The following is a 56181-nucleotide window of genomic DNA, read 5'->3' as shown; positions in this document are numbered from 1 at the left end:
CACATAAACTATGGCAATACGCTGGAAACGGAAATTGATAGAATGCATAAGGAATTGAAAATCTACGGGAACGTAGCCGAGCGTTTTTCCAAACGTTTCCTTGCCATCAAACTATTGGAAAAGGATGTGGAGATAGAAAGAATGGTCAAGAGATGGGGGAATTATTCCCGGCTGATGGCAGTGAGGGAAAAGGCTATAAACACCATTCAAGATTTGTTGCAGACTGATTCGGAAACCGCTTTCACAGATGTCCGTTATGGCTTTATATCAGGAGCACTCCGGGAGACTTATCATGAAAATCCCATGCATAAAAAAGACAAAACAAAGTTGATTGACCATATTGCCACCAGCAAGTTGCTTGGTTTTTCTCTGTTCATTTTCTTCCTATGGCTCATGTTCGAAGCCACTTTTGTCATCGGAGAATATCCTAAAGGATGGATCGACTCCTGGATGAGCTGGATGGAACAACTGGTACAGGAGAATTTTGCTCCCGGTCCGTTGGCGGATTTGCTGACTAACGGAATTATAAACAGTGTGGGCGGTATCATTGTGTTCCTGCCGCAAATTCTGATTCTGTACTTTTTCATATTACTGATGGAGGATTTCGGATATATGGTACGGACAGCATTTATTATGGACAAATTGATGCACAAAATGGGCTTGCATGGCAAGTCGTTCATTCTGCTGATTATGGGATTCGGATGCAACGTATTGGCTGTAATGGCTACCCGTACCATAGAAAGCCGGAGTAGCCGCATGATAACCATGCTGGCTGTCCCTCTGATGAGTTGCAGTGCCCGTCTGCCTCTCTATGTATTAATATGCGGAACTTTTTTTGCGGAATATGCGGGAACCATGCTTTTAGTCTTATGCCTTACAGGTATTACAGCTGCGGTATGCATGGCCAGATTGTTCAGAAAGTTTTTATTCAAGAACGAGGATGTTCCTTTTGTAATGAAACTGCCTCCTTACCGGATGCCTACTACACGCGCCATCTGTATACATATGTGGGAAAAAGCCAAACAGTATCTGCATAAAAGGGGAAGTGTCATTCTTGTAGCTTCTGTCATCGTATGGTTTCTTGGATATTATCCCCATCATTCTGAAAAGCTTGATGCCCTCGACAAAGAAATCAGCCGGATAGAACAGACAGAAAAAGACTTTTCAACAAAAGAACAGAAGATAAAGGAATTGACTGCCTTCCGAAACTTGAAACAACAGGAAAATTCCTATATCGGCAGAATAGGTCATTTTATAAGTCCGGTGATGAAACTGTTAGGATTTTAAAAAAAAACACCTTATTTTATTCCGTTTTATAATGTGAATATTTGTTCTTATTTCCTTTTAGATACACTATATACAAATTATATGTTCTATTTCTCTTCTTAATATTGTTAAAATTGAAAAGTTCGTGTAATTATAAAAACAAAAAGAGCTTTAATGTATAGTAAAATTTGATTGTCAATCAGCTAAAAGCACTACATTATCAGTGCAATTTATCAATACAAGATGATTTAGTATTAGTGTCACTATATACTAATAAGTTTTTTATTTTGCCTTTTCAGATATTGCACTTATTGATGTGAACATTATATAAATTTACAGTCGGTATCATTATGTGGTTAAAGTTAAAAATATGCTTCGGTTATGCTATTTTAGTTTTACTGTTAGCTTTCATTGTCTATCAGTTCCGCAAGGAACAGGTACTAAGACACATGCTGCGCAAAGAAGAGAAGGAGTTGGCAGCGATACATAGTCTAGCAGAAAAAAGTTACATAGGCCTATTGGATCTTTCTACTCATGCGGAAATTGCCATAACATGGGATGACAACGATTTGAAGAACTACAGTTATAAACGATATGGGGTTTGTGACAGTCTGCAACTCCTAAAGGAGTATGTCCATACTCCCTTACAAAAAAACCGTATTGACTCATTGTGTCTTCTTCTTTGGAATAAAGAAATTCTTCTTTCCAAGACAATGCATACTTTCAATGAATTGCAGAGTATTGGCGATATTGTACAGGAAAGTATCCCTTCCATTATTTTGACTGCTGGGAGACAAGCTGTGCAGCAAAAGAGGAATATGGTCTTGTTTAAATCCGGTACGAGAGATAGTTCTAAGAAGGGAATTTGGGATATTTTTCCATTAAAAGAGAATAAATTTGCCTGTCAGCGACAGAAGGAAGATGGCGAATGTAGGCATTGCTCTTTGTTCATTGTCCCTTCAATCGGAATGGCAACATGTATGCTCCACTCTCTGTCCTTGGAACAGGCTGAAAGATTAGTGCAAATACAGGCACAGATGGACAGCTTATACGTTGGCGGCATGGAACTGAACGAAAGGATGAACAGCATAGTCTCTGAATTTGAACGGGAGAATAACGAACGTTTTGCTGCACGCTACAGAACCTTTGTCCTTGAACGGAATAATTCCTACTATGTGGTAGCCGGCTTGGCTTTGTCTATCTCTTTACTGGCAATTGTATTGTATATCCTCATTCACCGGGATTTGAACCGTCGTCTTCGGTATGAGAGGGAATTTGAACAGTCCGACAATCGGAATAGAGAATTGCTCCGTTCACGTAAGGAGCTGATGGCCTCAGTGGCCCATGACCTGCGTGCTCCGCTGGCAGCTATCAGAGGCTGTGCGGAACAGTTGTCTTCGGAAAGCGATGGTAGTTGCAGGGTCGGTTATCTGGACAATATCCTGCATTCGTCCGATTATATGCTCGCTCTGGTAGACACGCTGATGGAATATCACCGGATGGATGAAGGTGGGACGCACTCCAAAAACACACTCTTCAGCTTGAAAACTCTGTTTGAAGAAATAGCGGACAGCCACCGTCTTGCCGCCCGGCAGAAAAAACTTGCGTTCACTGCATCTTTCTCCGGTCTGGATGTTATGGTCAACTGTGACAGCTCGCATATCCGGCAGATAGTCGGCAACCTGCTGTCCAATGCCTTGAAGTTCACATTTCACGGGAAGGTGTTTCTTGAGGTGGAATACCGGCCGGGAAATCTTCATATTTCTGTCCTGGATACGGGTATGGGAATAGGCCTTGAGGAGAAAAAACGGATATTCGGAGCTTTCGAAAGGCTCGACAATGCGCGTAATATCCCCGGCTTCGGGTTGGGGTTGGCAATCACGGCCCGACTCGTATCCTTGATGCAGGGGCATGTGGAAGTGGAGAGTGTACCCGGTGAGGGCAGCCGTTTTTCTGTTTTCCTGCCTATGCTACCGGCCGGACACCCCGTCTGTCCGGAAGAGAAGTTTTCTCCTGTTTGTGAATTGCCCGTTGATATCCGTGTGCTGGTCATTGATGACAACCGTATCCAGCTGGGAGTCATCAGTAAAATGCTTTCCCGTAATCAGATTCACTGTGACTGCTGCTCGGATGTCCGGGAGTTGATGGATTGTCTGAACAAACAGAAATACGACCTTCTGCTGACCGACATACAGATGCCCGGTACGAATGGCTTCTCGGTCCTTGAGCTGTTGAGGACCTCGAACATTCCCCGGGCATGGGAGATTCCCGTCATAGCCATCACGGCACGTTCCGATAAAAAGGGAGAGTATCTTACCGCAGGTTTTGCCGACTGTCTGTATAAGCCTTTCTCTGAGGAAGAGTTGCTGGCGGCAGTTTCACAGATGGATCGACCTGCTTTTGCTGCCATCATGGAAGGAGAGGAAAACGTGGAAGAGATGCTGGACCTGTTCATAAAGGATACCATGGGTGAACTTGCCGGAATAAGGGACGCTTTTTCCACGGGAGATTATAAGAAGTTGGGAAGTATCATACACAAAGCCGCGCCGCTTTGGGAAATGATCCGTATAAACATTCCCCAAAGTGAACTGAGGGAAATGGCTTCCATGCCTTCCGAAAAATGGGGTGGCTTATCGGACGAAAGAATAGAGGAACTGATTAAAGCTGTGGAACATGCTGTAGAGAAAGCAAAAAGAATAAAGAAAAGAGTATATGGAAACTGTATTGATAGTAGAGGATGACCGTGTGTATGCACGTGCTACCACAAACTGGCTGGTGAAAAATGGTATCAATGCTCGTTATGTATTATCCGTGGACAATGCAAAGGAGTTTTTGGACAACCATGATGTGGATCTGGTATTATCGGATTTTCGTCTCGACAACGGCAATGGCATGGAACTGCTGGAATGGATGAATACACATGGCTATCGTATTCCTTTCCTCATCATGACAGGCTACGGGGATATACCCGGTGCCGTGGAAGCGGTTAAAAAAGGTGCCGTGGACTATCTGCCCAAACCTGTGCAGACAGAAAAGGTACTCGGTATTATCCGGAAAGCATTGGAACGTAAGAGAAGGGACGGCAATACAAAACAAAGATTCTATACAAGCAAAAGCCCTTTGGCATTGAGATTGCAGGAGCATATCCGGCTGGTGGCTCCGGTGGATACGTTAGCCGTGCTGATACGTGGCGCATCAGGGACAGGCAAGGAGTATGTGGCCCGGCAGATACATGTGTTGAGCGGTCGGTCGGATGCTTCTTTCATCGCAGTGGATTGCGGGGTACTTCCGAAGGAACTGGCGGCATCGGAACTGTTCGGTCATGTGAAGGGTGCCTTTACCGGAGCGACGGAAAACAAGACGGGCATGTTTGCCGCCGCCAACCATGGGACACTGTTTCTGGACGAGGTGGGTAATCTGAATGCCGAAGTACAAAGGGCACTGTTGCGTGCCTTGCAGGAAAAACGCTACCGTCCCGTAGGCGGTAAAGAGGAGATTCAGACGGACATCCGTCTGGTAGCTGCTACCAATGAGGACCTGGAGAAGGCGATAGCCGAAGGACGTTTCCGGGAAGACCTGTTCCATCGTCTGAATGAATTTCCGTTGCATGTACCATTGCTGGCAGAGTGCATTGAGGATATTATCCCGTTGGCGGAATTCATGCTGGATGCCGCCAATCAAGAGTTCTCAAGGAAAGTGAAAGGCTTTGACCGCGAAGTACAGAAACGGTTGAAATCTTATTCGTGGCCGGGAAACATACGGGAACTGAGGATGGTTGTCAGACGGGCCACCTTATTGGCTAAAGATGACTGGATAACCACCGGGGAGATAGACATTCCCGATAAAGGCAGGCAACCGGGAGAGTATTCACTTAATGACGAGCGGATGGAACGGGCAACCATTCTGAAAGCATTGGAGGCAACGGGCAATGACAGGAAGGCTGCCGCACGGCTGCTGGGCATCAGCCGGAGCACGCTTTATCTGAAACTGAGGAAGTATCGTCTGGATTAGAATATGTCCGAAATTCGGACACATCATGTCCAATCCACAATGCTTTTATGTACACATCATTTTTACTGCTTTCTATATGGTTTATTTCCAATGTTTTATCTGTGTACTGTTTCAGGCATGGCACTTGTCTTTATTCCGGCAGGATGAGTGGAGAGTTGAATTGTGGAACCTAAAAACATGATACGATGAAGACATTGGTGGAAACCTCTCTTTTTAATCTGTTCGCCTCTTATACAAACGGTGCCGGACCTGCGCTAGGTGAGTTGCCGGCTGCCTATGACGATTTCGTGAACTGCCTTGCTACGCTTTCACCGGCAGGGGACCTGACGGGACAGCTACGTTGTCTGAACTACACAAAAATAGAGCTGGCCTTTATGCGGCAGGCCTGCAACGGAATGGCTGAAGATTGCCGCAATATCCTGTATGACGTGTTTATCGACAAGACGTTGGCGTTGCTGGATGCGGAAGCGGAAATACTGAAGGAGATGCTTCGTCATGGTACTGTGTCTGCCGGATTCCATGCGGAAGCAGTGCGGGGAAGCGGAAGCAAAAGTTCCGTCACACTGACATGGAACGGTACGGACAGCGACCTGATTGAACTGGTGGCCGCACTGATGGCAGCCGGTGCGATAGGTACGGCTGAAGGCCGGAATTTGAAAATTGTGGATGTTATCCGCGTTTTCGAGGAAGTGTTCCGTCTGAAAATCAATGCGCTGTACACCAAGCGTGGCAAGGTGTTCGACCGTTGTACGGACACCACTCCGTTCATCGACTCCCTGCGCAAAAGTTATAACCGGATGCTGGACGCACGGCTGGCGTAAAGGTTGTACGCCAACAGCCGCCAACGGATGACTCGTATGTATGAGGTATTGCAGATTGGCGGCTGAATGTTTTTCTTTGTCGCCGGTTATCATGTCTAAAAATACAAGCTATGTCAATCCTGAATGATATTTGGAACCGCATTGCCCGGAAACCGGACAGGCGGAAAGCGGCGGTAACGGAAACTTCCGGGACGAAAAACCGGGTATATGCGGTGGTTACGGAAGAGGGCGTGATACTGTTTTCCGACACCCCCAAGGGTATGAAGGCACGGAACAGCTATCTGCAACATCTGGCCGACGGCTTCTTCAACGTGACCAAAGTACCCGAAACTTTGCGGATATATGAGATTGACCTGCCTACCAAACGGGTGGCCGGGCTGGCGGACAACTGCATCGAAAAGCTGTCCAAAGCGGATTTGCGAAGCACAGACGCACAATTGCGCAGGTCGGTGGTGAACTTCACCTCCGACAAGTTTGCGGATAGAAGTGTGCTGGACGGTGGGGTGTGCAGGGCAAAGTTCGACCTGCGGCCCGATTTCCATAACTTCGACCGGCTGACAAAAGAATTCGGTTTGGGTATCTCGCCCCGGAACTATGATGTAGCGTCATTGCTGTATATTTCGGAAAACGGGTACGCCGGGATTGTTGCGGCAGACAAGGTGCATCCGTTCAGCTATGAGTATGAGTTCAGGGAACTGGCGGAGAAGCTGGGAGACAGCATGAGGGCACGGATGAACGCGCCTTTGTCGGCACACGACTTCGGCTATGCGGCCTTACAGAAAGAGGCAAAGGAGATGGCGGCGGATTTGTTACAATCGGAGTTCCATATTACGGATGGAGAGTTCAGGTTGGGCGCACGGATAAGCCGAATAGAAAGGATGGAAATGTCACATCCGGTGTCGTATCCGCATTCGGAAGAGGAACAGACCGGCGGGTTACCGGAAACACACTACAGGCAGGAAGCTCCTGAACAGCGGATGTCTGACAGCCAACGGCAGGTGAAGCATGCAGCTTCCATTACCCCACAGAAGAAGGAGAAGAAACAATTAATCCTATAGAATCTATGGAAGAAAAGAAAAAGCAAGCGGTGGAAAGCGGCAGTCTGTATATGACATTGGACGCCTTTTACAGACCCGTGTATCTGAGTATGCGCGGACAGGGGGAAGAGGGATTTTCCCGTTATATCAGTAACAACGTGCGGTCTCATACGACCGGTCGGGAATTTATTCCCGACCACTGAATGTTCCGTTTCGACTTTAAAGACAAAAGTCTGATTCCTCCCATATTCGGTACGGACAATGCGGATTATCTGGAACAGCTCTGTCCTGTACTGGAACGGGAGAATATATATCCGTTGGGGGTGGTGAGACTCCGGGATGCGGCATTCTGTGAGGAACGGGGGATTGTACATCTGTCATTATCAGCGGAACATACGGATTTGCTGGAAAATGAGGATTACAGGCGGCTGCGACATCGTTTCGGAATGAACGGGGATGTGATACGCAGCGGGCTGGCTGCTTTTCCCACCTACATGTCGGTGGAACACGGGCGGAAGGTATTGCTGTTTGACAAGACAGACGGTGGGGACAGGATGCTGGATGAGTTTCTGAGTGGGCTGGCCGAACGTTTTTTTGACGGCAAGCGGAAACCTGAGAGTTTGAGGTTTTATGAGGTGGCTCCGCTGAATGCCGCATGCCGGGCAAAAATAGGTGACGGGCAGACGGTTTCTTCGGATATGGTGAGATATGGGATTTGTGTGGCATGTTGCGACATGGCACCTACGCTGAGGAACTTTAACAGGCTGAGAAAATTGCAACGGCAGCCTATGCCGCTGACCGGAGAACAGGAACGGATAGTCTCGTCACTGGTGGCACGACCGGATAATGTACGGTTCCCGAACGTGGAAATGAGGGTGCGGATTCCGGCAAAGAGAAAAGGACAAGGAATGAACATTTAATTTTTTGATGAATGGAAAAAGAGAATACGAACAGTGGCAGTGTGTATGTCACAGTGGACGGACATCTCAACCCGGTGCATGTCAGTATGAAAGGTACGGGTGAGGAAGGTTTTCTGGAGTTTATGCTGGGAGATGTGGAGAAGGCGCTCAAGGAAACGGAAATGCCTACCATGGGCATGATGTACTATAATGTGCCTGATATGAGGATTATTCCGCGTTTGCGGGAAGGGAATAATGATGATTATCTGCGAAGACTGGAAAAGGCGATGGACGGACATGGGATTAAGCCGCATAGATACCTGGCTCTGTCGGAAGTGGTGTATTGCCTGTGAAAGTACATGGACCCGCTTTCAAGGGACGAGAACTATCCCCGACAACTTACACCGGAGATGTGGCGGGAGATAAAGTCCGCACCACCCGAAGTGATAGCGGAGATGCAGGATGATTTGAAGCATGGGAACACGTATTATACAGGTGTTGAGACGGGTAAAGGGGTGCTGCTGTTCGGTAGGGATTACGTAGGAAACCGTCAATACGGGGATTTTATGGCAACGAATATAGAGAAGCGTTTCTTTGAACCGGACTTTGAGGAAAAGTATCTGAATGTGTATGAGTTACGGGGATGGCCTTCATTGATGGAAGGGAAAGTAAACCGCTGTTGCGATGATTACGGCTGTTTGTTGCCGTTGGAGAAGATTCCGGCAGATGCTTTTGTGGACAAATCGGCATTGAAAAGTATAACGGACAGTGAGCGTTATGATCTTGCTCCTACATGGGAGAACTATTATAGGCTGACTGATTCCGGAAAGGGGCTGGGCCTTACTCGGAGTCCGTATAATTATGACTGGATGACACTGCTGTATATCATGGATAAAGGCTATCCGAGAGACGGACTGATAGATGAATACCCGGACAACTTCAGTTTTTACGATAAATTCGAGAAGATAGAAAACAAACTGCTGGGCCGCAACAGATGGGATGTGTATGATGTGATGCAGGAGAAGGCGAAGAAACTGGCAGGGAAATTGTTGAAAGAGCACTTTTCGGAAATACGGCGGAAAACAGACGTAAAGGAAAAAGAGCATGTGAAAAAAAATAAGGGTATAAAGATATAGGGTGATAAAAAATGGCAGGGGAAACCCCGTTACTGTTTGGATGCAGATAACGGGGCTTTTCTTTTTATTTTGTGGTAGCAGTAACCTTAGTTTGAATTTTTTCAGTTTTGTAAATGACATTTTGGCGGAAATAAGCAGTCATAATAGGTATAATTATGGAATGAAAATATGGAAGGAGTAGAAACCGATGGCTGGGTTACGGAAATGGTTAGATATGTTATCTGTCCGGATGAGGATATTTGGTATATTTGGAGTGACAATGCACGCCAACGGATGACTTTAATTTTGAATGTTTTGTCAAGTGTGGAAATATGCTTTTATTTGCTTTGTAAATAGTGAAATTATAAATCAAATTGTTATGGAATTAGTTGTTATAGAGAAACATGCGTATTTACAGTTAAAACTGCAAATAGAGAGTTTATCCGCCCAGATTGAATCCGTTAAAAAGAAAATTGGTCCGGTTGAAATGGAAAAGTGACTGGATGCCCAGGAGGTCTGTCTGGCTTTGAATATCTCCAAACGAAGTTTGCAAGGCTATAGGGAGTACGGGATTATTCCATATTCTTGTATAGGCGGCAAATATATGTATAAAGAGAGTGATTTGGCCAAAATATTAATTCAAAAAGAAAGATAACATATGGACGGAGTAATCACAAGGCAGTCAGAAGAGTACATAATGATGATGAGGATGCTTAAGAAATGCTCAAAAGAGATACTTGAATTTCAGGATTTGCCTGTTCCTATAGCTGGTGAGGTCTATATGACCGGTGAACAGATATGTGGCATGTTGCATATCTCAAACAGAACTTTGCAAAAGTTACGTGATGAACGGGGGATAGCTTATACTGTCATAGGGGGTAAGTTCCTTTATCCTCTTTCTAAATTGCAGTTGTTATTGGAAGAAAATTATAGAAATTATATTCGTTAAATCAAGTGGATAATTTGTATTTATGCTATTTTTTTGCTACTTTTGTAAAAGTAAGTAAGAGTGTAACAGGAAGAAAGTTGCAGCATATACGCGGTGAATTATTCGGTGTCATAGGAGCAGAGGCTTTTGGTAAGATACTGATAATGAATAGGGAAATTAAAAGTTAATCGTTCCCTGTCTCTCCGCTGAACGTGCTGAACAGAAATGGTCAGCAAACGGACAAAAAGCTACAAATCAATGATTTGTGGCTTTTTTTATTGCCCGAAAGTCCTGCTTCCAAGACTTCAAAAGTACGGTAAAAGACAAAGTTTCGTTACTAAATCGTTACCTATTCCCCGCCGGACAAAAACGGTAACGATTTGTCCATAAATGACCTGATAATGACTTGATTAGTCCATAGTCTGCATAACTCGAAAACGAGAGGTAAAAATTAATTTTGCAACTAAAAAAAGTGAGTTATGAAATCGACATTCAAGGTTCTTTTTTATTTGAAGAAAGGTTCTGAAAAGAAAAACGGCGAGGTTATGATTATGGCACGCATCACCATAGACGGCAAACTTTGCCAGTTCAGTACGAAACAGAGCATCCAGCCCGACAACTGGAGCATTACTGCGGGCAAAGCCAAAGGCAGGGATGCCGGGAGGATAAACGCCCTTTTGGACGACATACGTTCTTCCCTGAATACCATTTACCACGAAATGCAGCGGCGTGACAATTACGTGACCGCCGAGAAAGTGAAAAACGAGTTCTTGGGACACAGCGAGAGCCACGAAACAATCCTTTCATTGTTCCAAAAGCACAATGACGATGTGAAGCAGCTTGTAGGCATATCCAAGACGATAGCGACCTACCGCAAGTATGAAGTGACCCGCCGCCACCTCGCTGAATTTATCCAAAGCAAGTACAACGTATCGGACATATCCATAAAGGAGATAAGCCCGATGTTCATTACCGATTTTGAGTTGTATTTGCGTACCGCCTGCAAGTGCGGCTACAACACCACCGCCAAGTTCATGCAGTTCTTCAAGCGTATCATCATCATCGCCCGTAACAACGGCATACTGGTGGGCGACCCTTTCGCCAGCTACAAAATCCGGCTGGAAAAAGTGGACAGGGGTTATCTGACAGAGGACGAGATTAAAATTATCCTTAAAAAGAAAATGGTTTCCGAACGGCTGGAACACGTCAGGGACTTGTTCGTCTTTTCCTGTTTCTGCGGTCTGGCATACAGCGATGTCGCCAATTTGCGGCAGGAGAATATCCAAAAGTCTTTTGACGGCAACCTTTGGATAATCACCAAGCGGGTAAAGACCAACACGGACGTGAATGTCCCCCTGCTGGATATTCCCAAGATGATTTTGAAGAAGTACAAGGGCAAGTTGCCGGACGGCAAGATACTTCCCGTAATCAGCAATCAGAAGCTAAACGCCTACTTGAAAGAGATTGCCGATATATGCGGTATTAAAAAGAACCTGACATTCCACCTTGCCCGGCACACGTTCGCCACGACCACCACGCTGTCAAAGGGCGTACCCATTGAAACGGTGTCCAAGATGCTGGGACACACAAACATAGAAACTACGCAAATCTACGCCCGCATCACCAACAGCAAGATAGGCAGCGATATGCAGGGGCTTGACAAGAAGTTTGTCGGCATTGAGAAGATTTACAAGGAAGTTGCCATGTAATCTTGATTATATGGAACTGGTCACAATTTGTGACCAGTCCTTACTATTATTCCAACATTGCTAAATCTCCTAAAATATACGATTATGGATTTGCAGATTATCCAAAACAAGATTTTTGAGGTCAGAAGTTGCCGGGTGATGCTCGATTATCATTTGGCAGAACTCTACCAAGTGGAAACACGAGCCTTGAAGCAGGCGGTCAAGCGCAATATCGAGCGTTTTCCGGGTGATTTTATGTTTGTACTCACCCAAGAGGAAGCTAACTTGCTGTTATCCATAGGGGTATCACAAAATGTGATACCCCCTGCTTACAACTTCGGCGTTGCTATGCCTATGGCTTTCACCGAGCAGGGCGTAGCCATGCTTTCTTCGGTTCTCCGCTCCAAAGTAGCCATAGAAGTAAACATTTCAATCATGCGGGCTTTTGTCCTCATGCGCCAAATGGCAATCGGTTACGAGGAACTGTCAAGGCGCATCGAGGAACTGGAGGTAAGCACCGATGCGCAGTTCAACGAACTGTACCAAGTCCTTACCCAGCTTTTGAGCCAGTCGAAACAACAGAAAGAACGCCGTCCGGTAGGTTTCGTTACCTATAACCGTGGCAAGAACGAATAGGTAACGATTTCGGTAACGAAATTCCACTTAATAACCTATATCCCAGCATTGTACATTCTTCCACCTTGCGGGCAGTCTACCGACTACCCGCATTTTTTATATCCTTTTCCAACTGGCACATTTCCCGAAACGCCAGCCGTGCGTGGCATGGCTGACTGTATTTCGTGAAAAGAGCCGTTGGAAACCCGCACAAGCGTATTGCAAGCAAGCTCACAACACCCTTGCCTTTCCCGCCCGCATGGAGTGTTCCCTAAAAGATGAAAGAGAACAGGCACTTTTCCCCAGTTTCCCTATTTGTAAATCTTCCTCTTACGCAGTCCCCCAGCCGGGACAGTCGTTTTAATCATTTCAATAGGCAAAGGTAGTTACGTGTTCTTCACGATTTTGCAAGGTCGAGCCGTTCCGGTTTGGCGAAAAAATCTTCCCTGCCTTGCGAGGTATTTTTTGCCCAAAACCTTGCAAACTCTAAACACTACCCTTTTACGCCTATGTGAAACGAAAACGACCGACCCGACCGGAAGACGCATAAAAAAAAAAGTCGGATTTACGGGAAACAGGAAAAAAATTCAGTGAAACTTCAACTCCCTCACCTCTCAAATCCGCATAAAATTAAAAACTTAAAAAATTACAGCAATATGGAAGCAAAGGTATTATCGGAAGCAAAAGTTTATGTAGGCACTTATGCCAAGTACAACAACGGTTCATTGTCCGGCGCATGGCTCGACCTTTCGGACTATTCGGACAAGGAAGAATTTTATGAAGCCTGCCGGGAACTTCACAAGGACGAGGAAGATGCGGAATACATGTTTCAGGACTGGGAGAACGTGCCGGAGGGCTTAATCGGCGAAAGCTGGATTTCTGAAAACTTCTTCGCCCTGCGTGATGCGGTGGAGGATTTGAGCGACACCGAGCAGGAAGCCTTTTTCGTGTGGTGCAACTATAAAAGCCATGATTTGGGCGAGGAAGATGCGGACGACCTTGTACGTGATTTCCGGGACGAGTATCTGGGTCAATATGACGATGAAGAAGATTTCGCCTATGAAATTATCGAGGAATGCTACGACCTGCCGGAGTTCGCAAAGACCTATTTCGATTATGAAAAGTTCGCCCGTGACCTTTTTATGTGCGATTACTGGTTTGATGACGGTTTTGTGTTCCGTGCGGCATAACAACCAATCCGGGCGGGGTGTCAAAGCCCTGCCCGTTAAAAACGACCAAGCGATGAAACGGAAAAGCATTTATAAAATCCTTTGGCGGGTGTTGCTGCTCTGCCTTGCATGGCGGTTTACCAGCGTAGCCGGAGCAGGCACGGCGATAACGGCGTATATCGTGTTTTGTGCCGCCCGTTTCCTGCTCCGGGTCTGCCTTTCAGCCCTTTATGCGCTGGGCGTGGCTCTGCTTTTCCTGCTGTTGCTTTCTTTACTGATATTATAACCATTAAAAAAAATAGAACATCATGCAGTCACTTAACAAAAACGGGGTAAGCATTACCCAAACACCGGGAGAAGAAAAGTTCGTGAAATGCTGTTTAGGGGCTTTCAGGGGACAAATTTATTATCAATATGACTACCGCCACACGGACGGCGAACTTTTCAGCACGGTAGCCAAAACGCTGGACGAGTGCCGCCGCAGGCGTGACGAATGGATAGCGAAGAAGAACGGAGTAATAAACAAGTAAATTTTAGGGACATGAAAACAACAGAAGTAAACAAGGAGCTTATCGGCAGGCGTTGCGAGTGCATTTTTACGGGCTTAATGGTAACGGGCGTTATCGAGGACACAGAAGAAAACGAACACACCATAGAGGTAAAAGTCCGTTTCGACCACCCGCACCAGTGGGGCGATGATTTGTATAATGATGTGTGGGCGTGGGGGCGCAAAATAGACGAGTTCGGCACGCTGCACCATTTGCAACTGTTGGAGGATAAACCGGACTTTCAGATAATGACGGTAGTTTTCGGCGAACCAATCAGCCGGATAGACCGCAGTGTTTTTGAAGATGTTGCAACGTGGGGTGTCTGTTCCCTGCAAGGCTGGGTAAACAGCTATGAAAGTGTCCGGTTTGTAGCTATAGACGACCATACGGCAATCATCACGGGCGAATATAACATGGAGCAGGTAAAGGTGTGGTTAGAGAAATACACGTCCATAAAGAGCCTTAAAACCAGTTGATAGAAAACGGCGGCTGCTTGCCGCCGTTACTTTCTTCCGTGAGCCTGCCAGCGGGTGAAGAAAGTAACAAAGAAGCCTTTCGTTTTCCCTATCATGGAAACATCCCGCCGATGCTTCCCGGCGGGATGTCTGCCCGATATTTACGCTTTGCGTATCATTCCATACCCGGTTTCCCAAGAGGATGATAAAAACGAATGTCGCAACTATAAATCCTCATAGTGAATAAATTTTACACCAAGTATGCACACGGTTTCTTCTTCCTCGATGTCATATTTCCATGTCCGTTTATTGACAAGCATTTCCGTGTCGCAATCGAACCATTCCATTACAGGCGCATCATCTTCTTCGTCCGCCCATTTGAAAACCTGATTGGACGGCGTTTTCCATAATTCAGCACTGTCACGTTCGGAAATACAGTCCTTGTCCATAATGATGATGTCACCTACTGCCGGAACTGTATCTGTTTCCAACGTGGTTTCTATGTACCACGAGATGCCTTCTATATCCAATTCTATTTTTACCATGTCGTTTTATTATTAGGGGGTTATTGTTTCCGTTTCTTCTTCGCTGTTGTCATTATTAAATGATAGTGTAAGTTGCTGCATCTGCCCGAAGCTGTCGATGATATAAATGTCAATCGTCTGCTGGTCGGTCGATGCCGAGGTGTAGTAGAGCCAGAACGTTTCTTTCTCCAGCGGGTAGAGGTCATTGGGCAGGAACACCGTGCCGTTATCCATTTCCAGCTTCCCTTTGCCGTCCGGCTGGAAATACCTTATCTGATAGGTAGTCGGCTGGTAATAGCCGCCACGCACCAGTCGGCAGCGTATTTCGGCGGTTTCCCCGACTTTCAGCCTTTTGGGTACTGGCAGTGTTTCGATGCTGAACGGGTACGCCTGCTGAATATCCAAGTTGTCATTACAGGCGGTGACAAGCACGAGGGCGGCCACGATGTAGCAGCCCATGATGATTTTATACATTACATTCTTCATATACATTATTATATAGCGGTCAGTTGATAATGAATTTCAGTCCCAAAGATACCTGCGTGTGGAACTTGCCTATGTCCGAGCCGAACAACGCCCGTTCCCTTGCACTGACAAGCAAGGCTATCCGGTCGGTCAGGTAGGCTTCCAGTTCCAGCGTCAGCGCACCGCCGTAGATGAAGCAATCCTTATCCAGCAAGGTAGAGCCGTCCGGCAGCAGCTTTTCGCTTCGGTTGCTTGTTTCGTACCCGGCGAGAGCCGACAATCCCAATGAAAGGAAAAAAGTCTTTCGCCTGTCCGATAGGAATTTCAGGTAATAGCCGCCCTCTGCGGTGAACTGTTCTACGGGTATCTGCATATCCTTGTAGTCATACTTCTTGTGCAGGTATTCGCCGCCAATCACCCAGCGGTTGGCGTTCTTGGTGTAAACGCTGTACGCCGCCCCGATGTGGTAGGCAAAATCCGTGTCGGAGTTCCAATGCACCCCGTCCGCCATGCCCGCCGTGACTTGCAAGCCTTTCATGCCCGGCAGGTATCTTTGCGCATGTGCCTGAAACGAGGTCAGGCACAGCGCAAAGAGCATCATTATAAAGATGTGTCTTTTCATTCCCTATTTGATTTTTAGTTCGTCAATCACTTCTGCGTTCACGATGTCGGCGTTCTCCACCCGTATGGTCTGATGCCGCCCGCCGTTCTTCTCGTAGAGTTCCACGACCAGCAGCTTGTCGTCAGGAATGGTGAACTTCGGCAGGGCGTACACCGTGCGCACGGTACTTTTTCCTGCAATCTCTATCACCTCGTTGTAGCTACGTACCGCATCCAGCACCGTTTCCTGAATAGCCGTGCGCTTGGGTACTTTCTTATCGGTTATCTTAAACTTGATGAAGTCGGTATCGAAAGGCACGTTGGAACTGTTCTTTGTCTGCGTGTGTACATAGAGCATCCCGTTATAGGTGTAAATCCCCTTGATTAAGAACTGTATGCCGAAACGCTTGCTACCCAAGTGGCGCACTTTCCGGTCATTGTTCTTGTAGATGCTCTGCATTATCAGTTTCACCAATAGCGGGCTTTCATTCCCCAGTTCCCGGAAATGGATGTTCATCCGGGTATGTGAGAAGTCGGACGTATCTTCATTCTCCAAGAAGTCTTTCATTTCGATGTTGAGCATTTCCGGTTCACGGGCGTACTTGGCGTTGAACGAAAAGAAACTGCCGTCCTCGCAGATAACGGAGAAGTTCGTTTCTCCCGGAAAGCCCTCTGTCGTGGCTTTCACCCTGATTACGTTCTCCGCACCGTCCGCCTTGCCCGCTATGATATGGTTGCTTCCCAAATCGACATAGCGGACGGCGGCGGGGAAGATGATATGCACCGTCTTGGCAAAGGTCACTTCCACGCCGTAGGGCGTAACCATTTGGCGGTACGGGAGTTTCCGGGTAATCCCCCGGTACAAGTCGTTGCCAGCCGCATACTTCACGGTGTCAGTGGTTTGTGCGTTTGCCGCACACACGCCCAGCAAGAGGGCGAACATTACAAAAATCTGTTTCATTGCTAATTGAAATTTTAACGGTTGATAAAATGGTTATTGTTGTTTGGCGTAAAGCATCACCCTGTACCCGGCTTTCAGCTTCACTTTCACGGTTCGGAACTTCTTGGCGAGGTAGCCGGACGTTCCTTGCAGCAATCCCCTTGTCACGTCCATAGCCACCTGCTGCCCGGCACTTTGGGCAAAGGAAATGCTTGTACCCAGCCCGCTTCCGATATTCGCCATAGCTTCGTTGAACGCTTCCTGCTCCATAGAGGACGGGACGGACAGCCCCTTTTGCCCGTCCGTGTCGAACACGGCGAGTTCCACCGGGATGATGTTGCCAGCGTACTCAATCGAGGACACCAGTATGTCAAGCCGCTCGCCCTGCACCTTTGCCGTCCCCGCCACGAGGGTATTCTTCGGCACGACTATGTTCCCCGCCTGCATGGGTTCGAGCAGCCGTAGTTTCACCGCCTGCCCGTCCGTCAGGGTTTGGTCTTGGTGGATGCAGGCGGCTACCGTGTTCTTTCCCATAGCGTACCCCGTGCCTACTGCCGTGTTGAAGCCGTAGTTTCGTGGCTGGCTGTAAGCCCGGATGAAGTCGGCATCGCTCATGGGCTGCCGCAATCCCGAAACGGTCGTTTCCCTGACAGCCTGCACCGCCACCGCATCCGGCTTGCGGTCAATGTCGCCCGTTACCGGGACTTGTGCGACTTGTCCCTGCCCGCCGTTCATGTACTTTGCCGCCAGCTCGTAGGACTTTTCCAAGAGTGCCATTTGGTCGTCAGCGGTGGGTGTGGCGTTCTGTTGTTGCAGCCTATCGGTCAGTTCCGCTACCTGCCGCTTCAAGTCCTCTTTTTCCTCGTCCACCGCCGGAGTTTCATAGAACGTGCTTAACTGGCGGTTGATGTCCCGGTAAGCGTATGCCGAAGAAGCACCGCCGCCCCTTTGGGGCTTCGCATCCTCTTCCGGCATCAGGTCGATTTCCGCTTGCGGTTCTTCCGCTTCATCGTTCCCGGTGAAACCGAAGTCCTGCAAGGACTGTATCTTCTCCTGCTGCCTGCGGCTTATCATCGCCTGTTCGTAAGCCTTTTGCTTGTCGGCTATAATCCCGTCCTCTGCGGGCAGGGGTATGTCGGCGTTGAAGCCGCCCACGCTTTCCACGTTCACGTCCTCTTTGCCGGAGGGTGCGAATATCAGGTACATGCACCCGGCAAAGGCAAGGAACATCAGCGGGAAGACTATCATTTTCCTGCGCTGCTGCACCTGCTGCGGGGTAAGTTCCCGTTTGGGTTTATCTTCCTTTTTCGGCTTCCCGTCCGCCTGCGGTACGGTCGTGCCGTTCTCATTCTTCTGTACTTCTTCCATATTGCGGTCTGTTTAAGGGGTTGATACTTTTGGTTGTGTCGTTGCCGTGCAACGGCAGTTGCCTGATGTGTTCTATTTGCAGCCGCCTGCCGTCCCGCTTCCCGATGTTGTAGATTGATGAAACGGTAATGTAGATAGACAAGCCGCCAAGGAAGAAGAACATCACGAGGATAACCGCCAGCCTTTTGCCCGGCGTAATCCGTCCGCACATTCGGCGCAGGCGGTCGTCCGCCCAGTCCCGCACCTTTCCGATGTAGTTTCGTTTTCTTTCCATAAGGCTATCTCTTAATGGTCTGCAAATCCTTGTTCTCGGTAATGGTGAACGCTTCGATGATGAAGCCGTGCGGGTTGTTGTCGCTCCGTGTGGCGTTGAGCAGGCGGCACGAGGTCACAAGGCTTCGCACCGTCAGGCTGCTTTCCCGGACAATCAACTGGCGGGCATACGTGTTCACCTTGTAGGGGTACTGGTCGAAGTCGCACTTCACGCTGTCAATCTCCACCGTCTGCGTGACGTTTCCGGAAATCACCCGGTTGTAGTAGCCCTTTTCCGCCAAGTCCTTGTAATAGTTGAAAGCGGTCTTGTCGGCGAGGAACAGCGAGCGTTTGATGTTGCTTTCGATAGCCCCCTTGTCGGGTGAGAGCGTGAAGAAAAGTTCGTGGAAACGCCGCACGTGCGACTTGGCTTCCACGGGTCTGTTCTGCGCCATGTCCTGCGAGAGTGCCAGCATCAGGCTTTTGCCGTTGTCGAGGACGTATATCTTCTGCCGCTGCTTTTCGGCGAAGCTGTACGAGTTCCACACGGCAAAGCCCGTCACCAGTGCGCACAGGCAGATGAATACCAGCGCAAAGAGCCTGATTTGCCGGAAACTCGTTTCGATGTTCGTTAATGACTTAAATTCCATATACTAAATATTGATGTTGGTTATTTGAGTAGTTTCCCGGTTACTTTCCCGCTTGCCGCACCGACCGCCGCCCCGGCGATTGACCCAGCCCGTGCCACGTTGCGGTTATAGGCAGACGTACCGCCAGCCGACACTATCCAGCTTGCCACCGTTGGAATGGTGAAGTAGCCCACGATGCCGATAATCATAAAGATTACATACACGGTGCTGCTCCCGTCAGGAATGAAATTCGGGTCTGAAAGCTGCTCGATGTCTTTTTGTAGCATCAGGGTTTGTATGCGTGCCAGCACGCTGCTGAACAAGTCCGACACGGGTAGCCACAGGTAAATGGATATATAGCGTGAAATCCACTGGGTCAGCGTGCTTTGGAAACCGTCATAGACGGAAATCGCAAACGCCAGCGGACCCAGTATGCTTAACACGATTAGGAAGAACGTGCGCAGCGTGTCTATAATCAGCCCCGCCGCCTGAAAGAGCATTTCCAGCAGTTCCCTGAACCAGTCCCGGACGGACTTCTTTATATTGTACGCCGCCCTGTCCATATACATACCCGTCATAGTTACCATATCGGAGGGCGACCAGCCCAGTTCTTCCAGTTGCCTGTCAAATTCCTCGTCCGAAGCGAGGTAAGCCGTTTCGGGGCTACGCATCAGGGCTTCATATTCCAGTCGGTCTTTCTGTGCCCGGTATTCGTTCATGTCGAAAGTCTGCGTTTCCATAAGTTGGTTGCACCCTTTCACCACTGGCGACAATACCGTGTTGATAGTCCCCAGCACGAACGTGGGAAAGAACATGATGCACAGCCCCAGCGCAAAGGGACGCAGGAGCGGGTACACGTCTATGGGTTCGGCACGTGCGAGCGACTGCCACACTTTGGCGGCTACATAGAACAGCGCACCCAGCCCGGCTATTCCTTTGGCTACCCCCGTCATGTTGCTGCACAAGGGCATCATTTCATCGTACAGCACCCGCAACACTTGGTGCAGGTTGTCAAAATCCACCGCTGCTAATAACATAGGCATACCGATTTATATGTTACCAGTAGCGTTCATCCGCCGAGCCGTAAAGAGCCAGCACCCGGTCTGTGTCGTTCTTCTTCTTTGCCCGCAGGTAGGACACGGATATGTTCTTTCGGGTGTAGTAGTTCACGAGGTTGCGGTAGTTGAGCAGGCTTTTGTAGGCGTTGTTGATTACCGCCAGCCTTTCGGCATCCGTCAGCGACATACCCGTCACGTTCACTACATTCTTCAAGTCCTGCAACACGTCCGCACTTTCGGAGAGCAGCTTGGCATACCCGGCTGAAATGGCGGTGAGTTCATCCGGCGTGTAGTTCGGGTCAGCCAGCATGTTCTGGTAGTTTCGCACGTAGATTTCGGATATTTCCGCCACCAGTTCAATGGACTTCTTCACCTTGATGCCGCCCTTGACAACATCGTGTACCGCTTTGAGCGCATCGTAATAGACTTTTCCCTGCTGGAAAATCTTCTGCGCTTCCATGAAGCCGTCCAGCGTGTTTTTGGCTGTGGTGGAAGTCTGCACTATCTGCTTGGTGGTGTTGATGATGCCCTGTGCCAAATTGCCGGGGTCTGACACCACCCACTGTGCGGATGCGTTGCCGATGAAGCAAAGGCATACCGCCATAAGGAGAATTGTTCTTTTCATGTTCCTGATTTTTAAGTTGTTGATGATTGGGGATTACGTTTGCTTTCTGCAAGCCTCTTGATAGCCAGTTCAAGGTTGCCGCCCAGCTTGTCGGCAAGTGCGAACAGTTCCATTTTCTCGCTTTCCTCTGTCGTGAAGGTGTAATATTCTTCCAATGAAACTTCTGTGGCGTACACCGCCGACTGCGTGCCGCCCAGCGAGAAGAAAACTTCCTTGTACTTCCGTCCGGGGTGGTTCGCCATGTTGATAGACAATATCTGCGAACGCTCCTTGTCGGTCAGTCCCAAGAGGTTCTGTATGCTGTCAAACTTGTTGAGATATTTTCTTTGGTCTAACAGGATTTTGCAGTCCGAGTTATTGATGATACTCTCTTTCACGATAGGGGAAGAAATAATATCCTCAATCTCTTGCGTGACTACAATCGCTTCCCCGAAATATTTTCGGACGGTTTTGTAGAGGTAGCGGATATAGTCCGCCATGTTCGCCGATGCAATCGCTTTCCACGCTTCCTCGATTAGTATTAACTTCCTTATTCCCTTTAACTTGCGCATCTTGTTTATAAAGGCTTCCATGATGATGATAGTCGTTACCGGGAATAAAATCTTGTGGTCTTTGATGTTGTCCAACTCAAAGACAATGAAGCGTTTGTGCAACAAATCCAGTTCCTTGTCGGAGTTCAGCAGGTAGTCGTACTCACCGCCACGATAGTACGGTTCAAGCACGTTCAGGAAATTGTTTATGTCAAAATCCTTTTCCCTGACGTTCTTCTGTTCAAGCTGTCGGCGGTAATCATCCCGGACAAACTCGTAGAACGTGTTGAAGCAGGGCGTTACCGAATGGTCTTTGCCTGTCAGTTCGATATAGGCACTCACGGCGTTTGACAACGCCACTTCTTCCGACCGCTTCGGGGCTTCATCATCCCGCTTCCACAGGGTGAGTATAAGGGTCTTGATGCTCTCTTTCTTCTCTATGTCGAATACCCCGTCCTCGACATAGAACGGGTTGAACGCTATCGGGTTCTCGTTGGTGTAGGTGAAATAAATCCCGTCCTCGCCGTGCGTGCGGTTGTGGATAAGCTGGGACAGCCCCAAGTAACTGTTACCCGTATCTACCAGCAGCACGTGCGCCCCCTGCTCGTAATACTGACGCACCATGTGGTTGGTAAAGAAAGACTTACCCGACCCGCTCGGCCCAAGTATGAACTTGTTGCGGTTGGTCGTGATGCCTTTCTTCATGGGCAAATCCGATATGTCGATATGCAGCGGGCGACCGCTCACCCTGTCCACCATTTTGATGCCGAACGGCGAAAGCGAACTCTTGTAGTTCGTTTCTTCCACGAACAGGCAGAGAGCCTGCCCCAAGAACGTGTAGAAACTTTCCTCTGCGGGGAAGTCCGCTTCGTTTCCGGGTATGCCCGCCCAAAAGAGCGTGGGCGTATCGACCGTGTTGTGGCGTGGCTTGCACTCCATTAGCGCAAGCTGGCTTCCCACATCGTTGCGTATGCGTTTGAGTTCTTCCCGGTCGTCACTCCATGCCATGACGTTGCAGTGGCAGCGCACCGATACAAGCCCCTTGCTGTGCGCTTCGTTCAGGTACTCGTCTATCCATTCCTTGTTCACTTGGTTGGCACGGGAATAACGGGAGAGCGATTGCATGTTCCGGGCGGTCTGCTCGAAGTTCTTCAGGTTTTCGGCGTGGTCGTCTATGAAGATGAACTGGTTATAGACGTGGTTGCACGACAACAGCACGCCCACCGGGGCGGCGAATGACAGTCGGCAGTCGCTCCGGTCAGTGGACAGCTTCTCAAACCGTGTGTCCGTCCCGACCTTTCCGGGCAAATCTTCCACGTCCGAAAGCGTGTGCAGGCACAGTATGTCGTCCCCGACACGCATTTCTTCCGGGTACAGCCCGATGTCTTTCAGGCAGGTGGTATCTGTCTGCGATAGCGAGAAGTATTTCTCGATGATGCCCGCCTTTCCGTCCTGCCCGGTGATTTCCGATGCCGCCAGCCGGGTAAGGGTGACAAACCCGCTGTCGTTCATAATCCTTTCAAACTGCCCGACCGCTTCGATGAACTTTGCCGCCGCTTCCTTGTCGGCTATCTCCTGCGGTACAATCCTGCCCCGGCATAGGGTGGAGAAGTCGCTCTGTCGGCGGCTTCTCTCCCTTGTCGTCTTTGTCAGGAACAGGTAGCAGTAATGGTTCAGGAACGGGCGTTCATTGAAGTGCCGTTCAAAGGAGCGGCTTAAAAAACTAAGCTCGTCCCTTTCCGTGTCGGGCTGGTAGTTCTCCTTGATGAAGAAGTCCTGCTTGTGTACTATGGAGTAGTCGGGCAGCACCTTGATTGCCTTGTACCATGCCGAATGTATGGCTTCGTACTCGGCACTGGTGACGGTGAACAGTTCGGGCAGTTCCACCCTGAAAGCCACCGTTATGTCCGCATCCTTTGAAATGATGCAGCCGTTCTCCACCGCCAAAAGGGGGAATTTCCTTTCCAGCGTGGTAGCCTTTAACATATTTCTCATGGTCTTTCTTCCTTTCTTTTTTTGTAGGTGAATAATCGGGGTATCGCCTTTCGGCTGATAATGAAGCGTGGATGCCGTTTGCGTGCGGCGGCTTTCATCAGCCCGTGCGTGCCGTACTTGGCGTTGAGCCGGAACGTCTGCCACACGAGCAGCAGCGAAGCCGACACGATGAAACCGATACATAGCCACTGGTTCACGCCCGCCATGAACAGGACGATGAACACCACGAAGACGGCGAGCAAGCCGCCGCAAAAGATAAAGAGGTACTGGCTTTTCAGCCCCTTGAACTCCACGGGCTTCCCGATACCCCTGTTTACCTGATATTTTTCGGGCTTAGCCCTCAACAACTCGTCAGACATAGCCGCAGGTTTAGAGGAAGAACGAGCGCAGGATAGTGGCGGCTACAATCAGGAAGATGCACGCCCCGAACCAACTGGCGGCGGTCTTTGAGGTGTCGGGGTCGCCGCTTGAAAACTTGTTATATACTTTTACCCCGCCAATCAAGCCGCAGACCGCCCCGATTGCGTACACCAGTTTTGTTCCGGGGTCGAAATACCCGGTGATTAGGTTCGTGGCTTCGGTGATGCCCGCCTGCCCGTTTCCTTGTGCGTAGGCACTTACCACGGCGGCAAGTATAGCCGCCGACAAGAAGATTTTCTTTCTCATTGTGATTTGTTTTTAATGCCGGGCGGCGGGTGGATAGTCCGCCTTTCCCGGCTGGTGAATAATTTGAAATTTTAGTGGTCGGGGATAGTCCCGTTTGTCTGTTTGGTTTTCAGGTTGCCAATCAACCGTAATCACGCTGTTTCATGCTGTCAGGCTTATACATTATTATATTATAGGAAATCGTTCATGTCGAACGCTTCGTGTTCCTTGCTTTTATTGCCAGCTTCGGCAGGGACAGCAGCCGCAGCCAGTTCCGCTTCGTTGCGTCCCAGCAGTTCCGCCACCTTTGCCAGCCCGCCGTTGATGTTCTCCACCACCGCATCGTAGAGGTTCGTCCCCTCAATCCTTGCCAGTGTCCCGGCGGCTTGCCGCTGTTCCGTTTCGGTGGGGTTGTCGGCGTTCGCCGTGCGTACCGCTTCGCCCAGTTCGTCAAAGCTCACGCCCGTAGCCCGCCCGGTATCATCGTCACCGTCCATGTACCCGGCTATTTCCTCGTCCTCGTAGTCGGGTTCGTCATTCTCGTAACCGGGCGTTTCTTCCGGCAGTCCGTCAGCCTGCGGCGCAAAAATAGTATCATTTTCAGCCGCTTGCGGGAGGTGTCCCGATTTGTCCTGCGCTGTCTGAAATTGTCCGCTCTTGTATCGGCTTTCACCTATCAGCGTGTAGCCTGAAACCCCGTTTCGTGGAAGCGGCGCATCATCCGTTTTGCCCGGTGATGTCCGGCTGTCCGTGTAGCGATACCACAGCCACAGGGCGATGTAGTACACCAAAAGCCCGGTAAGTATGCAATAGATTACCATAGTCAGACAGGCTTTTGGAAGTGGCTTTCGTACAGGGTGTTTATCTCGTCTTGGTACTGCTCGAAGTGGCGCAGCAGAATGTTTTCCACGTAGCTGCTTACCGTCACCTTTCGCCCGCCTATCACCGTCACGATACGCATCAGCTTCTCATGCGTGGTTCGGCTCACGTACAAGGGCTGTCGGTCTGCCAGTTCCACTTTCTGAAAGTAGGTTTCCCGGTAGTCGCCCGAACCGCCCTTGCGCTTGCGGGGTGTCGGTTTCTCTACTTGCACTGTTTCAGCCTGCCGTCCCTCGTGGGCGGTTTCCGTTTCGCTGCCGGGCTGCGGTTCATCATCCGGCTGGCTCTCCCGCTTGGCGGGTACACCCTGCGAGATAAGTTCCCGCATAAAATCCTCGTCTATCTTCGGCATCCCGCCGCTTTGCTTTGCCATATCATTTTAATTTGATGTAGTACACTATTTCGGTTATCAGTTCTTCCAAGTTGCTTCCCCTTACCAACGGGCGGCTGGCGGGAAAGAGCGTGGAGCGGAACACCGCCTTTTTATCCGCCACCAGTTCCTTTTTGTAGCGTTTGGTATCGGGGATAAAGGTTTTCATCAGCGGCAGTTCCAGTTCCTTAATGGTCTTGTCGTAGGCGGTGTAAAGGTCTGTTTTCTCCCTACCGTCCACCATGTTCCAAAAGAGGTACAGCCCGGCAAGTCGGCAGGCTTCATTCCTCACCAATAGCTTTTGGATAGCCATTGCGAACGACAGGCTGCTTTCCAGCACCACCTTGTCGGCTGAAATGGGGGTGAAAATGTAGTCCATGCCCGCAAGGGAGTTTATCACGCCCTCGCTGTTCACCGTGCCGGGCAGGTCGAAAAACACTATATCCGGCACGTGTCCGGCGGCTATATGTTCGTCAGCCGTTGCAATCGCCTTTTCAGGTGAACTGCACAATACCGGGTAGGCTTTCTTCCCCAGCCGGGTGAACTGCTCATACGCCATTCGCTTGTAATCTTCATCCGCCCCGACCTGCTCGGCATCCCGCTTTCGCATCCCGGCAATGGAGTGTTGCGGGTAGTCGCAATCGACCACCGCCACATCGTAGCCTTTGAGGTAGTAGAGGTAACTCGCCGCCAGCACGGTAAAGGTGGTTTTGCCGACCCCGCCCTTTTGGGTGGAAAAGGCGACATAAAGGGGTGTTTTCTCGTTTTCCATATTGCTTCCGTTCATTATTGGTTGATAGATTTGTTTATTGCTTTCAATCATTCATTCTTTCCATGTTGCAATCTTGAAATATTGAAAGACTGTTTTATTTCAATCTTGTTTTCCTGCTTTCATTCTTTCTTGAAATATTGAAATCCTGCAATCATGTTTTATTGAAATCCTGCTTTCAATCATTCTTTCCTGATTGGAATATTTCTTTCAATCTTGCTTTCAATATTGAAATCCGATGCAAAAAAAGGGAGAAAAAACGTCCCCTGAAAACCTTGTCCCGATTTGTCCTGCGCTGTCCCGTTTTGTCCACCAACCACCTATTTTACAGCATTATAAATCACCGTTACTTTGCAGCGGAGTAACGAACCGCAGGGGGCGCAGGTGTAAAACAGGGCTGGTGAATGGCTGGGCTTACCGTTCCACGCTAACCCCAATCCGTCCGTGACGGATTTCGATTTTCGTCAGAAAATAGCAAGGTGTGTTCTATGGCACATAGAACCGTTTTCCGTGCCTGAAAACGCCTTGCCCCTGTCGGGGGTAAAAATCACTCCGAAGTCGTAATTTTTTAATCCAAAGAAGCATGGAAACAAGAAGAACCAACAAGGGCGGTCGCCCCGCCCTCGCAGACCCGGCGAAGCATCGCCATGTCCTTTACCTGAACGACCGGGAGAATGCCCGCTTCCTCTCGCAATGGGAGCAGTCGGGCGTCACGAGCAAGTCCCGTTTCATCGCCGCCCGGCTGTTCGGCGAGCCGTTCCGGGTGGTGAAAGTGGACAAATCGGCAGTAGAATATTGCGCCCGGCTGACCGAATTTTATGCCCAGTTCCGGGCGGTTGCGGTCAATTACAACCAAGTGGTAAAGGCTCTGAATAGTAACTTTTCGGAGAAAAAGGCACTGGCTTTTCTCTATAAACTGGAGAAAGCGACCACCGAACTGGCTGTGTTGAACCGTCAGGTTATCGACCTGACAAACGAGTGCAGGGAACTATGGTTGCCAAAATAAGCACGGGCGGCAATATGTTCGGCGCACTGGCATACAACCAAAACAAGGTGGACAGCGGGGAAGCAAAGGTGCTTTTCTCCAACCGGATGCTGTTGGGCGAGGACGGGAATTTCTCTATCGGCGAGTGTATGCGCAGCTTTGAAATGCAGATGCCCGTCCAGCTATCCACCAAGAAGCCGATACTTCATATTTCCATAAACCCGCACCCGGAAGACGTGCTGACCGACCGGCAGCTTTCCGACATCGCCAAAGAGTATATGCGGAAGTTGGGCTATGGCGACCAGCCTTATCTGGTGTACAAGCATACCGACATCGACCGCCACCATATCCACATCGTGGGGTTGCGGGTGGACGAGAACGGCAAGCCGCTGAATGACAAGTTCGAGCATCGGCGCAGCAAGCAAATCACCCGTGAACTGGAGCAGAAATACAACCTGCACCCGGCAGAACGAAAGGAACGTGCCGAACGCCCCGAACTTAAAAAGGTGGACTATGCCGCCGGGGACGTGAAGCACCAAATCGGCAACACCGTGAAAGCGGCTTGCTATGGCTACCGCTTCCAGTCGTTCGGGGAGTACAAGGCTTTGCTTGCCGCTTACAACGTGTGCGCCGAGGAAGTCAAAGGCGAGATAAACGGCAAGCCCTATCAGGGCATTGTCTATTCCGCCATGAACGACAAGGGCGAAAAGGTGGGCAACCCGGTAAAGGCTTCCCGCATCGGCAAGTCGGTAGGTTATGAAGCGGTGCAGCGCAGAATGGAGAAATCGGGCGAAGCAATTAAGAACGGGAAACTGAAAGAGCGCACCCGGAAGATTGTAGCCACTGCCATGCAGACCGCCCGCAGCCGCAAGGAACTGGAACGACAGCTAAAGAAGCAGGGCATTGATGTGGTATTCCGTCAGAACGACAACGGGCGCATCTATGGCGTTACGTTCATCGACCACGACAGCCGGGTGGTGCTGAACGGTTCACGCTTGGGTAAGGAGTATTCGGCGAACGTGTTCAACGAACGTTTTTCGGGCGAAACCGGAAAGATACACCAGTCCGAAGTGGCAGCACCGCAGCAAGACCAGCCCACGCATCAGGAACAGCCGGGCTTCACGCCGAAAGCCGACATCGTTTCGGGCATGGCTTCCGTGCTGGGTGCTTTCGGCGGTTTGCTGGGCGGCGGTGCATCAGGCGGTGACGAGCCGCAGGACACCGACCGCCAAAAGAGAAAGAAGAAAAAGAAGCGCACAAGGCGCATCAACTAACTTAAAAACATTACAATCATGCAACAGGAAGATGATTTGAGAGGGCTTGCAAGGGTCATGGACTTTATGCGGGCTGTCAGTATTCTATTCGTGGGAATAAACGTGTACTGGTTCTGTTACTCCACCCTGAAAGAATGGGGAGTGACGTTTGAGGTGATAGACAAGATACTGTGGAACTTCCAGCGCACCACCGGGCTGTTCTCGTCTATCTTATGGACAAAACTATTTTCGGTGGTGTTCCTCGCCCTGTCGTGTATCGGCACTAAGGGCGTGAAAGAGGAAAAGATAACGTGGGCGAAGATACATTGCAGCCTTGCGGCGGGTGTCGTGTTGTTTTTCCTGAACTGGTGGCTGCTGGAACTTCCGCTGCCACATACGGCGGACACTGTGTTTTATATCGCCACGCTGTCGGCGGGCTATATCTGTATGCTCATGGCGGGTACGTGGATGTCCCGGTTATTGAAAAACAACCTCATGGATGATGTCTTTAATACCGAGAACGAAAGTTTCCAGCAGGAAACAAGGCTTATCGAGAACGAGTATTCTGTAAATCTGCCTACCCGGTTCTACTATAAGAAGAAGTGGAACAATGGCTATATTAACGTTGTAAACGTTTTTCGTGCGAGCATCGTGTTAGGAACGCCGGGCAGCGGGAAGTCATACGCAGTAGTAAATAATTACATAAAACAGCAAATCGAGAAAGGTTTTGCGCTCTACCTGTATGATTATAAGTTTCCTGACCTTTCGGAAATCGCTTACAATCATTTGCTTAACCACTTGGACGGCTACAAGGTCAAGCCGAAATTTTACGTTATCAACTTTGACGACCCACGCAAGAGCCACCGATGTAACCCTATAAACGCCAGCTTCATGTCGGACATTGCGGATGCTTATGAAGCCAGCTACACGATTATGCTTAACCTCAATCGAAGCTGGATAAGCAAGCAGGGCGACTTCTTCGTGGAAAGCCCGATTATCCTGCTTGCAGCCATTATTTGGTATTTGCGCATCTATCAAGGCGGCAGGTATTGCACGTTTCCCCATGCCATAGAACTGTTGAACAAGAAATACGCTGATGTATTCACGATTTTGCGCAGTTATCCCGAACTGGAAAATTACCTTTCCCCGTTCGTGGACGCTTGGGAAAGTTCGGCAGTTGAACAGTTGCAGGGGCAGATTGCCAGTGCAAAAATCCCGCTTTCAAGGATGATTTCACCCGCCCTTTACTGGGTAATGACGGGCGATGATTTTTCACTTGACATCAACAACCCGAAAGAGCCTAAAATACTGGTTGTCGGCAACAATCCTGACCGCCAAAATATCTACTCGGCAGCACTGGGATTATATAATTCCCGTATCGTGAAGCTGATAAACAAGAAAGGTCAGCTTAAAAGTTCGGTGATAATAGATGAATTACCAACTATATATTTTCGGGGGTTGGATAATTTGATTGCCACCGCCCGAAGCAACAAGGTTGCGGTTCTGTTAGGCTTTCAGGATTACAGCCAGCTTACCCGTGATTACGGGGACAAGGAAAGCCGGGTTATCCAAAATACTGTGGGTAACGTGTTCAGCGGTCAAGTAGTCGGTGAAACGGCGAAAATCCTTTCCGAGCGTTTCGGAAAGGTGTTGCAGAAACGGCAGAGCATGACGATAAACCAACGGGAAAAATCCACCTCGATAAGCACCCAAATGGACAGCCTGATACCCGCCAGCAAAATATCCAACCTCACGCAAGGTATGTTCGTGGGTGCTGTGGCGGACAACTTCGATGAACGGATAGAGCAGAAGATTTTCCACTGCGAAATCGTGGTGGACAACGAAAAGGTGAAGCGGGAAACCGCCCATTACGTGAAGTTGCCGCAGATTATCGACTTCACCGACAAGGACGGCAACGACCGGATGCAGGAGGAGATACAAGCCAACTATGACCGCATCCGTCAGGAAGTCAGGCAGATAGTCGAGGACGAGATAACCCGGATTAAGAACGACCCGGAGTTATGCCACTTGATTAAGGAGGAAGAATAGCTATATATAATAATGTATGGAGTGAAGAACAGCCGATGTAGCTTTACGGTTGTTCTTCATTTTGCTTTTTGGTGCGGTAGGCTTCAAAACGCACTAATATTTCGTGCAGGTTCTTCAATGCTTCCACAGCCTTGCCTATCGGCGGCATCTTGCTTTTGTCGAAAGTCAGTTTCTTCAAATCGGTAGTGTACGCCGTAGCCACTTCGGGTAACGCCATGACCGCTTCGGCATCCTTGAATATCGGTGCATCAGCCAGCGACAAGTGCGAACGGGAGTTTTTATTTAGTCCGTCCTCTATCGTCACCCGGTACATGGCATCCAAGAAATCTTCCGAATGTAGGTAATCGTTATATTCCTGATTGTGGTAGAGTGCCGACAAGTCGTAAACGTCACGGATATGCTTTGCCAACAGTGCGGCTGCATCCTCATTGTAAGACAGCTTTACCAGCCTTGAAACCTTGTCGCAGATAGTCTTTCGGGGGTTGATACACTGCGTTTCAAAACTTTCCAGCCCGTAGGTGCTTATCAGTTCCTCTTGCCCGATGCTTTCAAGAAAGGCGGTCACAATCGGTTTGATAACCCGCTTGTCCGCCGGGTAGAACATCAGTTTTTTGTCCGGCAGGTCACAGGATTTTATCTCTACTTCCAAATGTTCTTTCAGTCCCACGCCTTGAAATACATTGTCATACGAGAAATACAGTTTACGGTAATTACCGCCCGTTTCCGACAAATCTTCCTTGTATATGTCACTATTGAGTTCGGCTATGTATTTGGAAAGTTTCTTGTTCAATGTCTTTTCTGCCTGCTTGGACGCACCTTTATCACCCGTGAACACGAACAAGTCCAAATCTTCCGAGAAACGTTCTATCAGCCCGTAGGCTTTGGAAAGTGAAGTTCCGCCTTTGAAGTAGGTCTTATCCGCATATTCGGACATGGAAATATCCCGCAGTATCTTCGATACCCAGTAATCCTTTTCCACGTGCGACTGCTCGTAGCCGAAATGGTCAGCCGCCAGTGCGATGATTTCCTTGAACGCTTCCTTGTCCGAATGTAAATTCATATTTCTGTCCTATGCTGTTTTATAATCCAAGTTGAACCGTGTCGTGGGAAGAATGGTCTTTGCCATTTCCGTTTGCAATACGGTTTGTCTGATGTCGCCCAGTATATCCGCCACCACCTTTCTGACACGTGGCGGGTAACTTTTCGCCAAAGATACGATTTTTTCCAGTTCCGGCAGGCTGTACCCGTTGAAATATTGGCTTTTGACCCGGTTGTAGATGTCCTGCCCGGTTGTTCCGGGTATGCGCTTCATGTCCTTTATCGCATCGAGCAGCCGCAAGTACGGGACAAGGCTTTCATCCGGATAGACCATGCAGTAGGCTTTCACGCACTCTATATCCAAGTTCTTGAAACGGAAACGGCGAACCGGGTTAGGAGTGGCTATCGTTATGGTTGTGGCTACCTGTTCGGTCAGCCCCATTTTGTTATAGATGTAAGCCCCCGTGATATAGCCGTTCAGTTTTTCAGTCAGGTAGCGGAACTGTTCATCCTGATAGACAGGCAGCTTTCCCAGCCCCAGCACTGATTTCTTGGGACGGTAGTACGCCCCCTTTTCAACCCGTACCAGTACCCCTTTGCGGCTCTGTTCGGAAAGTAGCACCGCAACATTGGCGGTCTTTTCCGTTTCAAACGATAAATCCCGGAACGTGAATATACGCCCGGTATCTATCCGTTCAATCTGCCCAAGTATCTCTTTTCTGAATGAAGCCATATTTATGTCCTTTGTTTCTATATGCAAAGATAGTATATTATGTAATCACCTGCAAAAACATAACAAAGATTTTGCCGAAGATGTTTTCTTTTTGTCGTGTCACCTGATAATAGGAGAATAACGGAAACTCAATCAAAGGCTTGCCATACGCTTCATAAACGCTTCACAAATGGCTCACAAGTATAATGCGATTTTTGTAAAACTGTTGATTATAAGCCGAAAACAATATATACAAATGGCTCACAAATGGCTCGTTTAAAGCAAGCGATTAACTTCGGTCTGTACCCGTTTTAAATCTCCAACCAACAGTTGGAGATTTACCGCACCCGGATAATTTCAAGCTCCGCAGGACAAATTCGGGCATCCCTTGCCCCCGTTTTTAGTCGCTATCTGTAGACTGGACTATTATTATACCATTCAATAATCAAATCATTATCGTTATTATGGACATTTAAAGTGAAAAAGATATTCCTATAATGATTAAAGCAATAGATGCAAATATGTATCTATATCTTTTTGTAGAAAACATTGCTCCTATACAAGAGATAGATACAGCAAATTGCATACATTTTAAACTTAACTCTGTAGTCTTAAATATACACATAGACAAAAAAGATAATGCCAAAACAAATAGTATAGCATTCAATATATATTTCAGTTTCATATTCCTTTGATTTACATTGACCTTATTAGCAGTAGCATATAAATTGCTCATCCTAACCCAATAACCAATCCTATACAAAAGAACAAGGTGAATCTCTTTTCCTTGTGTTTCAGCCCATAGACCAGCCCGATAATAGCACATAAAGGAATATTAGATGAATCTGCATTTTTTCCTTTATTTACAAGGTATTTATGACTTTCTTTGCTCAATTTGCAAATCTCACGGTTCTCATTGTTCTGTTGTAGCATACATTTATGCAACTTAATGTTCCCATGATTCAGTTTAATCTATTTTCTCTAATTCAATTGTAGCTACTTTCTCTTTATCTGGACTAATTTCATTCTGTATAATGGTTATATGTTTTTGGGTATAGCTTTTGATAATCCAAGGGGCTCCACCCAAATATAAAGCATTGCTATTAAATGTGATATATTTCCCTTCTATTGTATAAGTAATATCAATTTCATCGTAACCTTCCCAATTTACTTTCCCTTTCCGAGTATCTACAAATTGCATACCGACCCCCATATTTTGTACTGTCCAAGCCTCACAATGCCCTGTTCCACGCCATGAAGTCTGATAAAGTGCTTCGGGGGTTAATTCATTTGTCTGTTCATTATCATCGTCGCAGCTTATAAAGCTGAATGTACAGAGGAATAGCATAAGTATTCCAAGAATTTCTTTTGTTTTCATATTCTTTTTTTTAATCTCTTGTTTAACTCATTCAATCTTTATTTTGTCTCTTCGTTGAACCAACCAAAGATAAGACAAAGATAAAAAGAAGAATTCTTTGGCAGATTAAGATACTCTTGGAATATTGTTATGAATGTAAATTTCTAAACCTATGTTTATTTTTTGTTGTCAAAACTTTGCTTGCGTCTGATTCGGCTCATGTGTATGGGTGTAATTTTAAGGTAGGATGCTATTTCTTTTAGTGATACCATTTGAAGGATTGCAGGGCATTTTTTTAAAAGTTGGAGGTAACGCTCTTCCGGTGTGAATCTGAATAAATCCAAATAACGTGAATATGATTGGAAAAACATCTGTTCGGCTGCGATACGGGCTATCCGTTGGTTTTCATTATTTTCCTTGAATTTTTGCTGTAAGAATGTAGAAGAACAGATGTAAATCTCGCACGGGATTATCGCCTGTATATTCAATTCTGATTTCATGCCATATAAGCAAGTGGGATAATCGGCTATAAATTCATTTGGAAAGGAAAAACCGACATTATACGGCTTGTTTTCTGTCCGGTTGGTGCAACTGTATTTGACTACGCCTGATAAGATAAACCCGAAGAAAGAACAGGCATCACCTTCATGGAGAATAAACTCATTCTTTTTATAATGTCGTAACTCTCCATGTTTCAGACACAACTCCTTGAAGAAGTCTATGTCTATGTTACTCATATATGAATTGAATTCGGCTATCATTTGTATATAAGAGAAATGTATAAAAAATATCTGAATTTCCATGTTTGGAGTTTAGTCTGTTTTTTGTCTATATATCCAAACCGTACTAAACTTTTTTCTGTTGACTGCAAGATATAAGTACTGGCGAAAAGAGTAAGAATAAAAGGTATTTCTTTTTGACAGTATTACTTTTAATAATTTGAGGAGGAAATAATACTCTAAGTAAAGGCTTATTCTACCGTCCGAGAGCTTATTTTGCTCCAGCTTGGGGTTTTCTTTCGTTTTATTTTCTAACATTGCCATTGTTTAGAGGTTTTATCTCGATTTAGGTGCCGTAACCGGGTAATTACACTAAATAGTTGATTTTCTTTTGTTTTTTGCGGATGCAAAGGTACAAAAGAAAATGATATTTCAAAGTGTACTGAATAACAGAAAATGGCAAAAATAGAGAAAAACAGAAAATATTCAAATGACTGATAATAAGAAAGATGAATTATTTTTATTCTATAATCTCCATGTCTTGTATCGGCATTGGCATTGGGTGGTAAAGAAGCAATAGATAACATCCATATTCTAAAAACTATTCCCTACATAGAAATGTCACTCCAATCTATCGGGGATTTGAAACGAGTGCAATAACAGATTACTAACGAAGCGCGATGACGCTTAAACAGTGTTCCCCGCTAATCCATTAAAGGGTTCACATATGGTTCATACTCGAATGATTTTCTTTTGCAAAATATGCAAATTACTTGAGTTTTAGCTATTTCAAAAAACGACCAAAGGGTTCACAAAGGGTTCATCGAAAGAGAGTGAAATCATTCACTCTCTTTTTTTATGCCCTTTTCAATTCTGCAACCAATGGTTGCGGAATTTCATCCCACCCGGACAAATCGGGACACCGCAGGACAAATTCGGACAGCCCTTGCCGCCCGTCCAAATATAGCATATTTAGTCGCTACCTTTGGGCGGGACTATTCCCGTAACCGCTAAAATTTCAATTATTTATGGCAAACAGAATGACCCCGCCCGCAGAGGGGCAGGAAAAAGACGTGCTGCTGGTCTTGGATAAACAGCAGGGAAAGGTGAGTGCCGTTAAGGGTATTGACAAGGAGGGCAATTTGCAGACCGTGCCGCCGACACACGGTGGCGAGTTCATGCAGGTGGACAAGAACAGCGATGTGTTCAGCAACTTCATTTCCAACTTCTACCGCAAGTATCAGGACACTTCCGGGCTGGAACTGTTCAGCGTCAAGGCTTCCGAAGCGGAGCGGGACGCAAAGGCAATCGAGGAAAACCACCGCAACCCTACACCGGAGGGCGACAAGCGGGCTGAAATGCTTCGAGTTCCGAAGCCCGACTTCCACGAGTTCAAGCAGGGTTACCGCTTCGACCCGGCAAAAATCGACTGGGAGAACCTGAAAAAAGTCGGCATCACCGCCGACACCCTGAAAAACACGAAGGACTTCGACCGGGTGATGCGTGGCTACAAGTCCCGAAATACCTACACCGTTTCGGGGACGGTGGGCGGCTTCTACCTCAAACCTACCGATGTCAAGCTCTCTTTCTATCAGGCAAAGGACGGCACGGTAGTACCCAAGCTGCACGGCGTGCAGCAGGACGAAAAGCTGTTGCAACGCCCGTTCCATGAACACGGGTTCACCAAGCAGGAACAGGGCAACTTGCAAGGCACTGGCAACTTGGGCGGCATCGCTGAAATCAAAGACCCGAAAAGCGGCGAGCAAATCCCCGTGTTTGTCAGCCGGGACAGGTACACGCACGAACTGGAATACATGCGGGCTGACAAATGGAAATGCCCCGATACAATCTGTAACGTGCAAGTCAGCCCGGAACAGAAAGCCGCCTTTGAAGCCGGGCAAGCGGTGAAAATGGAAAACCTGCAATTCAGGGACGGCACGAAGCGCAGTGCCTATTTGCAGGTCAGTGCGGTGGAGCGTGGCTTGGAGTTCCTGCCCCGTGCCGCCGTCCAGTTCTTGCAGCAGGGGCAGCAGCCCGCAGAACAGCAGGTAGCCGGGCTAAAGGACGGCAAGGGCGTTGAGTTCAACGGTCATGTACAGCCCGGCGCACAGGGCAAATCCCACGACAAGGTGCAGCCGAAAGACGTTACCCCCGCCGCCGAGAACCGGACGCAGGTAGCGGTCAATTCCGGGGGCAAGACCAACGAAGCCACCAAGCAGGGCAAAGAGCCGTTGAAACAGGGTCAGGACAAGCCCACCCCCAAGCAGAAAGAGAAGCAGGAGAAAGCGCAGGACAAGAGCCTGAAAGCTGACAAGCCCAAGAAGTCCAGAGGAATGAAAATGTAATATCCACCATTAAAAAGTAAAGAATTATGATTGCATTGATAGCAGAAAAGCCCAGCGTGGCAAAGGACATCGCCCGCATCATCGGTGCGACCGGGCGTAATGACGGTTATCTTTCCGGCAACGGGTATATGGTGACATGGGCGTTCGGCCACTTAATCCAGCTTGCCATGCCGGAAGCCTACGGCGTGGCGAACTTCCGCAGGGAGAGCCTGCCCATACTGCCGCCCGATTTCCAGCTAATCCCCCGTCAGGTGAAAGCGGAGAAAGGGTACAAGGCAGACCCCGGCGTGCTGAAACAGTTGAAAGTGATAAAGGAAGTGTTCGACCGGTGCGACCGGATTATTGTCGCCACCGATGCCGGGCGTGAGGGTGAGTTAATCTTCCGCTATATCTTCCATTACCTGAACTGCCGGAAACCATTTGTGCGCCTGTGGATAAGCAGCCTTACCGACAAGGCAATCCGTGAGGGGCTGGATAACTTGCAGCCGGGAGAGCGTTACGATAACCTTTACCTCTCTGCCAAGTCCCGCAGCGAAGCGGACTGGCTGATAGGGATAAACGCCACCCAAGCGTTGAGCGTAGCTGCCGGGCAGGGGGTGTTCTCGCTGGGCAGGGTACAGACACCCACGCTCGTGATGATATGCGGCCGCTATTTGGAGAACAGGAATTTCGTACCCGCCAAGTTTTGGCAACTCAAAGCGGTGACCGCCAGCGGGGGAATAAATTTTACCGCCCAATCGACCGCCAAGTGGGAACAGCAGCCCGAAGCCATAGCCGCCCTGCAACGGGTAAAGGATGCCGGGCAACTTGTGGTTAAATCCGTTGAGAGGAAAGAAGCCTGCCAAGAACCGCCGCTTTTGTACGACCTTACCACGCTGCAAAAGGAAGCGAACACGAAGCTGAACTTCTCGGCTGACAAGACGCTTTCCATAGCGCAAAGCCTGTATGAAAAGAAAGTGATGTCCTATCCCCGAACCGGAAGCCGCTATATCCCGGAGGACGTTTTCGATGAAATGCCGGAACGTGTCGCCCTGCTGGGGCAATACTCCCGCTTTGCCGGGTATGCCGCCGGGCTGGACGGCACACCCCTGAACCGCCGCAGCGTGAATGACGGCAAAGTGACCGACCACCACGCCTTAATCATTACCGAGAACCTGCCCGGCGAACTTTCCAAAGACGAGCGGGCGGTTTACGAGCTGGTAGCCGGGCGTATGCTGGAAGCCTTTTCGGGCAAGTGCGTGAAAGACGTTACCACCGCCTTGCTGTCAGGGGGAGATACCGACTTTACGGTGAAAGGGTCTGTGATGAAAGAAGCCGGGTGGCGTGCCGTGTTCGGCGAGCCGGAAACGGGCGGGGATGAAGAAGCCGCCAGCCTGCCGCCACTCCAAGAGGGAGAATATTTGCCACTCTCCGGCGTGGATCTGCTCGAAAAGCAGACCAAGCCGAAACCGCTGCACACGGAAAGCAGCCTGTTGGCGGCAATGGAGAACGCAGGCAGGGAACTGGAAGATGCCGAACTGAAAGCCAGCCTGAAAGATGTCGGGATAGGCACGCCCGCCACCCGTGCGGCGATTATCGAAACGCTGTTCGCCCGCCAGTACATCGTGCGTGAGAAGAAGAACCTTGTGCCTACCGACAAGGGGCTTGCCGTTTATGGGATTGTCAGGGACAAGAAGATTGCCGATGTCGAAATGACGGGCATGTGGGAAACCGCCCTTGCCAAGATAGAAGCGGGCAGCATGGATGCCGACACGTTCCGAAAGGGCATCGAGGTGTACGCAACGCAAATCACCGCAGAACTGCTATCGGTGCAGCTATCTGTCGCTACTGGTGAAACCTGCCCCTGCCCGAAATGCGGCAGCGGGCGCATCCTGTTCTACCCGAAAGTGGCGAAGTGTTCCAACGTGGACTGCACGCTTACCATATTCCGCAACAAGTGCGACAAGCAGCTTTCCGACAAGCAGATTGTCGAGCTGGTGACTAAACGCAAGACCGGGCTAATCAAGGGCTTCAAGGGCAAGAACGGCAAGGTTTTCGATGTTTCGCTGGTACTGGACGAGCAGTTCAATGTCGGTTTTTCATTCCCCGAAAAGAAAGCGAAACCGAAGAAATAGCCTATCTTTGCCGCTGAAATTTCATTGTGATAGGTTTTACAGCTTATAATAATTGAAATTTTAGTGGTTGCGCCCGGAGGGAAACCGGGCGCATTTTTTATATGTTCCCGCCAAACAGGTAGGTCGAACAGACCACCCCGTTATCCAGCACCCTGCTTTCCGAGAGCTTCCACAGCGAGCCGGATGTTTCCCCGACAAAACCGATGCCTTTGCCCGCCATGACCGGGACGGTGTAGATTGTCAGGCTGTCCAGCAGTCCGGCTTTAATCAATGAAGTAAGCAGCTTGCCGCCACCCACCACCAGCATGTCGGTTTCCTGTTTCAGTTCATAGACCCTTTGCAGCGGTTCTTCGGTCAGGAACTCCACCCCGCAGTCCGGTGTAACGTTGGTGTCGTAGTGTGACACCACAAAAGACCGTTTGCTTTTGTGCGGCCACCCGCCCCAGTGTTCAAAGATGTAGTTGTAGGTGTTCGCCCCCATAAGCAGGCAGCTTGCGGCGGCGTGTTCCCTTGCCGCCAGTTCCTTGACCTCACGGGGCATCCAGTCCAGTTCATAGTCCGGCGTGGCGGTATGCCCGTCCAGCGATACGGCGATGTGCGCTTTGATTTGTTCCATATTGTCAGGTATTAAAGTGATATAAATCCCTACTGTCTTGGCACGTTAGCCGCAACCCCAAAAAAGAAAGCGTGGCATGACGCTGTTTCAAAGTAGAGGTACTGGCATACCCAAATGTGGAAACAGTGCAGCCACGCTATGACAAACGCATAGCATATCCTGCGCTGAATATCCCCACATTTTGAAAAGTGCCAGTTTTCTACTTTGGGACGTTCGGCGAACGTATATGTTATATATAAAGGCAATATTCCGGCAACCGCCGTCCAACTGCCGTTACTTTTCCGTGTAACTTCTGCAAAGTTAAGCAAATACCCTGAAAAATCACGTGCAAACAGAAAAAATCCTGCCGTGTTATCACAACAGGGCAGGACACAAGCACCTAAAAATACACAAGTTCAGCCCATACGCCTACGGGCAGCTTGCGTTCCTTTGAAGATGATATGAACCGATGACAAAACAGCTTTGGTTCGCCGTGTCTTTGGTGATGATGTCCCTTTCCCGCATGAAGCGGATATAGCTCTTTGCGGTGCGCTCCTTGATGTCCAATACCTGCTGCAACTGCTCGCAAAGGTCTATGTAGGTGATGCGTGTCTGCCGCCCGAAGATGTCATGTGCGACATTCACCAGTTCCCTTTCCTTGCGTTTCTCCTTTTCCTCACGGGGCTTCTCGCCCTTGTACACGTGCATCCCGGCTTCCTTGTCCCATGCAAAGAGCATCAGCGGCACGTCCAGCGGGCTTCCGTCCCTTACTTTCAGGGCTTTCACCACCGACTGGGCGGGTTCATCGTCTTTCTCTATCGAAAGGATTGTAGCCGCCTTGCGCTGCAACTCGCTGCCCAAATGTCCCCGCAGCTTCAAACCGTTGGGGACGAAATGCAGCACGCACAGAATACACGTGTTGTAGATGCCAGCCAGCCGATAAAGTTCATCTATCACCGCCACGCTTTCCGCTTCATCGTTGGCACTCTTAACAAGGTCGGCGATGCCGTCAATGACGACCAACTGGATGCCGCCGTACTGGTAGTAAAACTTATCCATGCTCTGCACAATGGCGTTCAAGCGTTCTTTGCGTGACATACCCGTCAGGCAGAACGCTTTGAGTTCATCGGGTTTGTCCGGCTGTTTGGCACGTGCCAGCAGGTTGCTTACATTCTTGAACAGTTGCACTTCCGATTGCTCGGTATCGTAAAGCAAGACCGCCTTGTGCCTGCCGTTGGCGGTTATCTGTATGCCCAGCGTATCTACTTCCGCACCAGCCGGGCAGATGCAGCCCGCCACGATTGCGGCTACATAATTGCTCTTTCCCGTTCCCTCGCCCCCGGTGATGCCGAACAGGTTGCCTTGTGTCCCCAGCGGAACGTCACCCGCCGAAATAATCTCTTGTGCTTTGGCGGGCGGGTTGTTGAAATCTATCTCGCATGATTTTAGCATAATCAATGTGTCGCTATACAGGTTGTCTAAAAATTCGATAAACAGCTTCAGGAAATCTTCACGGGTGTTCCCGGCTTTGAAGTAGTCGGATATGTCCTTTTCCTCTTTCGTTCCCGGAAGCGGGAGCAGCAGGCGTTTCACGCCAAATTCTTCCAATAGTTTTTCCTGCTTGCATGAACTTTCCCTGCCCGTCTTGTCCATGTCAAAGAGCAGGACGATGTGCTTGAAGCGGAACGTCAGCCGATAGACCAGCGTGGGAGGGATAGTCACCGTTTCGCTGTTGAAGCAGATAGCGTGAAAACCGTGCGCCGCCAGCGAAAGCACGTCTTTCTCGCCGCCCGTGATGAATAGCGTGTCGCCTTTGGCTGGCAGTTGTTCCAGCCCGAAACTGTAGTTCTCGCCGAAGCTGCCGCCGTAGAGGAAGCGGGGCGTGGAGAACGGGCGGTACAGCTTGATGTGCTGTTTGCCCTTGTAGCCGTACATGGGTTCTGCCACCGATGAAGTGTAGGTGTACGGTTTGCCCTCTGCCGTTTCGCTGTGATACTCCCGGAGCGAGCAGACCTTGTAACGTTCCAGCAGTTCGGGCGTGATGCCGTACTGTTGCCAGTACACCAGTTCGGCAAGCGGGAACTTCTGTTCCCGGAACTGGTAGGGCTTGACGGGCTTTTCGGACGTTTCTTCGGGTTTGTCCGGCACTGCCCGGCGGACGGTTGCCGGGGGAACGGAAACCGGAGTGCCGGAAGCCAGCCCCAAACCCAAGTCCCGGTCGATGATTTCCAGTATCTCCACGAAGTCAGCCGCCCGGTTGCAGTCCAGCCCCTTTAACTGCCCCACGAGGAAGAAACAGTCGCCGCTATAACTGTCGTTGCCGAAGTCTTTCATCTTGTAGATACCGCCCCGGCGGTCGAAGTAGATGTTGCAGGAAGCCTTGCTGTCCTCGTACAGCGGGTTAAGGAAGTTGCGACCTATGCGCCAGTTTCCGGGCAGGTAGTGTTTGAACACCGCCAGCCCGTTACTTGTCCTTTCTAAGATTTCCTCTTTCCTTAGCATACAACTGGTGGTTGGTTATCAGGTTGTCGATGTTCTCCTTGTTGCTCCTTATCAGGCGTTCTTCCAGCATCCGGCGTATCTCGCTGACCTTGTAGAAGTAGCGTCCCCTGATGTTGGAATAGGCGATAGTCCCCGACACCCGCAGGCGTTGCAGGGTCTTTTCGCTTATTTTCAGGAACGTGCAGACCTCGTAGCTGTCCACCCACATGTCTTCCTCGCTTTGCCTTGCCGTTTCCATGTGGTTGAAGATGTAGTCGGCAATGGCGGTAATCTTGTTGTCCAGTTCCTTGTAGGCTTTGGACTCGAATGTTATTATTTCCATAATGGTAACTGATTGATTTGCCGCAAAGTTCGGGTGTCCTGAAAAATAAAACGCCACAGATGTACCCACCTGTGGCGAAATAAATTTTGTTAAAGCACGGTTGCCTAATCCTGCTCCCTCATGCGCATCAGCAACCTGTCTTTCAGGGTGGAGAGGAAGCCCGTTCGGTCTTTGGTCTTGGCTTTTAGTTCCATGTAGGTGTGGTAGAAGTCGCCGAGGTCTATGTCGAACACGTATTCAAAGTAGGCTACAATCTCCTTAATATCAACCGTTCCCTTGTTCAGACAGCCGCAGGCGTCCAGTGCGTAGATAAGTTCCACCAACGCCCTTTTCGTCCCCGTCCAGCGCAACAGCCTGCCCATGAAGCCGTTCTTCACCCGCTTGCGCTGTTCCCGGCGTTCCAGCTCGTGCAGACGGTTGGTGAGGTATATTTCCAGCAGTTCGTTGGCTAAAATCTTGGCTACCTTGAAATCGTGACTGGTGCTGAACTGTGGGTCTGTTTCGTAATAGAAACTGTCCACGATGATTTGTATGTCAGGCTTCCCACGTATGAAATACTGCCTGTCCAAGTAGGTGGCTTTCGTTCGGTGGTACTGGTAGAACGCCAAGTTCCGCTGGAACGACCTTGAAATCCGGTCGGTTTCCGACAGCAGGTAGTCCCGCTGCACGTCCTCGCTGCCGCTGGGGAAGCGCACCTCTATCTTGTAAACGGTATTGTAATAGATGATTTTGCTCGCTAAAAGCGGTTTCAGTTCCTTGAAGAAGTGTATTTCTTCTTCCGTGCTGGCGAACGGGTAGGAGATTATAAAGGTTTTGAGTTCGCCCAGTATCTCTTGCAGGTAGTCCACGCATAGGCGGCAGAGCGTCAGCGTGTCCGCTGCGGTGTCCTCGTATTCCTGTATCTGCCATTCCACTTTTTGAAGCAGTCCGGCGAAGTATGTTTCCAACGGTATCTTATGTTCCATAACCTTGTGCTTATCTTTTATGAAGCACAAAGTTACGGGCATAAAAAATCAGTTTTATTCTTGATTTTTCACATTACGTTCTTGTAACTGTGCATTTTCTTGTTTCCTGCGCTTTTCTGCGTATTTCTCCGGGGGTATCTAAAAGATACGCCTTGCAGAAGTCGTTCAGGTTCGATGTCGATGCGAACCCGGTGGTGAACGCCACTTCGGTAAGCGTGAGGTTTGTGTTCAACAGGTAGTGTTCCACGTCCTTTACCCGTTCCTTTATCACCCATTCCTTAGCCGTGTACCCGGTCATTTTCTTTACCTTTCGCCGGAACGAGCCGTATTCCATGCCGCATTTGTCCGCCAGTTTCTCGGCATCATAGACCATGTAGCCTTTCAGACGTACCATTTCGGTGAACGTCTGCCTGCCCAGTTCCGGCAGCATCCGTTCGGCGTGGCGCAGTTCCTTTTCCGTCACCAGCAGTCGGTTGCCCCTTACCGGGTTTCTCCGCAGCAGGTGGAAAGCGTGGCATACCGTGTTGTACACGTTGCAGAGGTACTGCCGTCCCGGTCGCATCCAGTGGAGCGCATCGCAGTAGGCGGTCAGTTCGGGTATCTCGTCCCGCTTGCGGTGCTGTTCCGCCAGTTCGTCAAGTATGGCGTAATGGGTGGTGGACATACCCAGCAGGATAATGATTGCCTTGTAGTCCTTGTATGCCGCCAGTGTCGGCGTTTCCGGCAGGCTTTTGAGCGTGTCGCACACGTGGGCGCACAGCCGCCCGTCCTTGCTGAACGGTTCAAGTTCCAAGTAGTTGTCCATTTTCCGGCTGTTGTGCAGCAGCCATGTTACCTTTTCGTCCAGTTCCTTGCAGGACGCTTCCAACTCCGCTTCGGGAGCGGGAAGCAATAATGATGTAATCCGTTGTTCCATATCTGATGTTTTATATATGAATGACATATCATTTGTTCCACTTCACGCAATCCGTCCAACCCCATTCATCGAACAGCCATGTTTCTAAGAAGAAAAGTACAAAGGGCAGCAGGAACAGAAAATATGCCTGTACTGCGCTGATATGCTTAGAGCGGCGGTAGCGGTTCAACAATGCCTGTACACGGGCTTTCCTGTATCGTGCAAGAATAAATACACAAATAAGCAAAAACATTGCACCTAAATAGCCAAGATGTAAGGACGACCATTCCGGTACACTGTTAATCAGGAGAAAGTTGCCGGGCAGAACTACTACCCACCACCAATACCAAAACAGCAGTATAAAACCTGACATCCGCCCTATCTTCTTGCCCCAAACCTCTCCCTTGAAATATAGGTAGTCAAAAAAATAGTATCTGTAATTCGTCCGGTTTGCACGTTGCTTCACTCGTTCAAAATAGTTATCTGTATTTTTTATTCCTTTATTCATAATGGCTTGGAAAGGAACGCCGTCAGATGCTATCTTTCGTTGTTACTAACTTATTTACAAATCCCAATCCGGTGAATAAACACCCAATCCCAATAAGGGGATAAACAATGCCACATAAGACTGCAAGCATATTCAATCCTCGTTCATCTCCCGTGAAGCCGTCTAAACAAACAGCTTGCAATATGAAGTTTGTAATTTGCCAATCCAATAAACTTTGGTCTATACAGATAAAGGCAAGCCACAAAAGGATAGAGCAACATTCCAAACCCAACAATAACATTATGGTTTTAGGCTGCATTGCATATAGTTTATAGACCTTGTAGATTACCAGTATATCTATTATTACAAGCATACCCAAAAGACAATATTCCATAATGCCATATATTCCGAACAGACGACCAAAGCCTAAGCCACCACAAAATAATGTTATGGCTATCAGCAAAGCACTGAAAGCTGTCAATGCTATTATGGATTGAACAGTTTTATTCATCGCACTATTGTTAATGGTTAGCAGGGAACGGCTTGTCCGTTATCCTGCGTTGTTAGCTGTATCTATTTTAGAAAATCCAAATCAAAATAATATTGATTGTCATTCTTCGGATTTATGTAAATCGTTGCCACTCCATAATATTGCAATAGCATTTCCAATGAAACTTTTTCCTTCAAAATTGCATCACTGCGAAATGTTTTTGTCTTTCCTTTGTATGGGGTGGTGTACGTCACGGTGCATATTGCAGTGGACACTACTTGTTCACTATGATAAATGTCAGGAAACAAAGAGCCGCTAACACCATTCCAAAACTGGGTTTCCCATGAATTGAATACCTTAAAGACTGGCTCTTGCATCCTTGACTTCTTGCTACTCCATTTCTGCGCACTGACTTTACATTGGCTTAAATCAACCGATAATCGTGTTCCATGCTTTTTTATCTGTTTGATTGCCTGCCTTGCTCTATATCTACGAATAGCAGCACCTATAAGATTGTGATTTAACCATACAAGCAATAAAACCACTCCCGGTATTCCAATGGCATACCACCTTCCGGCAAAACAAATGCCCACACCGAATACATAAATCCAAATAAAAATAAATCCAAGTATTCTCAATATTTTATTCTCATAGATTTTCATGTCATATAATTACAGCTAATGCCTTGAATGCTTAGAAAGGAGCATCGTTAGATGCTATCTTTCGTTATTAGATATCTATTGCCCTTTCTCGCTTGAGGATATGGAACTAAAGTTGCCTTTATAATTCGATTATTACAGTTAAATGGTACATAAGCCACTTTACTATCAATACTTAATGTGTCGTTTAGCTGTTTCAAATGGGAGTGCTCATTTTGTAATAAAACTTCCGTTTTTGAAAAGTCCACAGAACTGCATATCGGATAGAAACCGGAAAAACAAGTAGGCGTTATGTAAGCTGCTTGATTTTCATAATCAAAGAACAGGAAACGGTTTCCGTCTGCCACATTATCATACACAGCAAAGCAATCAAACTTTCTCACTCCATTGATTGTATAGCTTTGCACGAAGTCAATATTGCTATCATCTACCGCTTTCAACTCAAAAATGACCTTCTTTTCATCGTGCTGATTAAAACACAGCCTATATAGAGTTTCAAATTCTGTTTTTTCTGTTTCTATATAAAGGGTATCTTGTTCAGTCAAAAAATGATACTTTACTGAATTTTGTTCCACATAGCCGTTTTTCGCTATAACATAGCTAAGTGGGAAAAGGAACAAACAATACAATACAAATATTCTCATGTCTTTATATCTAATGATTAGAAAGGAGCATCGTCAGATGCTATCTTTCGTTGTTACTAACTTATTAAATCTTTATTGTATAATTTTTAGCCAATGACGATGTGTTATTATAAAATAAAGTAATACAACCAAAATGGGATAAATCATCCATGATATGAAGGAAGAAACCTTTTGGCTATTAAATATCAGAGGTTTACTCCTTATAATTTCCATACCTTTTTTCCTTTTGATATAATACGAACAGAATGTCTTGTATAATAAAACATAGATTATGATGAAAAACACAAAAGGGGTTTTATAATTGAAATTCTCCTCTATCAGTAGATATGCCAATACTATAACAGGAAGAAATAATATTCCACATATTATCTGTATCGTCCGCTCATGTGGATTTTCCAATATAAATTTATCCCTATTAAATATGAATATCTGATAATACATCGCATCTAAAATGAATTTTATCATAAAGAGTTATTCGTATTGTTAGTAATGGCTAAGCGGGGAACGCTGTTAGGCGTTATCACGCTTTGTTATAAACTCAAATTACTTTGCATGATTGGCTTTTATTTACCCACCATTCCTGTTCTTCCACCTCACGAGCCTTTTGTATCTCGTCCGTTGTCAGATTTTCATTGTGATAGGCATTATATAGATTTTCCCAACCATTCTTACGATATTTCGGTGATACAATCCATTCGCCTGCATCATTAAACAGGCAGAAGTTTGCAGGAGTATCGGGTATAATCTCATCTGCCCAAGAACAGACTTTTGTCAGTCCCTTTGCGGATTTCCACTTACCCCGATATTCAGATAAGTTCAATTTCAGTTCTGCTATTTCATTCCGTCCTTTCTCTATTTGCTGTCCGCTCATCCGATACCCCTGCTTGAAAGAACCGGAGAATGTACCGCTATATCGTTTATCTCCGTATTCCGCAAACGAGTAATACCCGTATATGAAACCGTCCAATTCCGTATATTCACTTTTTATCATTTGGGAACAGGAAGAAATGCTATCTACACAAACCTTTCCCTTAAACGGACAGATTACGGATAATCGGGTACGACTGATACCCTTTATCTCATATTCTCTACTATCCATTTTCCGAACTTCGGTAATATGAATATCAATTCGGCTACAATCTTCTCCTAATATGCCAATCATGCTTAAATTGTCAAACAAGCCCGAAAGGTCTTGCTGCAAAATATCTGCTTTGGGATTTTGTGAATAGGCTACTCCACAAAACCAAAAGAGTAAAAAGATAATGATATGGTATATTTTCTGTTTCATATTTTGCATTACTGTTTATAATGGCTAAGCGGGGAACGCTGTAAGCGTTAGCCCGGTTTGTTAGTAGCTATTTATTATTCAATCGGTTTCTTTCCAGTATTAGGTTCACTTCCTTTTCTGTATGGGAATATTTCTTTTTTGAAACCATACCTACAAACTCTAAAGAAGAGTCCAATAATGGGGATATATCTCCATCAATTACATCATCAAAATGCAAGAATTTGAGTTTCTTCATTCCTGCCAAAAATTTCAAGTCTTTTAGACTTGAAATACTAATCTGCTTAATCGTATTGTTGGGTACTAATTGGGTTAAATCTTGAAGTCGTTTACAGTTACGTAATCTAAGTATTTTAACTCTTGATAAACGGTTCAAAACACTAATGTCCGTTATGTTATTGCAATAATATAATGATAATTCTTTAAGTCTATTTGAATTACATAAACCTCTAATATCTATCATTTTTCGAGAACGAACAATCTCCAACGTTCTTATGTTAGTTAATTGACATAAACCATTCAAATTTATATTTTTGGCATCCCATAGTGTCAGTTCTTCTAACAAATTCATGCTTTTCAGTTCTTTCAAATCTTCTGATTTGAGATTATAAATATGCAGTCGTTTCAAGTTTATTAAAGTATCTACATTTTCTGTTTGTTTTGTATGATAATACTTCAATTCTTCAAGTTTGGGAAACAAACTGAAATCAATAGTAAAGACCTTGTCAATCCAAAGTCCCAATTTTTTTAAGTGCGGTAAAACACTTAGTTGATTTAAATTGCATGGTTCTATTGTAAAGTCGTACCCTGAAATAATCAAGGTTTCAATAAAATCATATTCACATATTAGACTTACATTTAATGTGTGTTTACAGGAAACACCACTGATGCCGATGTCGTCCGTTGATATTAAAATATCATTATAGCCTTGATTTTTTGCAAACTCTAATCCTTCTCTTAAATAGAGAGGAGATATTATTAACCGATTTACATCTGGTACTTCTTTGAAATGTTCCATACTACTATTTGTTTCTGATTGCTACTAATGGTTTGCAGCTTGCCGCCGTTAGGCGGAACAGGTGCATGTTACCGATATATTTTTACGAACATTGCCAAAATCCTGCGATTATTTCATTGGTTGTACAGCGCTTATACAAATACAAAGCTCCATATCCGAAAGGATAACTGCCAATAGTAACATCTTCACTATATCCGTCCTCGTCTATTGATAAGAAAAAAGAAAAACCATGTTTCTCTAATTCTTTATAATAGCTTTCTTCATCTTGGATAAGGGAAGGTTCACCACCTATTTTTACAAGTATATTTTCACTATCCTTATCTTCTGAATATTCACTGATAGAACACATGTCTAAGCTGGCGTTTCGCTTTTCTGCACAATTGCCAATTTCGGAAAATTCATGTTCTATTACTTTGACTGCTATTGAGGGATATATGTTGTTGTCAATAAGAGTGTCATAATCTTGGTGAATGATGATAGAAAGCATGATGTTCTCCTTTTCAGGATGTACCAGTGTTGCATAGAATTTATAATCGCAAGGGATTTGTCCTTCTATACATTTAGGTGGATTGCCACCAATCCTGCCTTTTACATTCTTATCGAATGGAATACATTTGGCATATCGTTCGTTCATATTTTCTTTGTTTTTATTATTATCGGTAATGGCTTGGCGGGGAACGGCGTTAGTCCGTTATCCCGGCTTGTTATGAACTTACTTTACCCCTTGTGCCTTTTATAATTTGCATAGCGAGCATTTAGAGTGTCCCGCCATTCTTGGCTTGGGCAAGAGTTTATTAACTGAATATACTTATTCTCATCATCAACGCAAACAGACTCTACAAGTTTTAATAAACTCCACTGCAAATCATAAAAAGCATTTTCAGGAAAGATTTGTACCAACACCATAGCTTCATCAAATGATATGGGAAGTTGTATTTGTTCTAATAAGGCATCATAAGTATTTACTAATTCATCAATACTCTCTGTATCATTGATGCTTTCATTAGGCATACGACCCAAATCTTTCAACTGTAAAATTTCATTTCTCATATCGTGTACTCTAATTGTTCATAATGGTTAGCAGGGAACGGCTCGTCCGTTATCCTGCGTTGTTATCAACCAGTTCTATACTCAATATTTATCTGCAACTTCAAATTCACCGATTGTTTGTGTGCAGATGTCAATGTACGGAATAGTCTTGACTATCTTGATGTTTTCAATGTCCTCACTTCCTCCCATAGCCAACAGTAGGGAATACCCGAAACATTCGTCATTGTCGGGAGTTCCGAGTTTCTCTTGTATTACAGGATAATTTTCTAAGTCAAACCAACCTTTCAAGAAACTTTGATTTACCATTACCTTATTAAAAATTGCACGAAGATTGGCAGGAAGTATTAAATATGTTCCGTATCTGACATTCAGATAAACAACGTAATTATTCAGTCTTGGGTTCTTTACATAGGCAAAGACATCGCCGAAAGCCGTACACATGAATGGCAGAAACGATTTGTCATCTTCCTTCTCATAACAGGAGTTTATCACATCTTGGTAATCGGACGGATTGATAAGCTTAAACAGCCCATTACAATAACTGCCCAGCCCGACTTCCTGCCATAAAGTATTCAGTTCGGGGTAGGACAAATCGGCGTATTTGGCAATAAAAGTATCATCTACTGCCTGCCTCTTATTATTGAGGCTCTTTTCTAAAAATTCTTCGTACATATTTATGCGCTTTATGGTTGATAATGGTTTGGAAAGGAACACCATTCAGGGGTTATCTTTCCTTGTTACCAATGAATTTACTTTTATATATAGCGTACTCTACTGTGTAAGTAGCCAGCTTCACGCCCAAGAACATACCTACAAGCAATATATATGCTACTAAGCAATATTGATTATACAAGAGGTCTTTTAAGAATACAGGTATCAATAAGGCTATGATTGTAGCGTTCTGAAACCACTTCTGTACTTTCAATAAGAGGTTAATGTATAAATGATTTCCTATGTAATTGAACCCCCATTTATAATTATGCTGTTTCAGATAAGATAGTGAAAACCACAATCCTACAAGTGAAGCAATAAGGGCTACTCGCCACCATGCTCCCATGTATGGGAACATACCTTTTAAGAATGTCAGCAAAACAATACCTATTATGCTACATTCATATACTATTCTTACTTTTGTTACATCATTCATATATGTACGCTATTTGTTGGTAATTTTTCGATAAACGCACCTTATGGTGTAGTTCCTATTCACTATTAAATCATTGTCTAATCATCATCCAAACAATCCAGCGGATTGGGGATTTTTGCTTTATAGGCGTTCGATACGTGCAGATAAATTGCCGTTGTTTTTATATCGGTATGTCCCATAAGTTCCTGTATGGTTCTTAGGTCTGTCCCTTGTTCCAGCAGGTGGGTGGCGAACGTGTGCCGGAGCATGTGCAGGTGTACCCGATGCTTTATTCCGGCTTTCCTTGCCGCTTCTTTCAATATCTTAACCAATGCGCTGGGCGAGTATTGTTCGCCTGCCTGTTCGCCCTCAAAAAGCCATTTTTGCGGTCTGTATTCCCGGTAGTAAGCCCTTAGTTCGTTGAGCAGCTTTTCCGACAGTAGGGAATACCTGCACTTCTTGCCTTTTCCGGCAATCCTGATTAGCATCCGTTCGCTGATGATGTCTTGGGGTGTCAGGTTCAGAAGTTCGCTTCGGCGTAGTCCGGCAGAGTAAATAAGAGAAATCATGCACCTGTGTTTCCGATTGGATAACTGTGCAAAGATGCTTTTCATTTCTTCCCGGCTTAATACTTCGGGCAATGCCTTGTACTCTTTTGCACGGGCTATCCCGCCATAATATTGCCGCTTGCCTTTCCGGACTTTCTCGTAATAGAACTTGATAGCGTTGATGCGCATGTTCTGCTGGGTGGCGGATATGTGCTTTTCCTTTACCATGTGGAGCATATAGCTGTTTATGTCCTCGACCGTCAGCAGGTCAAGGTCTTGCCCCTTGTGGTATTCCATGAAGTCGCTGAAATAGATTTTATAGGCTTTTATGGTGGAAAGGCTGTACCGCTTCTGTTCCAGCAGTTCGAGGTAGCCTCTCGGCAGTATGTATTCCCTTTTAGGTTTGGGATGCCGCACGTAAACCCGGCTGTAATCAATATAGGCGTGGGGCGAATAGCGGTCATAGAAATCCGGCAGTTTAAAAGCGGTGGCAGGTATGTAGGCAGAACTATTGCTTGTCTTTTCCACGTCCGTATCTTGGGCGAGCAGCAGGGCGACAGCCTGACTGTTTACATACTCTATCCGTATGTAGTCCGCACCGTTTCTTTCTTCCTTGTACAGAACGATGCTTCCTCTCTGTTTCTGAACCTTATCCATGTCGCTGAATTTTGCTTCGCTCCAAAGATAAGATAAAAATATCACTTTTTGAACATCTGTTCAAAAATAATAGAGGTTAAAAAAACAAAAGAGTATCAGGCTTTAAGCAGCGAATAGATATGGCGAAAATTTTCTGCCAGTTCGTCCACGTTCAGACCGTTCAGAAATGCTTGTTCGTATGACAGTCCTAAAAACATTTGCCGGAACAAGATAGCCGTTTTCTTCACGTCCGTGTTGCTCCTGATTTCCCCGCTTTCTTTTGCCTTCTGTATGACTTTCTCCCATAGGTCATAGTCTTGTCGGTAGATTTTCTCAATTTTCTGCCTGATACCCGGATAGTACATGCGCACTTGTGACAGGAAATGAAAGTAGTAGAAGTTAGGACTACAATCATGCGGGCTGCTATTATCGCCAATCAGTTCAACAATCCTTTTCATGGAAGCGGCTACTCCCGCCACGTATTGCCCGATGAACTCCGTCAACGTATCGGCAGGAGCGGCAAACTTGTTTTCCGGTTCGTGCATTTGCAACACGTATTTGTCCGCCACAGCCATGAATAAATCCAACTTGTGCGGAAAATAATAAACGATACCCGTTTTTGTCACCCCGCAGGCTTTGGCAAGCGTGATGATGCTTGCTTTCTCGTAGTTCATCCTGACAAATACGCCGAACGCTTTATCTATTACTTCTTCACGGTTAGTTATTATCATACACGTTTGTTTTTAATCGGTTACGAAGATACGGATTTTGTTTTAACCATTTGTACCCCAGTGCTTTTTTTTAGTGCAAGGTGCAAGTATATATTTATATATATAGCTTGCACCTTGCACTAACCCAAAAATATTTATTATCAGATATTTGCGAGTTTCAAAAGAAAGCCGTATCTTTGAACCCGAAAGTTAGGCAGACAAACAGCGGTCAAAGTTGGACAAGCCCAACATCTGAAAATCGTTACTGTTTCGTTACCTATTTGAAATTTTGAAAGCGAAGTAGCTGAAATATAAGCGGTTAGAGTTGTAGGTTCAAAACCCTGTCTCTCCGCTGAAGAATTGTAAAATAAAGAAAATCCCTGTAAAATAACACTTTACGGGGATTTTTTATTTTTGGTGCATAGTAATAAGCATATCAAAGAATTCTTTCAGTGTACAATTCGGTGTACTTGATTTTCTCCAATGAAAGGTACACCTATTTAGCTAATAATTTATTGTTTATCAGTGTTTTGTCTGTTGACTTGTTGCTCTTGGAAAATTAGTTCTGTGATTAAACAACAAGTAAGAGGATAAAACAACATTTTGTCTATTGTTCTACATTCGTAGGACGAAATTAAATCGGGAACGGTGAAGCTCCGATAATGATGAGAATAACAGTGAACGGGGTTCGTGTGGATGTCTCGGTGAAAAAAGACAATTCTTCTGGAGTTTTGGAGTATGGCAAAGGGGAGGCTTTGGAAAAGAAACGTGAGTACAAGGAATTTAATTTGTATCTTGACTCTATCCACTTGAGGATAATGAAGATTCAGCGTGAGCTGGAAATAGAGGATGTATCAGTTTCTGCCAGCAGTGTTCTGGACCGTTTCTTGGGTAAGGATGCTCCCGTATAGCGTACTCTGTTTGAGATTTCCGCGAGCATAATGATAAATGTCCCCAATTGTCTTGTACAGATATGGCACCTGCAACCGTGAAAGACTCGAACGGTGTTAAGTGGATATGCAAGAGGAGACCAAAGACTAAAATCATGTGTAATATTCCATTGATGGAAATATCGTTGAAGATTTTGGAAAGAATTAGGTAGAATATCTCCTATAGTCTCATCTGAATTGACCCTACGTATCTTGGCTAAACTACTCCTTAAAAAATCACGGTATGTCTTGCACATCGTTCCAGCCAGGAAAACTGGGAAGACTAGAAATGAGGAGGAATGATATGCTTAAAATGCTGATTTTTACGTCAGTAGTTTTTTATTAACCATTAATCTTCTGAGCTTTTATTAAATTTGCTTGGACTCACATTGTAATATTTCTTAAATACTTCACGAAAGTATTTTGCATCCGAGTATCCGATCATGTCGGCAATCTCCGTTATCGAATATTTGCCTTGTTTCAGCAATTGTGCGGCATGTTGTAAACGTATCATCCGGATATAATCAGCCGGAGCGTAACCGGTCAATGCCTTTAATTTATTGAAGAAACTAGTACGACTCATGTGATGCTGACTACTGAGCATGTCTACATTGAAGTCCGAATTTTCCATGTTGTTCTCTATACATTTTTTGACAGAGGCTATGAATTTCCAGTCCAAGGTATTGGTACAATTGGCCGGAAGGTTCTGTTCCTCATCTTCGATGCTGTTATAAACTTGACGGAGCAAAGCACGATTTGTAAGTATATTCTTAACCGTTGCTTTGAGCATTCCCACACTGAAAGGTTTCGAGATGTAGGCATCCGCTCCGATTTCCAGTCCTTCAAGCATGTTTTTCTCATCGCTCAGTGCAGTCAGCAAAATGACCGGAATATGGGACATCTCAAGATTACTTTTTATAACTGAGCGGAGTTCATCTCCGCCCATCTCGGGCATCATTATGTCGGATATGACGAGATCCGGGTTAAATTCCCGTATTATGATAAGTGCCTCCTTCCCATTGGGGCAAGACTGGATATTATACTCCATTCTGAACATATCAACAAGATAATTGCGTAAATCATCATTGTCCTCCACTATTAGGATGCGTCGTAAAGAGCCGTTTACCTGGGATATTTTCATGGATGGTGGTTCTAAAGTATCACCACTAGGTGTAATAGTCTCCGAACACTCATCCAATGCCTTGGGAGAAATGAATTTTGCTTTATGGAGATGGCTGTTTCCTTTAGGGAAAGTAATTTGTACACAAGTTCCTTGATGCTCAGTACTTTGAATCTGAATCTTGCCTTTATGTAACTTGACCAGTTTGTATACCAGCATCAGACCGATTCCGCTACCTGTCACTTTCAGGTTAATGACATTACTACTCCGAAAACAATTCCTGAACAATTTCTTCTGGTCACATGAGGGGATGCCGATTCCGGTATCTTTCACCTCGATGCTCCAAGAATTTCCTTCCTCACAGGCATAAATGTGTACGCTACCACCTTCAGGGGTATACTTCAATGCATTTGACAGGACATTCTTCAGAATAGATCCCATCTTGTCACTGTCAAACCACACATTCAGATAGTCAAAATTACTATCATAAACAAACCTGACATGTTTTATCTCAGCAAATTTACGGAAAGTGGCGCAAACATCATTCATAAATGTATTCAGTTCATACTCGGAAACATAGAGAGTGGAAGAGTAAACATCTATCCGTTCGAAGTTAATCAGGTTGGTCGTCAACTGAAGTAATGTATTCACATTTTTAAGGGCCATATTTACATGGGGTAACGCTTGTTCGGTCACCATATGATTTTCTACGACTTCTTCCAACGGAGCTTTTATTAATGTAAGCGGCGTACGTATGTCATGGGCTGTATTAATGAAGAACTGTGTTTTCTCGTCCGACACCTTTTTCTGTTTATGCAACATGATAATACGGAATATGATACCCATAACCAGAATCAACAGGATTGCATATCCCACTATAGCCCACACACTGGCCCATACCGGAGGCGTTATAACAATCTGGATGCTCCTTGTTTCATAGATTTTATACTTCTCTTCATTGGATACGGCACGAATTTGTAACGTATAACTACCAGGTGGCAGTTTTCTGATAAGAATCCGGTTGTCCGGGCTTGGACGGCTCCACTCTTTATGATAACCGTCTAGTTTCCATGAAAAAAGAATGTTGGAAGGATAATCATAATTAATGGAAACTACATCAAGGGAAAACGTGTTTTGTCCGTAAGCTAGCTCCAGCCGTTCAGTTTCGTCAATATCTTTCTCCAGAGGTGATCCTTCATCACCCGGATAAATAGGATGATAGGCTATCATAAAATCACGCAGTAACAGACGTGAATAATGCGGTTCCGGTATTTGTATGTCTGTCGGAAACTTGATTGCACCATCATTCCCACCGAAAACAAGCGCGTTTTTGTTATAGGGCGTAGCAGCACCTGCATTAAAATTGACACTCATCAATCCTTGTTCCCGCGTCCAGTTACGGAAGAAGTGTTCCTCAGGTGAATAAA

64 protein-coding genes (1 of these 64 running past the window's edge) are annotated in these 56181 nt (G+C 46.7%); 25 read left to right on the top strand and 39 right to left on the bottom strand.

Annotation, left to right across the window (positions count from 1 at the left end; genetic code table 11):
• The first annotated feature begins 42 nt into the window (after nt 1-42).
• The 18 genes from EJF25_RS26760 to EJF25_RS15680 all read left to right on the top strand — a co-directional run bounded on the left by EJF25_RS26760 (nt 43) and on the right by EJF25_RS15680 (nt 14573).
• Complete coding sequence (locus EJF25_RS26760; RefSeq protein ID WP_229092809.1) at nt 43-1287, top strand: ferrous iron transporter B; 1245 nt, start codon at nt 43-45, stop codon at nt 1285-1287.
• Nucleotides 1288-1616: 329 nt separating this feature from the next.
• Nucleotides 1617-4007 carry an ATP-binding response regulator gene (locus EJF25_RS15760; RefSeq protein WP_060386402.1) on the top strand — a complete coding sequence of 797 codons (2391 nt, stop codon included), beginning with the start codon at nt 1617-1619 and terminating at the stop codon, nt 4005-4007.
• Nucleotides 3979-5277, top strand: a complete 1299-nt coding sequence (locus tag EJF25_RS15755; protein ID WP_060386403.1) for a sigma-54-dependent transcriptional regulator — start codon at nt 3979-3981, stop codon at nt 5275-5277. The genes EJF25_RS15760 and EJF25_RS15755 overlap by 29 nt, the downstream gene beginning before the upstream one ends.
• A 185-nt stretch (nt 5278-5462) precedes the next feature.
• Nucleotides 5463-6098 carry an RteC domain-containing protein gene (locus EJF25_RS15750; RefSeq protein ID WP_060386404.1) on the top strand — a complete coding sequence of 212 codons (636 nt, stop codon included), beginning with the start codon at nt 5463-5465 and terminating at the stop codon, nt 6096-6098.
• Between the two features lie 110 nt (nt 6099-6208).
• Nucleotides 6209-7156 (top strand): DUF6047 family protein, encoded by a 948-nt coding sequence (locus EJF25_RS15745; RefSeq protein ID WP_117742427.1) that lies wholly within the window; start codon nt 6209-6211, stop codon nt 7154-7156.
• A 182-nt stretch (nt 7157-7338) separates the two neighbouring features.
• A complete protein-coding gene (locus tag EJF25_RS15740) occupies nt 7339-8055 on the top strand; it encodes a DUF6047 family protein (protein ID WP_060386406.1) in 717 nt (238 codons plus the stop codon).
• Between the two features lie 11 nt (nt 8056-8066).
• A complete protein-coding gene (locus EJF25_RS15735) occupies nt 8067-8387 on the top strand; it encodes a hypothetical protein (protein WP_060386407.1) in 321 nt (106 codons plus the stop codon).
• A gap of 6 nt (nt 8388-8393) precedes the next feature.
• Nucleotides 8394-9170: a DUF6047 family protein gene (locus EJF25_RS15730; protein ID WP_224207122.1), complete on the top strand. Its 777-nt coding sequence runs from the start codon at nt 8394-8396 to the stop codon at nt 9168-9170.
• 168 nt (nt 9171-9338) lie between these two features.
• Nucleotides 9339-9506, top strand: coding sequence for a hypothetical protein (locus EJF25_RS24930; RefSeq protein ID WP_008781929.1), 168 nt, complete (start codon nt 9339-9341; stop codon nt 9504-9506).
• A 142-nt stretch (nt 9507-9648) separates the two neighbouring features.
• A complete protein-coding gene (locus tag EJF25_RS15725; RefSeq protein WP_082709332.1) occupies nt 9649-9804 on the top strand; it encodes a helix-turn-helix domain-containing protein in 156 nt (51 codons plus the stop codon).
• 3 nt (nt 9805-9807) lie between these two features.
• Nucleotides 9808-10098 (top strand): helix-turn-helix domain-containing protein, encoded by a 291-nt coding sequence (locus EJF25_RS15720; RefSeq protein WP_060386410.1) that lies wholly within the window; start codon nt 9808-9810, stop codon nt 10096-10098.
• A gap of 458 nt (nt 10099-10556) precedes the next feature.
• Nucleotides 10557-11786: a site-specific integrase gene (locus EJF25_RS15715; protein WP_007478215.1), complete on the top strand. Its 1230-nt coding sequence runs from the start codon at nt 10557-10559 to the stop codon at nt 11784-11786.
• Nucleotides 11787-11870: 84 nt separating this feature from the next.
• On the top strand, nt 11871-12401 hold the full coding sequence (locus EJF25_RS15710) for an ORF6N domain-containing protein (protein WP_007754106.1): 531 nt from the start codon (nt 11871-11873) through the stop codon (nt 12399-12401).
• Between the two features lie 142 nt (nt 12402-12543).
• Entirely contained in the window at nt 12544-12744 is a 201-nt protein-coding gene (locus EJF25_RS15705) for a hypothetical protein (protein WP_007754109.1), read from the top strand.
• 292 nt (nt 12745-13036) lie between these two features.
• Nucleotides 13037-13570, top strand: coding sequence for an antirestriction protein ArdA (locus tag EJF25_RS15695; RefSeq protein WP_007754113.1), 534 nt, complete (start codon nt 13037-13039; stop codon nt 13568-13570).
• A 52-nt stretch (nt 13571-13622) separates the two neighbouring features.
• Complete coding sequence (locus tag EJF25_RS15690; RefSeq protein WP_007754115.1) at nt 13623-13835, top strand: hypothetical protein; 213 nt, start codon at nt 13623-13625, stop codon at nt 13833-13835.
• A 22-nt stretch (nt 13836-13857) separates the two neighbouring features.
• Nucleotides 13858-14079 (top strand): DUF3873 domain-containing protein, encoded by a 222-nt coding sequence (locus EJF25_RS15685; RefSeq protein WP_007754116.1) that lies wholly within the window; start codon nt 13858-13860, stop codon nt 14077-14079.
• Between the two features lie 11 nt (nt 14080-14090).
• Nucleotides 14091-14573 (top strand): DUF7258 domain-containing protein, encoded by a 483-nt coding sequence (locus EJF25_RS15680; protein WP_028728958.1) that lies wholly within the window; start codon nt 14091-14093, stop codon nt 14571-14573.
• Between the two features lie 203 nt (nt 14574-14776).
• Here the strand turns inward: EJF25_RS15680 and EJF25_RS15675 are convergent, their stop codons facing one another.
• The 15 genes from EJF25_RS15675 to EJF25_RS15605 form a co-directional block, all read right to left on the bottom strand.
• Complete coding sequence (locus EJF25_RS15675; protein WP_007754121.1) at nt 14777-15097, bottom strand: hypothetical protein; 321 nt, start codon at nt 15095-15097, stop codon at nt 14777-14779.
• Nucleotides 15098-15109: 12 nt separating this feature from the next.
• A complete protein-coding gene (locus EJF25_RS15670; RefSeq protein ID WP_007754124.1) occupies nt 15110-15568 on the bottom strand; it encodes a DUF3872 domain-containing protein in 459 nt (152 codons plus the stop codon).
• Between the two features lie 13 nt (nt 15569-15581).
• Entirely contained in the window at nt 15582-16163 is a 582-nt protein-coding gene (locus tag EJF25_RS15665) for a conjugal transfer protein TraO (RefSeq protein ID WP_007754126.1), read from the bottom strand.
• Nucleotides 16164-16166: 3 nt separating this feature from the next.
• Entirely contained in the window at nt 16167-17102 is a 936-nt protein-coding gene (gene traN, locus EJF25_RS15660; protein WP_125041904.1) for a conjugative transposon protein TraN, read from the bottom strand.
• A 33-nt stretch (nt 17103-17135) separates the two neighbouring features.
• Nucleotides 17136-18449, bottom strand: a complete 1314-nt coding sequence (traM, locus tag EJF25_RS15655) for a conjugative transposon protein TraM (protein ID WP_007754131.1) — start codon at nt 18447-18449, stop codon at nt 17136-17138.
• Nucleotides 18427-18723, bottom strand: coding sequence for a TraL conjugative transposon family protein (locus tag EJF25_RS15650; protein WP_007754134.1), 297 nt, complete (start codon nt 18721-18723; stop codon nt 18427-18429). Before EJF25_RS15650 ends, traM begins: the two co-directional genes overlap by 23 nt.
• Nucleotides 18724-18727: 4 nt before the next feature.
• Complete coding sequence (gene traK, locus EJF25_RS15645) at nt 18728-19351, bottom strand: conjugative transposon protein TraK (protein WP_004325451.1); 624 nt, start codon at nt 19349-19351, stop codon at nt 18728-18730.
• 20 nt (nt 19352-19371) lie between these two features.
• On the bottom strand, nt 19372-20367 hold the full coding sequence (traJ, locus tag EJF25_RS15640; protein ID WP_028728967.1) for a conjugative transposon protein TraJ: 996 nt from the start codon (nt 20365-20367) through the stop codon (nt 19372-19374).
• 19 nt (nt 20368-20386) lie between these two features.
• Complete coding sequence (locus EJF25_RS15635; protein ID WP_007566703.1) at nt 20387-21013, bottom strand: DUF4141 domain-containing protein; 627 nt, start codon at nt 21011-21013, stop codon at nt 20387-20389.
• Between the two features lie 11 nt (nt 21014-21024).
• Nucleotides 21025-23538, bottom strand: coding sequence for a TraG family conjugative transposon ATPase (locus tag EJF25_RS15630; RefSeq protein ID WP_007478204.1), 2514 nt, complete (start codon nt 23536-23538; stop codon nt 21025-21027).
• Entirely contained in the window at nt 23535-23897 is a 363-nt protein-coding gene (locus tag EJF25_RS15625) for a DUF4133 domain-containing protein (RefSeq protein WP_007566699.1), read from the bottom strand. The genes EJF25_RS15630 and EJF25_RS15625 overlap by 4 nt, the downstream gene beginning before the upstream one ends.
• 10 nt (nt 23898-23907) lie before the next feature.
• A complete protein-coding gene (locus tag EJF25_RS15620; protein WP_004308755.1) occupies nt 23908-24204 on the bottom strand; it encodes a DUF4134 domain-containing protein in 297 nt (98 codons plus the stop codon).
• 170 nt (nt 24205-24374) lie between these two features.
• Entirely contained in the window at nt 24375-25004 is a 630-nt protein-coding gene (locus EJF25_RS15615; protein WP_007478186.1) for a hypothetical protein, read from the bottom strand.
• Between the two features lie 2 nt (nt 25005-25006).
• Nucleotides 25007-25435, bottom strand: a complete 429-nt coding sequence (locus tag EJF25_RS15610; protein WP_007478184.1) for a DUF3408 domain-containing protein — start codon at nt 25433-25435, stop codon at nt 25007-25009.
• A 1-nt stretch (nt 25436) separates the two neighbouring features.
• Nucleotides 25437-26219 carry a ParA family protein gene (locus tag EJF25_RS15605; protein ID WP_005924189.1) on the bottom strand — a complete coding sequence of 261 codons (783 nt, stop codon included), beginning with the start codon at nt 26217-26219 and terminating at the stop codon, nt 25437-25439.
• 565 nt (nt 26220-26784) lie between these two features.
• Between EJF25_RS15605 and mobA the strand changes: the two genes are divergently transcribed.
• Genes mobA through mobC form a run of 3 tightly spaced genes read left to right on the top strand, consistent with a single transcriptional unit; the run spans nt 26785 to nt 30488 of the window.
• A complete protein-coding gene (gene mobA / locus EJF25_RS15595) occupies nt 26785-27207 on the top strand; it encodes a conjugal transfer protein MobA (RefSeq protein ID WP_004309974.1) in 423 nt (140 codons plus the stop codon).
• Nucleotides 27192-28460, top strand: a complete 1269-nt coding sequence (gene mobB / locus EJF25_RS15590; protein WP_007566686.1) for a conjugal transfer protein MobB — start codon at nt 27192-27194, stop codon at nt 28458-28460. The genes mobA and mobB overlap by 16 nt, the downstream gene beginning before the upstream one ends.
• A gap of 18 nt (nt 28461-28478) precedes the next feature.
• Complete coding sequence (gene mobC / locus EJF25_RS15585) at nt 28479-30488, top strand: conjugal transfer protein MobC (protein ID WP_007478174.1); 2010 nt, start codon at nt 28479-28481, stop codon at nt 30486-30488.
• Nucleotides 30489-30531: 43 nt separating this feature from the next.
• On the opposite strand, the gene EJF25_RS15580 is transcribed toward mobC, so the two are convergent.
• The 5 genes from EJF25_RS15580 to EJF25_RS15555 form a co-directional block, all read right to left on the bottom strand.
• A complete protein-coding gene (locus EJF25_RS15580) occupies nt 30532-31548 on the bottom strand; it encodes a nucleotidyl transferase AbiEii/AbiGii toxin family protein (protein ID WP_004309977.1) in 1017 nt (338 codons plus the stop codon).
• 9 nt (nt 31549-31557) lie between these two features.
• Nucleotides 31558-32259 carry a DUF6088 family protein gene (locus EJF25_RS15575; RefSeq protein WP_004309978.1) on the bottom strand — a complete coding sequence of 234 codons (702 nt, stop codon included), beginning with the start codon at nt 32257-32259 and terminating at the stop codon, nt 31558-31560.
• A gap of 711 nt (nt 32260-32970) precedes the next feature.
• Nucleotides 32971-33171, bottom strand: coding sequence for a hypothetical protein (locus EJF25_RS15565; RefSeq protein WP_007478170.1), 201 nt, complete (start codon nt 33169-33171; stop codon nt 32971-32973).
• Nucleotides 33172-33205: 34 nt separating this feature from the next.
• Nucleotides 33206-33616 carry a hypothetical protein gene (locus EJF25_RS15560; RefSeq protein ID WP_004309979.1) on the bottom strand — a complete coding sequence of 137 codons (411 nt, stop codon included), beginning with the start codon at nt 33614-33616 and terminating at the stop codon, nt 33206-33208.
• 155 nt (nt 33617-33771) lie between these two features.
• Nucleotides 33772-34398 carry a Crp/Fnr family transcriptional regulator gene (locus EJF25_RS15555; RefSeq protein WP_004309980.1) on the bottom strand — a complete coding sequence of 209 codons (627 nt, stop codon included), beginning with the start codon at nt 34396-34398 and terminating at the stop codon, nt 33772-33774.
• 774 nt (nt 34399-35172) lie between these two features.
• Here EJF25_RS15555 and EJF25_RS15535 point away from each other — a divergent pair.
• The 3 genes from EJF25_RS15535 to EJF25_RS15525 are packed head-to-tail and all read left to right on the top strand — an operon-like array spanning nt 35173 to nt 38773.
• Nucleotides 35173-35328 (top strand): hypothetical protein, encoded by a 156-nt coding sequence (locus EJF25_RS15535; RefSeq protein WP_080714516.1) that lies wholly within the window; start codon nt 35173-35175, stop codon nt 35326-35328.
• 14 nt (nt 35329-35342) lie between these two features.
• Entirely contained in the window at nt 35343-36659 is a 1317-nt protein-coding gene (locus EJF25_RS15530) for a DUF3945 domain-containing protein (RefSeq protein ID WP_007482643.1), read from the top strand.
• Nucleotides 36660-36685: 26 nt separating this feature from the next.
• Nucleotides 36686-38773, top strand: a complete 2088-nt coding sequence (locus EJF25_RS15525) for a type IA DNA topoisomerase (RefSeq protein ID WP_125041903.1) — start codon at nt 36686-36688, stop codon at nt 38771-38773.
• Between the two features lie 97 nt (nt 38774-38870).
• Here EJF25_RS15525 and EJF25_RS15520 read toward each other — a convergent pair whose 3' ends face one another.
• From EJF25_RS15520 to EJF25_RS15430, 18 genes are all read right to left on the bottom strand, one after another.
• The gene (locus EJF25_RS15520) at nt 38871-39389 is read right to left on the bottom strand and encodes a dihydrofolate reductase family protein (RefSeq protein ID WP_004326099.1); all 519 of its coding nucleotides are present in this window, start codon (nt 39387-39389) and stop codon (nt 38871-38873) included.
• A gap of 408 nt (nt 39390-39797) precedes the next feature.
• The gene (locus EJF25_RS15510) at nt 39798-41870 is read right to left on the bottom strand and encodes a bifunctional DNA primase/helicase (RefSeq protein ID WP_007565634.1); all 2073 of its coding nucleotides are present in this window, start codon (nt 41868-41870) and stop codon (nt 39798-39800) included.
• Nucleotides 41833-42261: a helix-turn-helix domain-containing protein gene (locus EJF25_RS15505; RefSeq protein ID WP_181990132.1), complete on the bottom strand. Its 429-nt coding sequence runs from the start codon at nt 42259-42261 to the stop codon at nt 41833-41835. Before EJF25_RS15505 ends, EJF25_RS15510 begins: the two co-directional genes overlap by 38 nt.
• Before the next feature lie 35 nt (nt 42262-42296).
• The gene (locus EJF25_RS15500) at nt 42297-43199 is read right to left on the bottom strand and encodes an RteC domain-containing protein (protein ID WP_007482647.1); all 903 of its coding nucleotides are present in this window, start codon (nt 43197-43199) and stop codon (nt 42297-42299) included.
• 31 nt (nt 43200-43230) lie between these two features.
• Nucleotides 43231-44073, bottom strand: coding sequence for a helix-turn-helix domain-containing protein (locus EJF25_RS15495; RefSeq protein WP_032535963.1), 843 nt, complete (start codon nt 44071-44073; stop codon nt 43231-43233).
• Nucleotides 44074-44101: 28 nt separating this feature from the next.
• Nucleotides 44102-44560 carry a hypothetical protein gene (locus EJF25_RS15490; RefSeq protein WP_007482655.1) on the bottom strand — a complete coding sequence of 153 codons (459 nt, stop codon included), beginning with the start codon at nt 44558-44560 and terminating at the stop codon, nt 44102-44104.
• 22 nt (nt 44561-44582) lie between these two features.
• Entirely contained in the window at nt 44583-45050 is a 468-nt protein-coding gene (locus EJF25_RS15485) for a hypothetical protein (protein WP_007482656.1), read from the bottom strand.
• A gap of 62 nt (nt 45051-45112) precedes the next feature.
• Nucleotides 45113-45691 (bottom strand): hypothetical protein, encoded by a 579-nt coding sequence (locus tag EJF25_RS15480; protein WP_007482658.1) that lies wholly within the window; start codon nt 45689-45691, stop codon nt 45113-45115.
• Nucleotides 45692-45738: 47 nt separating this feature from the next.
• Nucleotides 45739-46332 (bottom strand): hypothetical protein, encoded by a 594-nt coding sequence (locus EJF25_RS15475; protein ID WP_007482659.1) that lies wholly within the window; start codon nt 46330-46332, stop codon nt 45739-45741.
• Between the two features lie 72 nt (nt 46333-46404).
• On the bottom strand, nt 46405-46797 hold the full coding sequence (locus EJF25_RS26620; RefSeq protein ID WP_007482662.1) for a hypothetical protein: 393 nt from the start codon (nt 46795-46797) through the stop codon (nt 46405-46407).
• Nucleotides 46798-46870: 73 nt separating this feature from the next.
• Complete coding sequence (locus EJF25_RS15465; protein WP_007482664.1) at nt 46871-47620, bottom strand: hypothetical protein; 750 nt, start codon at nt 47618-47620, stop codon at nt 46871-46873.
• 67 nt (nt 47621-47687) lie between these two features.
• Nucleotides 47688-48635, bottom strand: coding sequence for a leucine-rich repeat domain-containing protein (locus EJF25_RS15460; protein WP_007482667.1), 948 nt, complete (start codon nt 48633-48635; stop codon nt 47688-47690).
• An 82-nt stretch (nt 48636-48717) separates the two neighbouring features.
• A complete protein-coding gene (locus tag EJF25_RS15455; RefSeq protein WP_044299313.1) occupies nt 48718-49269 on the bottom strand; it encodes a hypothetical protein in 552 nt (183 codons plus the stop codon).
• An 83-nt stretch (nt 49270-49352) separates the two neighbouring features.
• Entirely contained in the window at nt 49353-49685 is a 333-nt protein-coding gene (locus EJF25_RS15450) for a hypothetical protein (protein WP_032535954.1), read from the bottom strand.
• 81 nt (nt 49686-49766) lie between these two features.
• Nucleotides 49767-50357 carry a T6SS immunity protein Tdi1 domain-containing protein gene (locus tag EJF25_RS15445; RefSeq protein WP_032535959.1) on the bottom strand — a complete coding sequence of 197 codons (591 nt, stop codon included), beginning with the start codon at nt 50355-50357 and terminating at the stop codon, nt 49767-49769.
• A gap of 52 nt (nt 50358-50409) precedes the next feature.
• Nucleotides 50410-50832, bottom strand: a complete 423-nt coding sequence (locus EJF25_RS15440) for a hypothetical protein (protein ID WP_004329681.1) — start codon at nt 50830-50832, stop codon at nt 50410-50412.
• A gap of 77 nt (nt 50833-50909) precedes the next feature.
• Complete coding sequence (locus EJF25_RS15435; RefSeq protein ID WP_125041902.1) at nt 50910-52016, bottom strand: tyrosine-type recombinase/integrase; 1107 nt, start codon at nt 52014-52016, stop codon at nt 50910-50912.
• Between the two features lie 95 nt (nt 52017-52111).
• Nucleotides 52112-52726, bottom strand: a complete 615-nt coding sequence (locus EJF25_RS15430) for a TetR/AcrR family transcriptional regulator (protein ID WP_007480251.1) — start codon at nt 52724-52726, stop codon at nt 52112-52114.
• Between the two features lie 641 nt (nt 52727-53367).
• Between EJF25_RS15430 and EJF25_RS15420 the strand changes: the two genes are divergently transcribed.
• Nucleotides 53368-53616, top strand: a complete 249-nt coding sequence (locus tag EJF25_RS15420; protein WP_235016827.1) for a hypothetical protein — start codon at nt 53368-53370, stop codon at nt 53614-53616.
• 367 nt (nt 53617-53983) lie between these two features.
• Here the strand turns inward: EJF25_RS15420 and EJF25_RS15415 are convergent, their stop codons facing one another.
• A protein-coding gene (locus EJF25_RS15415) for a hybrid sensor histidine kinase/response regulator transcription factor (protein WP_125041901.1) crosses the window boundary here: on the bottom strand, nt 53984-56181 show its 3' portion. Its footprint extends 1798 nt past the window's final position; only the last 2198 of its 3996 coding nucleotides appear in the window; the start codon falls outside the window, past its right edge; its stop codon occupies nt 53984-53986.

The organism is Bacteroides faecalis (assembly GCF_003865075.1).
GTDB classification, from domain to species: Bacteria; Bacteroidota; Bacteroidia; order Bacteroidales; family Bacteroidaceae; genus Bacteroides; species Bacteroides faecalis.
Note: the sequence above shows the minus strand (reverse complement) of the source record. Positions and strands in the feature narration are given on the sequence as shown.

Coding starts and splice junctions, on each gene's coding strand:
- EJF25_RS15480 (WP_007482658.1), bottom strand. CDS start 45,691: ATGAAAATCTATGAGAATAAAATATTGAGAATACTTGGATTTATTTTT.
- EJF25_RS15565 (WP_007478170.1), bottom strand. CDS start 33,171: ATGCTACAACAGAACAATGAGAACCGTGAGATTTGCAAATTGAGCAAA.
- EJF25_RS15510 (WP_007565634.1), bottom strand. CDS start 41,870: ATGCTAAGGAAAGAGGAAATCTTAGAAAGGACAAGTAACGGGCTGGCG.
- EJF25_RS15625 (WP_007566699.1), bottom strand. CDS start 23,897: ATGTCTGACGAGTTGTTGAGGGCTAAGCCCGAAAAATATCAGGTAAAC.
- EJF25_RS15620 (WP_004308755.1), bottom strand. CDS start 24,204: ATGAGAAAGAAAATCTTCTTGTCGGCGGCTATACTTGCCGCCGTGGTA.
- EJF25_RS15575 (WP_004309978.1), bottom strand. CDS start 32,259: ATGGCTTCATTCAGAAAAGAGATACTTGGGCAGATTGAACGGATAGAT.
- EJF25_RS15475 (WP_007482659.1), bottom strand. CDS start 46,332: ATGAGAATATTTGTATTGTATTGTTTGTTCCTTTTCCCACTTAGCTAT.
- EJF25_RS15460 (WP_007482667.1), bottom strand. CDS start 48,635: ATGGAACATTTCAAAGAAGTACCAGATGTAAATCGGTTAATAATATCT.
- mobC (WP_007478174.1), top strand. CDS start 28,479: ATGCAACAGGAAGATGATTTGAGAGGGCTTGCAAGGGTCATGGACTTT.
- EJF25_RS15680 (WP_028728958.1), top strand. CDS start 14,091: ATGAAAACAACAGAAGTAAACAAGGAGCTTATCGGCAGGCGTTGCGAG.
- mobB (WP_007566686.1), top strand. CDS start 27,192: ATGGTTGCCAAAATAAGCACGGGCGGCAATATGTTCGGCGCACTGGCA.
- EJF25_RS15485 (WP_007482656.1), bottom strand. CDS start 45,050: ATGAATAAAACTGTTCAATCCATAATAGCATTGACAGCTTTCAGTGCT.
- EJF25_RS15715 (WP_007478215.1), top strand. CDS start 10,557: ATGAAATCGACATTCAAGGTTCTTTTTTATTTGAAGAAAGGTTCTGAA.
- EJF25_RS15455 (WP_044299313.1), bottom strand. CDS start 49,269: ATGAACGAACGATATGCCAAATGTATTCCATTCGATAAGAATGTAAAA.
- EJF25_RS26760 (WP_229092809.1), top strand. CDS start 43: ATGCATAAGGAATTGAAAATCTACGGGAACGTAGCCGAGCGTTTTTCC.
- traM (WP_007754131.1), bottom strand. CDS start 18,449: ATGGAAGAAGTACAGAAGAATGAGAACGGCACGACCGTACCGCAGGCG.
- EJF25_RS15610 (WP_007478184.1), bottom strand. CDS start 25,435: ATGGCAAAGCAAAGCGGCGGGATGCCGAAGATAGACGAGGATTTTATG.
- mobA (WP_004309974.1), top strand. CDS start 26,785: ATGGAAACAAGAAGAACCAACAAGGGCGGTCGCCCCGCCCTCGCAGAC.
- EJF25_RS15690 (WP_007754115.1), top strand. CDS start 13,623: ATGAAACGGAAAAGCATTTATAAAATCCTTTGGCGGGTGTTGCTGCTC.
- EJF25_RS15605 (WP_005924189.1), bottom strand. CDS start 26,219: ATGAACGGAAGCAATATGGAAAACGAGAAAACACCCCTTTATGTCGCC.
- EJF25_RS15735 (WP_060386407.1), top strand. CDS start 8,067: ATGGAAAAAGAGAATACGAACAGTGGCAGTGTGTATGTCACAGTGGAC.
- EJF25_RS26620 (WP_007482662.1), bottom strand. CDS start 46,797: ATGATAAAATTCATTTTAGATGCGATGTATTATCAGATATTCATATTT.
- EJF25_RS15440 (WP_004329681.1), bottom strand. CDS start 50,832: ATGAATGATGTAACAAAAGTAAGAATAGTATATGAATGTAGCATAATA.
- EJF25_RS15555 (WP_004309980.1), bottom strand. CDS start 34,398: ATGGAAATTCAGATATTTTTTATACATTTCTCTTATATACAAATGATA.
- EJF25_RS15650 (WP_007754134.1), bottom strand. CDS start 18,723: ATGGAAAGAAAACGAAACTACATCGGAAAGGTGCGGGACTGGGCGGAC.
- EJF25_RS15760 (WP_060386402.1), top strand. CDS start 1,617: ATGTGGTTAAAGTTAAAAATATGCTTCGGTTATGCTATTTTAGTTTTA.
- EJF25_RS15530 (WP_007482643.1), top strand. CDS start 35,343: ATGGCAAACAGAATGACCCCGCCCGCAGAGGGGCAGGAAAAAGACGTG.
- EJF25_RS15750 (WP_060386404.1), top strand. CDS start 5,463: ATGAAGACATTGGTGGAAACCTCTCTTTTTAATCTGTTCGCCTCTTAT.
- EJF25_RS15745 (WP_117742427.1), top strand. CDS start 6,209: ATGTCAATCCTGAATGATATTTGGAACCGCATTGCCCGGAAACCGGAC.
- EJF25_RS15670 (WP_007754124.1), bottom strand. CDS start 15,568: ATGTATATGAAGAATGTAATGTATAAAATCATCATGGGCTGCTACATC.
- EJF25_RS15500 (WP_007482647.1), bottom strand. CDS start 43,199: ATGCCCGTAACTTTGTGCTTCATAAAAGATAAGCACAAGGTTATGGAA.
- EJF25_RS15665 (WP_007754126.1), bottom strand. CDS start 16,163: ATGAAAAGACACATCTTTATAATGATGCTCTTTGCGCTGTGCCTGACC.
- EJF25_RS15720 (WP_060386410.1), top strand. CDS start 9,808: ATGGACGGAGTAATCACAAGGCAGTCAGAAGAGTACATAATGATGATG.
- EJF25_RS15525 (WP_125041903.1), top strand. CDS start 36,686: ATGATTGCATTGATAGCAGAAAAGCCCAGCGTGGCAAAGGACATCGCC.
- traN (WP_125041904.1), bottom strand. CDS start 17,102: ATGAAACAGATTTTTGTAATGTTCGCCCTCTTGCTGGGCGTGTGTGCG.
- EJF25_RS15580 (WP_004309977.1), bottom strand. CDS start 31,548: ATGAATTTACATTCGGACAAGGAAGCGTTCAAGGAAATCATCGCACTG.
- EJF25_RS15685 (WP_007754116.1), top strand. CDS start 13,858: ATGCAGTCACTTAACAAAAACGGGGTAAGCATTACCCAAACACCGGGA.
- EJF25_RS15465 (WP_007482664.1), bottom strand. CDS start 47,620: ATGAAACAGAAAATATACCATATCATTATCTTTTTACTCTTTTGGTTT.
- EJF25_RS15615 (WP_007478186.1), bottom strand. CDS start 25,004: ATGGTAATCTATTGCATACTTACCGGGCTTTTGGTGTACTACATCGCC.
- EJF25_RS15730 (WP_224207122.1), top strand. CDS start 8,394: ATGGACCCGCTTTCAAGGGACGAGAACTATCCCCGACAACTTACACCG.
- traK (WP_004325451.1), bottom strand. CDS start 19,351: ATGGAATTTAAGTCATTAACGAACATCGAAACGAGTTTCCGGCAAATC.
- EJF25_RS15430 (WP_007480251.1), bottom strand. CDS start 52,726: ATGATAATAACTAACCGTGAAGAAGTAATAGATAAAGCGTTCGGCGTA.
- EJF25_RS15535 (WP_080714516.1), top strand. CDS start 35,173: ATGCCCTTTTCAATTCTGCAACCAATGGTTGCGGAATTTCATCCCACC.
- EJF25_RS15420 (WP_235016827.1), top strand. CDS start 53,368: ATGATGAGAATAACAGTGAACGGGGTTCGTGTGGATGTCTCGGTGAAA.
- EJF25_RS15630 (WP_007478204.1), bottom strand. CDS start 23,538: ATGAGAAATATGTTAAAGGCTACCACGCTGGAAAGGAAATTCCCCCTT.
- EJF25_RS15520 (WP_004326099.1), bottom strand. CDS start 39,389: ATGGAACAAATCAAAGCGCACATCGCCGTATCGCTGGACGGGCATACC.
- EJF25_RS15435 (WP_125041902.1), bottom strand. CDS start 52,016: ATGGATAAGGTTCAGAAACAGAGAGGAAGCATCGTTCTGTACAAGGAA.
- EJF25_RS15710 (WP_007754106.1), top strand. CDS start 11,871: ATGGATTTGCAGATTATCCAAAACAAGATTTTTGAGGTCAGAAGTTGC.
- EJF25_RS15450 (WP_032535954.1), bottom strand. CDS start 49,685: ATGAGAAATGAAATTTTACAGTTGAAAGATTTGGGTCGTATGCCTAAT.
- EJF25_RS24930 (WP_008781929.1), top strand. CDS start 9,339: ATGGAAGGAGTAGAAACCGATGGCTGGGTTACGGAAATGGTTAGATAT.
- EJF25_RS15490 (WP_007482655.1), bottom strand. CDS start 44,560: ATGAATAAAGGAATAAAAAATACAGATAACTATTTTGAACGAGTGAAG.
- EJF25_RS15560 (WP_004309979.1), bottom strand. CDS start 33,616: ATGAAAACAAAAGAAATTCTTGGAATACTTATGCTATTCCTCTGTACA.
- EJF25_RS15675 (WP_007754121.1), bottom strand. CDS start 15,097: ATGGTAAAAATAGAATTGGATATAGAAGGCATCTCGTGGTACATAGAA.
- traJ (WP_028728967.1), bottom strand. CDS start 20,367: ATGTTATTAGCAGCGGTGGATTTTGACAACCTGCACCAAGTGTTGCGG.
- EJF25_RS15635 (WP_007566703.1), bottom strand. CDS start 21,013: ATGAAAAGAACAATTCTCCTTATGGCGGTATGCCTTTGCTTCATCGGC.
- EJF25_RS15755 (WP_060386403.1), top strand. CDS start 3,979: ATGGAAACTGTATTGATAGTAGAGGATGACCGTGTGTATGCACGTGCT.
- EJF25_RS15495 (WP_032535963.1), bottom strand. CDS start 44,073: ATGGAACAACGGATTACATCATTATTGCTTCCCGCTCCCGAAGCGGAG.
- EJF25_RS15445 (WP_032535959.1), bottom strand. CDS start 50,357: ATGTACGAAGAATTTTTAGAAAAGAGCCTCAATAATAAGAGGCAGGCA.
- EJF25_RS15740 (WP_060386406.1), top strand. CDS start 7,339: ATGTTCCGTTTCGACTTTAAAGACAAAAGTCTGATTCCTCCCATATTC.
- EJF25_RS15695 (WP_007754113.1), top strand. CDS start 13,037: ATGGAAGCAAAGGTATTATCGGAAGCAAAAGTTTATGTAGGCACTTAT.